The following is a 43,760-nucleotide window of genomic DNA, read 5'->3' as shown; positions in this document are numbered from 1 at the left end:
GGGGCGGGCGGCAGGCGTGCGGCGGCTCGACAGCGCGAGCAAACGGTCGGTCAGCTTGCCGCCGCCGAAGAGCGCGTCGATGGACGCGGCGAGACGGCGCCGCCAATTCGGGTGTTCGTCGATCGACCCCGGCAGATTCGGTTGTTCGGAGAGTCCCAGCAGGTCCTCGAGCGGATACAGGGCGAGCGGCGCCGGCGTCGATGCGACGAAGGCCAGCGCTTCATCCACGGGCGCCTGCTCTTTGGGCGGCGCGCCGACGCCGGGCGCCGCGACACCGGCTTGCTGGAACGCGCGCCAGAGCGCGTGGCGGTCGGCCGCTCGTTCGGCATTGGCCAGGGCGACTGGATCGCGACCGTCCGCCCGCGCGGCGGTCTGGCCGATCCGATCGCGCCAAACGATGTCCTGGCCGCTCCACCAGCCGGCGACGGTCGGCAGGTCGTGGGTCGTCGTCGTGGCGAGCGAGGTGCGGCTCCATTTGGCCGGAGGCGTGAAGCTGCCGCCGTCTTCGCTGCGCTCGAACCACAGCACGCTGATACCGAGCAGCCCATGGCGCGCGAGGCGCTCGCGGAACCCCTCCGGCACGGTGCCGAGATCTTCGCCGATGACGATCGCGCGATGGCGCGTCGATTCGAGCGCGATGAGCCGTAGCAGATCGGTCATCGGGTAGCGCAGGTAGGCGCCGTCGGCCGCGCTTGCGCCTTCCGGTACGAGCCATAAGCGTTGCAGGCCCAGTACGTGATCGATACGCAGGCCGCCGCCGTGGGCGAACGATGCGCGCAGCATGTCGATGAAGGCGCTGAACCCTTGCATGCGCATGGCGCGCGGCGAGAACGTCGTGAGCCCCCAGGCTTGACCGGCTTGATTGAACAAATCGGGCGGCGCGCCGACGGAAACGGCGCGCAACATATCGTCCGGATACGACCACGCATGGCTGCCGGCGCCATCGCAACCGACGGCCAGATCGGCCACCAAGCCGATCGCCATGCCGGCCTCGCGCGCGGCCCGCTGCGCGTCGCCCACTCCCTTCGCGGCGAGCCACTGCAGGAACAAATGAAAATCCACGTCGTGACGATGCGCGCGCGCGAACACATCGAGCTCGGGGCCGCGCGGGTGGGCGAACTCGCTGGGCCACTCGCGCCAGCGGCCGATGCCATGCACGCCGCGCTGAATGGCGTCGATGGCTTCGAAACGCGCATGGTCCTCGAGTGCGCGCGCGCCTCGCTCGCAGAACGCGTCGAATTCGCGCGCGAGCGAGGTAGCCCCCGCGCGCTCGTGGCGGCAAAACCCCTCGTACAGCTCGCGAAGGACCGCGAGCCGCAACCGCAGCGCGCTGGGCCAGTCGATCAGCGGCAACGCTTCGAGCGCGTTCCATTGTTCGCGAGCCGGCGTGCCGGCGTGTGCGGTGAGCGCGTCGAGGGCCGCTTCGAAGGCGGCCTTGCCGAGCACCGACGAAGGGTCGATATGGCCGGCGTTCAGGAACAGCCGGGACGACGGCGCGTACGGGCTGAACCTGCCCGGATCGGCGCTGAACATGGCATGCGTGGGACTGATCGCCAGAGCGTCCGCGCCTTCGGCCGCGCTGCCCTTTGCAAACGCGGCGAGCGCGGAGAAGTCGCCGATGCCGCCGTCGCCTGCGCGGCGCAAACCGTAGAGTTGCGCGCCGATGCCCCAGATCGACGCGGCGCGCGGTGCATCGGCGTCGCTGCGGCGAGGACGCTTGCCGTTCGCCATGGCGGCCGCGTCGCGGCAAGCGTCCTGCACGGTGTAACAGCGCGGTGGCGCAACGGCCAGCCGAACGCGCTGATCGCCAAGCTCGAGCGTGTGATAGCCGGGCTCGGCAATCGGAGCGAGCACGGCCGATTCGCCTTTGGGGGCGCCCAAGCGGCCTTCCACCGTGCCGCCGTTCTCGAGTTCGATTCGATAGGCCGCACCCGTTCGGTCCGGAAGCACGGGCAATGCCGTCGCGCGATGGCATTCGGCCGTCACGAGTGGCGGCAGCGCTTGCGCGGCGCGTTCCGCATCGAGCATCGCCAGCGTTTGCCGGGCGTCGTCAGCCGTCGCGCAGGGCAGCCCGAGCGCGTTCAAAAGCGTCGCGAGCGTCTCCGGCTTCACGCGGTGAGAGCGCTTGTTCGCATCTTCCCAATGCACTTCGAAGCCGACGCGCGCGGCGATCCGTTCGATCGCATCCCTGCCGGGCGCCGATGTGGACGTTGCGGGGCCGCTCATGCGTCGTTTCCTCCCAGCGTTCTCGCACGTGCATCGTGCGCGAGCGCGAACGCGTTGACGTCGCCCGACAACCAAGCAACGCACGAATAGCCGGGCAGTTGGTACCCCTCGACGCTGTCGCGCACGCGCGGCGGCGTTTCGAAGATGACTCTGCCTTCGGGGCGTTGATCGAACGCCAGCGTGTCCGATGACAGATTCAGCGCGATGCTCAGCGTTTCGCCGTCCCCCAGGCGCCAGCGCGCGAGAAGCCCGTTGGCGTCGTGGCCTGCCGCGGTGCGCAGCAGCGTGACGCCGAGCGAGCGAGTGCCGCGCAGGCGCGGGGCGATGAGCTTGGCGCGCACGGCCAGTGCCGAGCGATAAAAGTGCAGCCACGCCTCGCGCTCGCCGCGCCCCGCGTTCGGCTCTTCCTCCGTGGGCGGCGAGGACAGCGCGAACGTCTGCACCGCGTTGGGGTCGGGAATGCGCGCGCGCCGCTCGGGGTCCGTGAAGGCCGAGAACTTCGCGAATTCGCGCCGCCGGCCTTCGCGCACGGCCTCGGCTAGCTCGCCCGCGTAATCGGTGAAATAGAGAAACGGCTGCGTCGAGCCGAATTCCTCCTCCATGAACAGCATCGGAATCTGCGGGGAGAGCAGTAGCAGAGCCGTGGCCGCGAGCAGCGCCTGCGGCGCGCACAGCGTGCGTAGGCGCTCGCCGAATGCGCGATTGCCGATCTGGTCGTGGTTCTGCAGGAACATGACGAACGCGGTGGGCGGTAACTGAGCGCTCGGCTCGCCGCGCGGGGCGCCGTCGTGGATCGGCGAGGGCTCGCCTTGATACACGAATCCTTCCGAAAGGACCCGTGCGAGTTTGGCGATCGGGCGGTCGAAGTACGCGCGGTAATAGCCTTCGTGCTCGCCGGTGAGCAACACGTGCAGCGTGTTGTGCGCGTCGTCGTTCCACTGAGCGTCGAAGTGCCCCTGCAAGAGGCTGGCGGTGTTGCGCTCGTTTTCGAGCACCAGGTGGATATGCCGCCCCGGCTCCGTCGATTCGCGTACCCGTCCGGACAGTTCGCGCAGCCAACCGTCGTCGTCGATCGCATGGACGGCATCGATCCGCAAGCCGTCGAATCGATACTCGTGCAGCCAATAGAGCGCGTTCTCCAAGAAGAACTCGCGCACTTCGGTGCGACGAAAATCGATGGCCGGGCCCCAGGGCGTCGCCACGTCCTCGCGAAAGAACGCTTTCGCGTATTGCGCCAGGTAGTTGCCGTCCGCGCCGAAGTGGTTGTAGACGACGTCGATCAACACGGCGAGTCCCAACTCGTGCGCGCGATCGATCAGGGCCTTCAAATCCTCGGGACGTCCATAAGCCGAATCGGGCGCATAGGGCAATACGCCGTCGTAGCCCCAGTTGCGCCGGCCCGAGAAGTCGTTCAGCGGCATCAGTTCGATGGCCGTTGCCCCGAGCTGCGCGATCTGCGGCAGGCGGCGCGCAACGTTCGCATAGCCCCCCAACGCACCGACGTGCAACTCATAGATGACCATCTGTTCCCAAGGGCGCCCGCGCCACTCGGGATGCTGCCATCGATAGGCGAGCGGATCGATCACCTCGCTCGGCCCGTGCACGTCGTCGGGCTGAAAACGCGAAGCCGGGTCGGGCACGGCCAAGTCGCCGTCGAGCCGATAACGATAGCGGGTGCCGGCGCCGCATGCGCCTTGCCCTTCGAACCAGCCGTCTCCCGTAGGCGTCATTTCGACGACGCTTGCGCTGCCCTCGTATTCGAATTCGACGCGCACGGCCGCGCGAGACGGCGCCCAAAGCCGAAATCGCGTGCGCGGGGTGTCGCTCGCCCCGGCACGGATCAACTCGGCGCCGAACGTCAGCTCACGCGCGCGGCGATCGTGCGAATCGGCTTTGTCATCAGACTTCACAATGGCTCCTTGGTCGGGAAGGCGGGACGCTCGTCAATCGCGTTCGGGACGCTCGCCCGGAGGCGGCGCGGCCCCGTGCGTATCGGGCGGCTTGGCCGCAAGCAGCACGAACCCGTGGGCGCCGACGCGCAACTGCCCGCCGTCGAGCGGATGCTCCGCAACGCCGGGGTCAGTGCTGTCCGCGAGCACAATCCATTCCAGCAGCGGCGCGGGCGGCACGAACACGAGGTCTTCGCGCGCGCCGTTATGCATGAGCAGCACCACTTCGATCCGCCCGTCGAGATCGAGGCCGGCGCGGCGCAACGTGAGCGCGCGCGCCTCGGGCGTTTGCCAGGCTCCATCCGTCAGCGGCTCGCCGCGTTCGTCGAACCAGGCGACGTCTTTGACTCCCGGCAGCACATCCACGTCGCCGCGCAAAAAACGCGTCTCGCGCAGCAGCGGGTGTTGGCGGCGCAAAGCGATGAGGCGAGCGGTGAATGCGGTCAACGCGCGGCCTTCCTTCGAGTCGGCGTGTGCCCAATCGAGCCACGACAGTTCGTTGTCCTGACAATAGGCATTGTTGTTGCCGAGTTGGCTGCGCCCGAACTCGTCGCCGGCCGCGAGCATCGGCGTGCCCAGCGAGGTGAACACGCTCGCCAGCATCGAGCGCGCGACCCGGGCGCGCAGTGCGGTAATCGCGGCATCGTCGGTCGGCCCTTCGACGCCCCAGTTCGAGCTGCAATTTTCGTTGTGGCCGTCGGCGTTGTTTTCGCCGTTCGCTTCGTTGTGCTTGTGTTCGTACGAAACGACATCGGCCAGCGTGAAGCCGTCGTGCGAGGCGACGTAGTTGACCGACGCCCAAGGCCGCCGGAAGCGATGATTGAACAACTCCGCGGAGCCGGCGATACGCGCGGCCAGCTCGGCGCGCATGCCCGCGTCGCCGCGCCAAAACCGGCGAACGCAATCGCGGAATTTGTCGTTCCATTCCCCAAAGCCCGGCGGATGACGGCCCACTTGATATCCGCCCGGCCCGACGTCCCAAGGCTCGGAAATCAGCTTGCGTTGCGACAGCACCGGGTCTTGCCGAATCACGTCGAAAAAGCCCGAGCCCGGATCGAACCCGGTGCCCTCCCGTCCCAACGTGACGCCCAAATCGAAGCGGAATCCGTCGACATGAAACGCGTTGACCCAATATCGCAACGAATCGGTCACCATCTGCAGCACGCGCGGGTGCGAAAGATTGAGCGTGTTGCCGCAGCCGGTATCGTTGATGTAATGACGCTCGTCACCGGGAATGAGCCGGTAGTAGCTCGCGTTGTCGAGGCCGCGCCAAGAGACGGTCGGGCCGAGTTCGTTACCTTCGCAAGTGTGGTTGTAGACCACATCGAGGATGACTTCGATGCCGGCCGCGTGTAGTTGCCGCACGGCGATGCGCATCTCGTTCAAGCGCCTCGTCGAGAGATATGACGGGTGCGGCGCGAAGAACGCGGCCGTGTTGTAGCCCCAGTAATTCGTCAAATTGCGTTCGAGTAAAAAGCGCTCGTCGAGAAACGCGTGCACCGGCAGCAACTCGACCGCCGTGATACCCAACTGCTGCAAATGCTCGATGAACCGCGGCGACGCAAGCGCGGCGAACGTGCCGCGGTCGTGCTGTCGTATGTCCGGGTTCAACATCGAGACGCCGCGCAAATGAGCTTCGTAAATGACCGTTTCCGACCAAGGCACGTCGGGGCGCACGTCGCGCGACCAATCGAATGCTTCGTCGATTACGACGCATTTCGGCACGGCCGGCGCGGAGTCGCGTTTATCGAGCGAGAGATCGGCACGGCTCGAATGCACGCGGTAGCCGAACAGCGCATCGGCCCAACGGAAAGGTCCGGTCAATTTTCTGGCGTACGGATCGATCAAAAGCTTCGCCGGATTGAAGCGATGGCCGTATTGCGGCTGATACGGACCATGTGCGCGCAGGGCGTACACGGTACCGGGATGGGCGCCGGGCAGGTAGCCATGCCAGACTTCGTCGGTGCATTCAGGCAGGGGCAGACGCGCGAGTTCCTTGTGGCCCGCCGGATCGAACAGGCACAGATCGATTTGCTGCGCATTGGCCGAGAACACGGCGAAATTCACGCCCAGACCGTCCCACGTCGCACCGAGCGGATACGGTGCGCCGGGCTCGAGTCGATCGGGTAACGAATTCGCCATGCCGCGTCCTTATGATCCGTTTTTGTCGATGAACGTTGCCGAAATGCGTGCGGCCGAGCGATGTCGCCATGCCCCGGCTCACTCGGCGCGCAGCACGATCGTGGCGAGCGGCGGCAGCGCGAGCACTGCCGATTGCGGTTTGCCGTGGCTCGGCACCTCCTCCGTCACGATGCCGCCGTTATTGCCCACGTTCGATCCGCCGTAGACGGCCGCGTCGGTGTTCAGCACTTCGCTCCACCAGCCGGGGCGCTGCATACCGATGCGGTAGCCGTGCCGCGGCACCGGCGTGAAATTGCAGATCACGGTCACTTCGCGCCCGGAGCCGTCGCAGCGCCGATAGGCGAACACGCTATTGGCGCTGTCGTCGCCGACGAGCCATTCAAAACCGCCGGGCTCGGAATCGAGCGCATGCAGGGCCGGCTCGGCCGCATACAAGCGATTCAAATCTCGCACGAGCGTTTGCACGCCGTGATGCATCGGGTCGTCCAGGAGATGCCAATGCGGCGAGGCGTCATGGTTGAATTCGCCGTATTGCGCGAGTTCTCCGCCCATGAACAGCAGCTTCTTGCCCGGGTGCGTCCACATGAACCCGAAGTACGCGCGCAAATTGGCGAATTGCTGCCAGCGGTCGCCGGGCATCTTGCCGAGCAACGAACCCTTGCCGTGCACGACCTCGTCATGCGAAAGCGGCAAAACGAAACGTTCCGAATAGGCGTACACCATCCCGAACGTCATGTTGTGATGGTGATAGCGACGGTAGACCGGGTCTTCGTGCATGTAGTGCAGCGTGTCATGCATCCAGCCCATGTTCCACTTGAAGTCGAAGCCGAGGCCCCCGTCTTCCGGGCGCGCGGTGACACCGGGCCACGCCGTCGATTCCTCCGCGATCGTGATCGCGCCGGGTACGCCGGGCGCGTATTCGACTTCGTGATTGACGCGCTTGAGGAACGCGATCGCTTCGAGGTTTTCGCGGCCGCCGTAGATGTTGGGCACCCACTGCCCTTCAGCGCGCGAGTAATCGCGGTAGAGCATCGAGGCGACGGCATCGACCCGCAGCCCATCCACGTGATATCGCAGCAGCCAGGCAAGGGCCGAGGCGACCAGGAACGCGCTGACCTCGTTGCGGCCGAGGTTGTAGATCATCGTGTTCCAGTCTTGGTGGTATCCCTCGCGCGGGTCCGCGTGCTCGTAGAGCGGCGTGCCGTCGAATTGGATGAGCCCGTGCGCGTCGTTCGGAAAGTGCGCGCTGACCCAATCCAAGATTACGCCGAGTCCCGCCTCGTGAGCGCGATTCACGAAATGCGCGAATCCCTGCGGCGGGCCGAAACGCGCCGACGGCGCGAACGGCGAGAGCGGTTGATACCCCCACGATCCGCCGAACGGATGCTCGGCGATCGGCAAGAACTCCACGTGCGTGAAGCCCATCCCGAGCGCGTAGGGGATCAGGCGGTCGGCCATCTCGTACCAGTCGAGCCCGCGGTGGCCGTCTTCGTCGATACGAAGCCACGATTCGGCGTGAACCTCGTAAATGGCGATCGGCGCGCGCGCGTGTTGCAGCGATGCGCGATTGGCGATCCATGCACCGTCGGTCCAAGTGAAGCCATCGATCTCGCTCCAATCGGCCACGATCGATGCCGTCGCCGGGGTTCGCTCCGTTTGCAATGCGCACGGATCGGCTTTCAGCGGCAACGTGTGCCCTTCGCGCGCGACGATCTCGTATTTGTAACGCGCACCGGCGGCGAGCCGCGGGACGAATAACTCCCAGACTCCCGCGACGTGGCGCAGGCGCATCGGATGGCGCCGGCCGTCCCACGAGTTGAAGTCGCCGACGACCGACACCCGCCGCGCATTCGGCGCCCACACCGCGAAGCGCACCCCCGGCACGCCTTCGAACGTGCAGGGCCGCGATCCGAGGCAATCGAGTACGGCATATGGATCGGCACGCGCCAGACGCGCCAGTGCATCTTCGGACAATACCGGGCCGAACGAGTAGGTGTCTTCGACTTCTTGCTCGACGCCGTGCCAATCGATGCGCAGGCGATAGGGCTCGTCGCGCGACACGAGCCCCGCGAAGAGCCCGCGTGAATCGATCGGCGACAGCGTGCCGAGGCATTCGCCACTGGCGCGCGAGACGGCGGCGACGCCCGATGCGCCGGGCAAGAGCGCGCGCACGGCATGGCCTGCCGTCGTGCGGTGCGGTCCGAGTTGCGAGAAAGGATCGGGATGGCGGGCGTCGACGAGCGCTTCGATATCGACGGGATGCATGCCCACCGCCGGATCGCGATCGGCGATCTCGCTGACGCGTGAAGGTTGATCGTTCATGGAACCCATTTGAGCAAGTCTCACGTTTGCGCGGGCGCCGTGTCGCCGCCGTCCGTTTCGCCCAGCAACCGCGATGCGAGCGCGGCGAGGCCGCGCAAGGGCAGCCCGAGCCAAGTTGGACGGTTCGCGGCCTCGTAGCGAACCTCGTAGGCCGCCTTCTCGATCAGGAACAGGTCGAGCAGCACCTGTTCGGCCTGAGGCGAGACGAGCGGATGAACGGCATGGCTGACCGCTTCGCGATAGCCGTCCAAGAAGCTTTGTTGGCCCTCTTCGCGGAAGCGATCGAACAGCGCGCGCTTGCGGTCGGCGGTCACGGCCGGCGCGTTCTCGGACACCGGCTGCGCCGCCGCGCTGGCATAGGAAAGCGAGCGCAGCATGCCCGCGACGTCCACGAGCGGACTGCGCTTCATGCGGCGTTCCTCCAGGGTGCGGGCCGGTTCGCCTTCGAAGTCGATCAGGTAGACATCGCTTTGCGCGATCAAGACTTGGCCCAGGTGGAAGTCGCCATGCACGCGGATGCGCAACGCGTCGAGTTGATGCGGCACGTGCTTCTCGAGTGCCTCGATGAGGGCGGCGCGCTGATCGACGAGCCGCTTGGCGAGCGCGCGCGTCGGCTCGTCGATCGACGTCTCCGCTTTCGCGGTTTCGGTTGCGAGCACGTCGAGCGCATGCCCGAGCATCGTGCGCGCGCCGTCCACCCAACTGCGTATGTCGGCACGCGTGGCTTGCTCCGGGGCGAACGCCGGGTCGTCGCACGGCGTCGCCAACGCCGCGTGCAACTCACCCAGGCGCCGGCCGATCGTACCGGTGAGCGCGCGGTAACCCTGGAACTGCTCCGCATCGGGCTCTTCGGTCTCGGGAGCGAGCGCCAACTCGTCGATCACGCGACGCAAATAATCGAGCGCCCAATTCCACGCATCGCCTTGGTTTTCGATGAATCCTTGCAGCAAGGCGAGTGTGTGCGGTACGTCCTGCGGATCGACGCGCACCACCTCGCCGTAAAGCGGCGCCGTATTCGCGTAGCCGATCTCGGTGAGGCGCCGGCTCATTTCCGCCTCGGGATGGATGCCGCCGATCAAACGGCGCACGAGCTTGAGCACGGCGCGCTCGCCGACGATCAGCGAGCTATTGCTCTGTTCCGCCGAGATCCAGCGGATTTCGGGCGTGTCGCCGAGATCGTCGAGTTCCGCGAATCGCGCCGTCGGCACGAAACGGATCTCGCTCTTTTGCACGGTGGGAATGGCGGCCTGCTCACGCAGCTTGTGCAGCACGGCATGCGCGAACAGCGGCAGCGAGAACGCATCGGTCAGGTGGCCGATGTTGCGGCCGCGCCGTACGCGCGCGAGCGCCAACTGCATGTACAGCGGCACCGTGGTATCGGTCCCCCACGTGATCGCGAGCGGCAGGACGTAGCGCTCGGTGTGGCGGCCCACCTCGGCTTCGATCTCGGTGAAGGCGAAGCCCGCATCCGGGATGGTCGTCAACGCGGCCAAACGAACCGAATGCAGCTTTTGATCCTTCGATGCGAACCAGCGGCGGCGGGTCAGGTACGAGGGCAGCACCTCCGATTCGAGCAACCGGACGTTTTCGGGCGTGGGGCCCGTTTGACCCGTCCGCAACACGAGCGTGACGAACTCCGGCAATTGTTCCGAGCCCGGCTGGGCCCACGAGGGGCGGTCCTCGCGATTGCAGAGCAAGAACCAGAGGAAGCCGTAAGGGGGGAAGGTCAGCAGATAAGTGAGTTGACCGATCGCCGGGAAGACCGAATCGGCCGTCATCTCCACGGGCACGCGGCCGGCGAATTCGGACAGATCGAGTTCGACCGCTTGCGGCGCGCGCGACAGATTGGCGACGCAAAGAATCGGCGCCTCGCCTTCCATCTCGCGCAAGTACGCCAGGATTTTCCGATTCGACGGGCGCAGGAAACGAATCGTCCCGCGGCCGAACGCGCGCTTGGAGCGGCGCGTCGCGAGCATGCGGCGGGTCCAGTTGAGCAGCGAGTGCGGATCGCGCGTTTGCGCTTCGACGTTGATGGCGTCGAACCCATACAGCGTGCCCATGACCGGGGGCAGGACGAGCTGCTCGGGGTCCGCGCGCGAGAAGCCGCCGTTGCGGTCGGACGACCATTGCATCGGCGTGCGCACGCCGTCGCGATCGCCGAGGTGGATGTTGTCCCCCATGCCGAGTTCGTCGCCGTAGTAGATGACGGGCGTACCCGGCATCGACAGCAGCAGCGAGTTGATCAGTTCGATGCGCCGTCGATCGCGCTCCATCAGCGGCGCGAGGCGGCGGCGAATGCCCAGGTTGAGCCGCGCGCGCCGGTCGCTCGCATAGGTGTTCCACAGATAATCGCGCTCGGAATCGGTCACCATCTCGAGCGTGAGTTCGTCGTGGTTGCGCAGAAAGATCGCCCATTGGCACGAAGGCGGCAACTCCGGCGTCTGACGCATGATGTCGGTGATCGGGAAGCGGTCCTCGCTCGCGATCGCCATATAGATGCGCGGCATGAGCGGGAAGTGGAACGCCATGTGGCATTCGTCTTCCTGGCCGAAATATTCCTGCACGTCCTCCGGCCATTGGTTCGCTTCCGCCAGTAGCATGCGGTTCGGATATTCGGCGTCGATCGTCGCCCGGATGCGCTTCAGAATCGCGTGTGTTTCCGGCAGGTTTTCGTTGCTCGTGCCTTCGCGTTCGACGAGATACGGCACCGCGTCGAGCCGCAGCCCGTCGATGCCCATGTCGAGCCAGAAGCGCATGACCTGCAACACTTCGCGCATCACGGACGGATTGTCGAAGTTCAGATCGGGCTGGTGCGAGTAGAAGCGATGCCAGTAGTAGGCGCCGGCCACCGGGTCGTGCGTCCAATTCGACGGCTCCGTGTCGATGAAGATGATGCGGGTGCCGTCGTACTTCTTGTCGGTGTCGGACCAGACGTAGTAATTGCGGTGATTCGAGCCCGGTTTCGCGCGGCGCGCGCGCTGAAACCACGGATGCTGATCCGACGTGTGATTGATGACGAGCTCGGTGACGACGCGCATCCCGCGCGCATGCGCGCCTTGGATGAAACGCTTGAGGTCGGCGAGCGTCCCGTAATCGGGGTGCACGTTGCGGTAATCGGCGATGTCGTAGCCGTCGTCGCGGCGCGGCGACGGATAAAACGGCAGCAACCAGATCGTGTTGACGCCGAGCTCCGCGATGTAATCGAGCTTGGCGATGAGGCCGGGGAAATCGCCGACGCCGTCGTTGTTTGCATCGAAGAACGACTTGACGTGCACCTGATAGATGATCGCGTCCTTGTACCAGAGCGGGTCGTCCGAGACCGGCGAGCTCGCCGCACGCCGGGACGTGCGAGCGCGATGGTCCGAATCCGACTGCGTCAAGGGCGTGTCCAATGACTGGTCCTCACGCTTCATGGCTGTTCTCCGATGCGCCGTGAGTGTGGTGGCCGAGGCGGCCTTGCTGGCCGGGCCGGTGTAGCGATGCATGGGCGCGTTCGTCGTGCGGCAAACCCGCGGCGGGCGCGACCCGCCAAATGGCGAAGGGTTGGGTATCGGGCTCGATCCTCACGTGCTGGCGGCGGCCGCGCCATTCGAGGCGTTGCCCCGTGACGAGATCGGTCACCGCGAGGGCATCCCACTCCTGCATACGCCAGTGCTCGAACAGATGGGCCGGCAATTCCAGATCGGCTTCTTGCGGCGCGAACGGATCGAGGCTGATCGCGACGAGCACCACGTTGTCGCGCGCGCGCGTGGCCTTCTCGAAGAACAAAATGCGATCGTTATGCGCCGTGAGGAACGTGAGGCCGAGATGCGAATGCAACGCGGGGTTCGCGCGGCGAATGCGGTTCAGCATGGTGACGACATCGACGATGTTGCCGGGCCGATTCCAATCCCACGCACGCAACTGATACTTCTCCGAATCGAGGTATTCCTCGCTGCCGGGCAACGCGGCCGACTCGCACAGCTCGAAGCCGCTGTATACGCCCCAAAGGCCCGCGAGGGTCGCCGCCAGCGCCGCGCGAATCATGAACCCCGCGCGGCCTTGCGATTGCAAATGGCGCGGGTTGATATCGGGCGTGTTGACGAAGAAGTTGGGCCGGAAAAAGTCCCGGACGTTCGTTTGCGTGAGTTCGGTCAGATACTCCGTGAAGTCGCGCTTCGACTCGCGCCACGTGAAGTACGTATACGACTGCGAAAAGCCGAGCTTCGCGAGCCGGTACATCAGCCGAGGACGGGTGAAGGCCTCCGAAAGGAAAATGACGTTCGGCTCGCGCGAGCGGATATCGCCGATCATCCATTCCCAAAACGGCAGCGGCTTCGTATGCGGGTTGTCGACGCGAAAGATCCTTACCCCCGCATCGATCCAGAAGCTGATGACGTCGCGCAGCGCGATCCACAGCGCTGGCTTGGCATCGTGCGCATAGAACTCGGGATTGACGATGTCCTGATACTTCTTCGGCGGATTTTCGGCGTAGCGCAGCGTGCCGTCCGGGCGCCATGCGAACCAGGTCGCGTGCTCGGTCAGCCACGGATGGTCGGGCGCGCATTGAATCGCGAAATCGAGGGCGATCTCGAGACCATGCTCATGCGCGGCGGCGAGCATCCGCTTGAAGTCGTCGAGCGTGCCGAGTTCGGGATGCACGGCCGTATGGCCACCTTCGTCGCTGCCGATCGCATAGGGGCTGCCCACGTCGCCCGGTTGCGCATTGAGCGTGTTGTTGCGTCCCTTGCGGTTGATCTTGCCGATCGGGTGAATCGGCGGGAAGTAGAGCACGTCGAAACCCATGTCCCGTATGCGCGGCAATTGCGCGATGACGTCGTCGAACGTGCCGTGACGCGTACCGTCGCCGCTCATCGAGCGCGGGAAGATTTCGTACCAACTCGCGAAGCGGGCCGCGGCGCGCTCGGCGTCGATGCGATAGGTCGTCGTGTCGCGGGACAGGAACGGACGATGCCGGGCTCTCGCGACGGCTTGTGCCGTCTGCGGCGCGAGCACGGCGTCCAGCCGCGCGACCGGGCTCGCGTGGGAAAAGCGCTTGGCGATTTCTTTCAGTTCGGCGATTGCCGAACGCTGCTCGGCATATTCTCGGTGGTCCTGGTGGATCTGCTGCTGCGCGCCGGTTTGGTCGGCGGTCTCGGCTTCGGCCAATACGCGGGCAAGCAGATGCCGCGCTTCTTCGAGTTCGAGTTCCACCGATTGATTCGCGTCGAGCTTCTTGCGGATGTGATCGACGAGCGAGGCGAAATCGTCGCGCCAGGCGATCACCGTGAACTCGTACCGGCCCACGCGCGTCAGCGCGATCCGCGCTTGCCACAGGTCCAGTCCCGCCGGCTCGGCCGGCCGCATCGGCGCTTCGCGCCATGCGGTTTCGTCGGTCGCGCGCCAAATGACGGCCGCCGCGATCTTGTCGTGGCCTTCGCCGAAAATGGCCGCGCCGATCTCGATCTCCTCGCCCACGATCCGCTTGGCGGGGAATCGTCCCCCGTCGACGCTCGGCGTCACGCTCTCGATCGCGATGCGCGGGGCGGCCAGCGCCTCCGCGGCCGACGCCGTCGCGGCGCGCTTGATTACACGCTGCGCGACGCTCGGACACGGCTGCGCGCGATAGACGAGCGCTTCGCCCGGCGCGAGCGTAAACGGCGCCAACGGCTCGGCTTCTTCCGTACAAGGGCTTGCCAGCGGTTTGAACGCCATGAAGTTGCCCGGCACGCCGTCGAGAAAATGCGCCGGCGCGACGAAAGCCGGCCGGCTCAAATCGGGATTGGCGATGAGCAGCACGGCCTCGCGCGCGCCGCGCAAATCGGGGCACTCACCTCGCAAGACGGCGGCGACGTTCGATCCGGCCGAGGACAATTGCCGCAGTTCGCCGACCGTGGAAAGCAACGGAGTCTGCTCGCACAGGGTGTTGGCTTGCCTGACGCCGTCGCTTACATCGAAGCGCGCGGCGGCGCATGCTTGGCGGTATCGGTCGGCGCTGCCTGCGTTGGCCGTATAGGCGAGCGGCTCGGCCACGCCGTATTCGAAGCCCATCGGCATGAGCCACCCGGTGCCGAGCGCGGCGCTCGTCGCAATCGCGCGGCGGTAGGCGCGCTCGAGGACGGTCGCGTCGGCGGCTTGGACGATTTCGCTGACAAGGCGTGGGCCGTACGGAGCCTCGGGGAAGGCGATGGGCGCGCCTACGCGCGAGAGCGCCACATGTTCGCTCGCGAGCCAGTCTTCGCGAAAGTCCCACCAGCGCACCGACGAAAACACGCTGTCGAAGCGAGCCTGGGCAAGCTGCGCGAGATCGCTGCGCGCAAGCCCCGGTGTCGAAGCGAGCAGCCGGACGCCATCGCGCCGCGAGCGCAGGGCCGCCCGCAATTCCTGCCAAATATCGATCGCCACGCGATGCGGGGAGTCGAAACGAAAACCGCCGACGCCGGCATCGGTCAGCGCGACGAGCCGCTTGCTCCACCAAGTGCCCAGTTGCGCGGCGGCGTGCGGATCGTCGAACTTGGCATAGGCTGCATTGTCCTCTTGCGCCGTATGCCGAGGATCGAGCCGCACGTGCGCCGGCTCGTACGGATGAAACCACTGCGGATGGGCCCGCACGAGATCGCCGTCGGCGGCAACGCGATCGAGCACGATATCGATCAATAGCGTGAGCCCCGCGGCGCGTGCTTGGCTTGCGAGGCGATGCAGCGCTTCGTCGGCCGTGCCGGATGCGCGAAGGATGGGGTGCAGCCGTGCGTGATCGGCGACGAGTTGGAGGTGTCCGGCTTGCCCCGTTGCGAAAGGCGAGCCGATCAGTATGTGGTCGAAACCTAGCGCCGCCGCGCGCTCGAAGTGCGCGGGCCAAGCCTCGAGCGGCCCGACGAGCAGGGGATGAAGAAAATAGATACGCGGCGCATACGCGAGACGGTGTTCCATCGGTCCGTTCCAGTTCGTCGGCGATGTGGATGCACGTGGCACGTGCGATCGCATCGCGTTGTCAGGCGGCGCTCGATGACCCGCGCGCCGGCGCGGGCGTACCGACCGGGGAGTCGGCAGGCATGAGCGCGCGAGAAAGCGGGAAGCACGATGCATGCCGCCGTACCCCGAGCGGGGTCCGCGTGCGACGAACGGAAGGCGTCGATGGCGTCAAGTATGCGCGCGTCGAGCGGGACCGTGCATAGGGTGTTGCGTCGGCGTCGCGCACGCGATCCGAACGGCGGCGGGGCCGGTCATCGACTAGTCTTGATAGGACAATCGTCTGGCCAGCGCGGTGTAAATGTGACAGATGCAGGCGCGTTTTTACAGCGGCGCCGCGGCTCCGATATCGGGCGTACGCCCGCGCCGGGGCGTCGCCCCGCGCGTGCGCGTTTCATGCACATCGTGGCAGCGACATGCCAACAAGGAGACGCCATGCGGAAAATTACGCCGTTTCTTTGGTTCCAAGACCAGGCGGAGCAAGCGGCGACGTTTTATACGTCGACATTCGAACGATCGCGTGTCGTCGATGTCATCTACTACCCCGGCCTTGGGCCCGGCGGTAAACGCCGTGTGATGAGCGTCACCTTCGAGCTCGACGGACAGACGGTCATCGCCTTGAACGGCGGACCGAGCCCGCAGTATCCTTTTTCTCCCGCCATGTCCTGCTCGATCCATTGCCGCACGCAAGAGGAAGTCGACGCCCTCTGGAACAAGCTCGGGGAGGACGGCGAGCAGCTTCAATGCGGCTGGCTCAGAGATCGATTCGGCGTGACCTGGCACGTCGTGCCGGCCATGGTCGACGAAATGTTGCGCGACGACGACCGCGAGCGCGCCGAGCGCGTCATGCATGCGATGACACGCATGTGCAAACTCGAGATCGATGAGCTGCGGCGCGCCTATGAAGGCGTGGCCGGCTGATCCGTGCCCCCGCCGAAACCCCTACCTTCCGGACAAGATCGTTTTCATCCCGGATGCAATGACTATCCATTTGCGTATGCCGATTGTCTAAATGCTGGGACGCGGCTATAGTCGCTGCCAATGGGTGGTGCCTGAGGGTTATTACGGATAAGAAAGGCCGCGGCGGCTAGTGCGGCACACGAAGACCGGAATCGGGGACGAAGCCGTCTGCCTGCGCAGGGGGTGTCATGAACACGATGCTGGAGCCCATATGACCGATGCTCGAACCAGCCGGCCGCACGAGGCGCTTGCGGCTGCCGCTCGCAGGGACTTTCTGCTGAATGCCGGCGCCTCGGCGGTAGCGCTCGCGCTCGCGGGAACCGTCGGGCTGCCGCTCACGATGTCGAGCGCATTCGCCTTCGCGCCTCCGGCCGGCGGCGGTCTCGATGCTTTTACCGCATTGACGAAGCAATTGACGGGGCGCGCGACGCTCGACGCCACGCTCGCCTCGCGTATCTATAACGCCATGTCGAAGTCCGACAGCGCATTCGCCGCCAATGTCGCCGCGCTGAACACGTGGCTCAAGGCGAACGCCGGCGTGCCGAGCGATCGAGTCGTGGCTGTGCTGCAAAGCCAAGATCCGGCCTTGGCCAAAGCCGTCGTCAACATCGTGCGCGCCTGGTATCTCGGACTCGTCGGCCAAATGCCGACCATTCAAGTGGTGGCTTACGAGCGTGCGCTGATGTTCGACCCGGTGACCGACGTACTGACGATCCCTTCGTATTGCCGGGACGTGCCGTTCTATTGGACGCAAAAACCGGCCGGCGTTTGACGAGGCTATGCGGCGCGTGGCGCGGGTTAGCGCTGGCTTCGTCGTGAAGAACCGATGAGACTCCGAGATCGAATTTTGGGCTTGCGTTCCGCGCGATCTGGCGTAGTACGCCTTGATTCCCGTTTGCTGTACCGAACAAAGACGCAATAGGCGAAGCGCTCATGGCAAACACAACTTCGGCCGACGTCGTCGTCGTCGGCTCGGGCGTGGCGGGTTCTCTCGTTGCGCATCAACTCGCGTTGGCGGGTGCATCGGTCATTCTCCTCGAGGCGGGCCCACGGCTCGCGCGCTGGGAGATCGTCGAAAACTTCCGCAATTCGCCGGCCAAGGCGGATTTCGCGACGCCGTATCCGTCGATGCCCTATGCGCCGCATCCGCAATACGCGCCGCCGAACGGCTACCTGATCCAAAAGGGCGACTATCCGTACGACTCGCAGTACCTGCGTCTCGTCGGCGGGACGACCTGGCATTGGGCCGCGGCCGCATGGCGCTTGTTGCCCTCCGATTTCAAGCTGAAGACGACTTACGGCGTGGGCCGCGATTGGCCGTTTCCGTACGAAACGCTCGAGCCTTGGTACTACGCGGCCGAGGTAGAGCTCGGCGTCTCCGGGCCCGAGACGTCGGTTGATCTAGGCTCCCCCCGCTCCAAGCCCTACCCGATGTCGCCGTTACCGCTGTCGTACATGGACAAGCGCTTTTCGGACGTGCTCAATGGGAACGGCTTCACGGTCGTCCCCGAGCCGGTGGCGCGAAACAGCCGCCCTTACGATGCGCGCCCGACGTGCTGCGGCAACAACAACTGCATGCCGATTTGCCCGATCGCCGCGATGTACAACGGCATCGTGCATGCGGAGAAAGCGGAAAAGGCCGGCGCCAAGCTCATCGATCGGGCGGTCGTCTATCGGATCGAAGCCGACGATAAAGGCCTCATCACGGCCGTGCATTACAAAGACCCCGCGGGCGGCACCACGCGCGTGACCGGAAAGCTCTTCGTGCTGGCGGCGAACGGCATCGAGACGCCGAAGCTGATGTTGATGTCGACGTCCGATAAATTTCCGCACGGCATCGGCAATCGCTCCGATCAGGTCGGCCGCAATTTGATGGATCATCCTGGCACGGGCGTGAGCTTCCTCGCGAACGAGGTGCTATGGCCGGGACGTGGCCCCATGGAAATGACTTCCGTCGTCAATTTCCGCGACGGATCGTTCCGCTCCGATTACGCCTCCAAAAAGCTGCACTTGTCCAATGGCGTGCCGACGATGGCGGTGACGGCGGCATTGATCGACAAAGGCCTGACCGGCGGCGAGCTGGATCGGCAGATCCGCGAGCGGGCCGCGCGCACGCTGACGATCAACAGCTTTCACGAGCATTTGCCCGAGCCCGGCAACCGGATCGTGCCGTCCGCCGATCACAAGGATGCGCTGGGCATCCCCCAGCCCGAGATCTATTACTCGATCAACGACTACGTCAAAAAAAGCGCGGCCCATACGCACGAGGTGTACGCGCAGATCGCGAGTTTGTTCGGCGGGTCGGAGGTGACGTTCGACGATCGCTTCGCACCGAACAACCACATCATGGGCACCACGATCATGGGCAGCGACGCGCAGGATTCGGTCGTCGATGCCGATTGCCGGACCCACGATCATCCGAACTTGTTCCTGGCCACGAGCGGCGTGATGCCCACGGCCGCCTCGGTCAATTGCACGTTGACGATTGCCGCACTGGCGCTGCGGCTTGCCGACAAGCTCAAGCACGAACTGTGATCGCACGACGCTTTCAAGAGACTTCCGATGACGAATTTGCGACTCCGTTCCGATGCGACCGACCTGCGCCCCGCCGTTATGCACCATGACGCGCGGCGCCGTCCGATCCGCATGAAGGGCTTTGCGGCCGCCTTTTCGGTCCTCGCGCTTTATCTTGCGTGGCATGCGCCGAACGATGGCGAGAAGGTGCCGGCCGACGAATTGCCCATGTCCGCCGCGCTGGCGCAAGGCGCAAGCGAGGTGGCAACGGCGGGCGCGTCCGCGCCGCTGGCGTCCTCCACGGCGAGTGCGGCCGTGACGCCGAGCGCGTCAGTGGCGGCAAGCGAGCAGGCGACGGCCGCCGCCGCGGGAGGATCGGCAGCGGGCACCGGCGGCCCCGCGGGAGGCGCCGGTTCGAATGCCGATGGGGCGGCCCCGATGGGCGCGGCGATGACCGATCTCGTGAAGCGAGGCGAATACCTCGCGCGGGCCGGCGATTGCATCGCGTGCCATACGGCCGACAAGAGCAGGCCGTTCGCGGGCGGATTGCCGATGGGGACGCCGTTCGGCACGCTCTACACCCCGAACATCACGCCCGACCCGGATACGGGTATCGGCCGCTGGACCGACGCCGAGTTTTTACGCGCGATGCAAAAAGGCATCGGCAAGGGCGGGCAGCACTTGTATCCCGCGTTTCCCTACACCGAATACACGCGCGTCACCGAGCGCGACTTGCTGGCGATCCGCGCCTACTTGAACACGTTGACGCCCGTCCGCTACACGCCGCCGCGCAACGAGCTCGCCTTCCCGTTCAACCAGCGCTGGCTGATGTTCTTCTGGAACGTGTTCAACTTCCGCGAAGGCCGCTTCGTGCCCGATCCCAAGCAAAGCCCTCAATGGAACCGCGGCGCTTATCTGGTGGAAGGCCTGGCCCATTGCGAGGAGTGTCATACGCCGCGCAATTTCACTCAGGGGCTGAGTTCGAGCGATCGTTTCTCGGGCGAGGTGCAAGCCGGCTGGCATGCGTTCAACATCACACCCGACAAGGCCGGCGGCATCGGCAACTGGAGCGAGCAAGACATCGTCGATTACCTCGCCAAGGGCGCGGTGCCGGGGCGCGCGAATGCGGCGGGACCGATGGCCGATGTGGTCGAGAACAGTACCCAGTATCTGACGTCGGACGATCTGCGCTCGATCGCCGTCTACCTGCGCTCGGTGCCGCCCGTTGCCGGCGGCCAAACGCGTCCGCGCGACGCGTTCGGCCATCCCGCCGACGACGTGAGTCGCCTGCGCGGCACACGCGTCGCGGGCGTGGACGGCGCGCAGCTCTTCGTGGCGAACTGCGCTAGCTGCCACAACTGGACGGGACAAGGCGTCGGCGCGTCGGCGCCGCTCGCGTATCCCTCGCTGATTCATAACAGCGCGGTCGGCGCGCCCGATGCCGGCAACTTGGCGATGGTGATCTTGCACGGCGTCAATCGGCGGACGAAAGACGCCGACGTGATGATGCCCGGATTCGGCGACGAATTGAACGACGATCAAGTCGCCGCGATTACGAACTACGTGACGCAGCATTTCGGCGATCCCAAGGCGACCGTGACGGCGCAAGAGGTCGCCAAGCTGCGTCGACAGCAGCAGTAAGTAGCACGCGAGGGGCGGCTGCGGGGCCGCGCATTTGGACGAACACCGGCGTGGCCCGCCGGACTATGATTGGCCGCATGACTATGACAAACGAGGCCTATCCCATCGTCTGCCGGCACGCGGCCAACACCGCGGGCCGGGACTTCGTCGTCGGCGATCTGCACGGTTGCGTCGACGCGCTGCGCTATTTGTTGCGCGAGATCGTGTTCGACGCAGCCTGCGACCGGCTCTTCTCTGTCGGCGATTTGATCGATCGCGGCAGCCAATCGGACGAGGCGCTGGCATTGCTCGACAAGCCGTGGTTCTTTCCGGTGCTCGGTAATCACGAGGAGGCGCTGTGCCTGGTGGCGGAAGGCGCCATGCGTCAGAGCACTTGGAACGGACTGGGCGGGGAATGGGCGCAAGCGTTGCCCGATCAGGTTTTGCGCGCGTATGCGAGGCGTTTGCGCACGCTGCCGCTCGTGCGTGTCGTCGGCAGCGGGGCACGGCGTTTCAATGTCATTCATGCGGAGTTTTTCGGCGACGATGCCGCGCTCGATAGCGGCCTATTCACCGAGCGGGTGCGTCAGCAGTTGCTGTGGGGCCGGGAGCTCGCCCTCGGCAGCGGGGTCGTGGAGCGTCAAGCCGGACTGTCGCCCACTTACTGCGGGCATACGCCGATGCGCGAGATCGGCCGGATCGGCGCGCAGATCTTCATCGATACCGGCGCGTTCGCGGCCACCGGCAAGCTCTCGGTCACGGAGGCGCTGACCGCGCGCGCTTGGTCCGTCTCGGTTGCGCACGCGCTGGACGAGGGCGCTCACCAGATGTCGCTACCCTGAGTCGTTGCCCGGATGCGCTTATGCGCGTGCCGCGCGGCATTACCCGATCTGATTCAACTCGAAAACGCTGTCGATGGCGCTGCCGTTCCAGTTGTATTCCAAATAAGCGGCATGACGGCAGTCGCGCAACAGCGTCGTCTTGAACGCGGCCAAGCATTCGCCCGACGGATCGCGCACGGACGGATAGACGATGCCCGCGGCGCCCGCTTGCCGATACCGCCGCCCGAGCGCTTGGCCCGCCGAATAATCGATCGGCGAAAGCACGGCGGGATCGAGGGCCGGGTCGTTGCGCAAATCGATCGCTTCCCCGCGTGCGTGTACCGTATAGAGGCGCATTTGCTGGCGCAGCGGCGCTTGTTTCGTCGCGGCGAGGAAGAGGCCAGAGTGGTATCGCGTCTCGGCGACAGCCGTTCGCGCCTCGCGCGCGCAGTAGAAAACCCCGTAACTGCCGTCCGAGAATCGGCTGCCGAGCGGGTTCAAATGCGTGAACGCCGCCATGATCGGCCCGCACCCGGGCCCAAAGCAGCGCTCTTCGGGTGGAACGAGATCGAGTTCGCCCACCTCGTTGCGCAGTCGATCGTTCGTCATCGCTTCCAGCGCGTATAACGCCTCGAAATCCTCCGACGAAGCGACACGATCGAACAGATTCACCGCCGGAAAGCGCGTGGGGATGACGCGGTACGCCGGCGTCCAATCGATACGGGCGAGATGCGTGGCTTGAGTGCGGCGTTCGTCCGTCGTCACGCCCAGCCGCCTCGCATCGCGTCGAGATATTGCCGTACGGCGACGAGGTCGCTCACATTGCCGGCGAGCATTCGATCGAGTGCGCTGCTGCCGCCGAACGGCGGCGCGCTATTGGCGCGCTTGACCCATGCATCGGCCGCGGCAGGTTCGGGCAGTAGGATTTGCAGGGCCTTGTAGATGCCGAGCAGCAGCGACAGACGCTCGAGCGTATCGCGCGACAGCCGGGCGGAAGCAGGAGCGGCTTTCCATTTGAAGAACGTCGAGCGGCCGGGCGATCCCAGCAACACGATTTGTTCGTCGATGCCAAGCCCCCAGTCTCGGGCGATGTTGAAGAACGCGCGCAGGCCGGCCGCGGACATGTCCGCGATCGACGGCGCGGCGAGGGGTTCCTGGCCACGCGCATGCGCATAGGCGGCGGACAAGCGATGTGTGGCGGCAGGCGACATGATCGATCTCTAATTGAACCTCGATTCGATCTTAGTCTATTTATGGATTAATGCAAGGCGATACTGAGCGCAAGTGGCGCTCGAGCGACAGTCGAGCAATCGGTTAGATGAAGCATGCGTCTTCTAGAGAGTACGGGTAGATTGACGGCACGCGCATCGAGCGCAGAGTTCACATTCCATTGACGGCATTGACGGGGGAAGCGATTCGATGACCACCACGATACGCAGGATCGAAGCGCGCGACGAAGCGCGCTGGCGCGAGCTCTGGGACGGCTATACGCGATTTTACGAACGTGAACCTTCCGAACCGGTCACCCGGCATGCTTGGTCGCGCATTCTCGACGAACGTTCACCCGTTCATGCGATCGTTGCCGAACGAGACGGCACGGTGGTCGGCATCGCCAACTACGTCATCCACGAGAGCACGTCGCTGCTTACGCCGGTTTGCTACCTGCAGGACTTGTTCGTCGATCCGGCGATCCGGGCGGGCGGTGTGGGGCGCCAATTGATCGACTGGCTGCTGGACGAGGCGCGGCGCCAAGGCTGGTCGCGCGTGTACTGGACGACGAAGGAGAACAACTACCGGGCGCGCGGTCTGTACGACAGCTATACGCCGCGCAGCGAATTCGTTCAATACCGGATCGACACGCGCTGAGCGGCGCGAATAGCAAGGAGCCGGTCAGGCGGACGGTCCCTACCGCCGCTCACCGCTCACCGCTCATCCCCGGGCCAGCGACTTGGCCAGCATCCTCAGGGCGTCGATCGAGCGCGGATCTCGTACGCGCGAGTACAGGACGACATGCGATTCGGGCAACGGCGGCAGCCCGAATTTTTCGCCGACATCCACGACTCCCGGCGGCGCAATGCGCCGGGCCAATGCCGACACCGCGAGGCCAGCGGAGAGCGCGGCCCCGATCGCGGCGATCCCGCCGCCCACGAACGTTTCTTCCCATTCGATCGACGCGCGTTCGAGCGCCCGTTGCGCGGTGACGCGCACGCCGCACGGTCCCGAGAGCACGGCGAGCGGCAGCGGTGCCCCGGCTGCGGGTGCCCAATGCGATGCGGCGAGCCAGGCTAGCGGTTCGACGAACAACGCCTCGCCGTCCGGCGTGCCGCCGTTTTGCGCCGCGCGCGCCGCGACTTCCTCGGGTTCGTGGCGCACGATCGCCGCATCGAGTCTTCGATCGTCGTACTGAGCGACGAGCATGGCGGACGAGTCCAGATGCATTTCGATCACGAGCCGCGGATCGTGCCGATAGAGGCTGGCGACGATCGGCGCGAGGTCGGGCCCGGCAACGTGTTCGCTGAGCCCGATCTTCAGCCGCCGGCGTTCCGTGCCGAGCGACCCGAGCGCCCGCTCGTGCGCCTCGAGCAGTTCGCGGGCCGCATCCAAGAACGCGCCGCCGGCTGGTGCCAGGCGCACCGAGCGTGGGGTGCGCTCGAACAGCGGCTTGCCGATATGGGCTTCCAACCGCTTGACCTTGAGGCTGACAGCCGATTGCGTCGTGCCGAGCAGATCGGCTGCACGGGTGAAACTGCGCAGGTCGGCAACGTGGACGAACGCCCGGACGGCGTCGAGATCGAGAAGATTCATTTCAATTGAAAATGAAAGAAATCACGTTTGATTTCTGTTCATTATGGCAAAGGCTTCGTATCCTCGCTACATCGAACACTGAACAAGGAGAAACGTCATGCCGCTCGCTCGTATTTCGCTGCCCGCCGGCCGCACCGCTCAATACAAGAAAGGATTGGCCGACGGCGTGTTGCGCGCGCTGGTCGAAACCTTCAACGTGCCGAAGGACGATCAATTCATGGTCCTGACCGAGCATGGGCCGCAGGACTTGATTTACAACCGCAGCTACCTCGGTATCGAGCGCAGCGACGGGTTCGTGCTGATCCAGTTGACGGTGAGCAACACGAGGCCGCTCGAGAAAAAGCGCGCGCTGTATCGCCGTATCGTCGAGTTGTTGGCCGAAGATCCCGGCATCAGGAAGGAAGACGTTTTCATCAATCTCGTGGAGGTGTTGCCCGAGAATTGGTCGTTCGGCAACGGCGAGGCGCAGTACGTCCCGCAGTGACCGGGCGGTTGCTGCCCGCCTCGCGGGCGTCGTTCCTCGTGGGGAACGAGCGCTCGCTTACGTTGCATCAAACCCCTCGGCCGCAGACGTGACTATCATGAAGGGTGCACATCAGCCGGGAGGGCGCAAGCATGTCGAGCACCGTCGAACTCGTGCTTGGGCTCGAAGCTATCTCGGCGAAGGAGTGGATGGCCGGTCCGGTTAAACCGGGCGCTCCGAGCCGCCGGACACGCGCTCCGCAGGCAGCCGCGCGCGGCAGTGCGCCCGCGCAGCGCAAGCGCGCATCCCGCACGAGCGCAAGCGCCACGCAGGGCGAGCCTGACGACGCCGGCACCGCGATCGCCGCCGCACTCGGCAGAATGCCGGGGATCGAGGCGACGAGTGCCTTCGAACGCTCGACGGCGCGAGCATTCGTCGAGCCGGAGGGGGCCTGGCGCGTCATGTTGACGGCGGCCGGCGACGGTACGCGCCACATCCGGGCGGAGCGGGCGCACGAGTTGACGCCCGGCGTCCGGCGATGCGAGACCGCGTGCGACGAACCGCTCGAAGCCGGCGTGGCGCTAGCGTTCACCGAGGCATTTCCACAAGTCCTCAAGGATGCCCTCGGCAAACCCGGCAAACTCGCGCCGTCACCGGCGCTGGCGATTCGCCGCGGCACGTGGCGCTGGAGCGGTGCCGACGGCGCTGTCGTCGATATCGAACTTAGCGATGCGCGCGCGCTTTACGACAGTATCGATGCGGAGTCGGCTGAGCAGCGGCAACGGCCGATCGCGTTTTGCGAGTTGCGGCTCATTTCTCGAATCGAGCAAGCCCCGGCTCCCCAAGAAAGGGAAGTGGCGGCGCCGAGCGCGGCGGCCGAGGTCCAAGCCGAGCGTGCCGAAATCGACAAAAACGCCGCCGCCGAACTGGACGAGCGGGCTAGGTCCGAATGGGGTGCCGTACGCGCGCTGTTCGCGGCGGCCGGTGCATTGGCCGATGCGTTGCCCGTCTTCCCGGTCTTGCAAGGCGGCTGCGAACGCGCATGCGCGGCTAGCGCGGGCAACGAGCCGGCTCGTGCCACGCGCACCGATTTGTCGAACGTGAAGACCCCGCACGAGGCGCTCGTCGCGATCGCAGGCGCCGTGGCGCGGCAGTGGTTCGGTAATGAGGCGGGGGTGCGAGACGGCAGCGGTACCGAGACCGAATTCGTGCACCAGATGCGGGTGGCATTGCGCCGGCTGAAGACCTTGCTCAAGACGTTTCCGAAGTGGGCCGACGAGCGATGGGAGCGCACGATCGTTCCCGAGCTCGATTGGCTGGGCGGCTTGCTCGGGCAAGCGCGCGATTTGGACGTATTCGTCGACGCTACTTTGCCCGCATTGGCCGGCGCGGATGTCGATGCGGCGACTTGGACGTCGCTGCAAGCGCGCGCGGCCGTCCGCCGCCACGAAGCGCGCGAGCAGGTGCGCGCCGCGCTGCGCTCGCGCCGGTACGCGGCGCTTTCCCTCGCCTGGCTGCAATGGCTGGCCTCTCTCCGGTTCTCGCACGGCCCTGTCGACATGGTGGACAAATCGCTTGTTCGCTACGCGGCTAAGCGCGTGCGCAAGCACTACGCGCGCTTGATCGAAAAGCCGGCGCTCACCGAATTGACGCCGGCCGAGCGGCATCGTCGACGAATCGAAGCCAAGCGCCTGCGCTACACGCTGGAGTTCTTCGAATCGCTTGCGTCGCACAAGACACGGCGCGCGCTGTCGAAACAGCTTGGCCGAATCCAGAGCGTGTTGGGCGACGGCAGCGACGCCACCGCGGCATTGCAGTTTCTCGAAGCGCTGGACGTATCGCCTTACGCGCACGGCTTCGCGCGGGGATGGTGCGAGGCAGTCAATCGATGGTCGGCGATCGAAGGCGAGCGACTCTTACAGGAACTCGGCAAACCTAAGATCGCGCGCGAGTCATAGCCGGTCCGCCAGGCGCATGCCGTGGCGTCGCCCGTCGCGCGCGACGAGAAGGGCTCGCACAGGCCGCCTATAATTGCCGCATCCTTTCCGCCTTCCTATGAACTCATGAGCGATCCACGCCCGTCTCCGGCTCAATCCGCCTCGAGCGGCAACAGTACGGCGCCGCTCGAGTTGGGCGGATCGGTGTGGTTGCGCGCGGGGCAGCAAACGTTGGGCGGCGCGGCGCGCATCGCCTTGCTGGCCGCGATCCGCGATACCGGTTCGATCACGTCCGCCGCGAAAGCCGTCGGCATGAGCTATAAGGCCGCGTGGGATGCTGTCGATGTCATGAACAACCTGGCGGGCGAACCGCTCGTCATGCGAGCCGTGGGCGGTAAGGGCGGTGGCGGCACGACCCTCACGCCGCGCGCGCACCGCCTGATCGAGACGTTCGATGCCGTAGAGCGCGAACATCGCAAGTTCATCGAACGCGCGAGTGCCGCAATCGAACATTTCGCCGGCGATTGGGCATTGATCGGGAGAATCGGCATGAAGACGAGCGCTCGCAACCAGCTTTACGGAATCGTCTCGCGCGTCAAGCGCGGCAGCGTCAACGACGAAATCACGCTTGCGCTCCCCGGCGGGCAGCCGATCGTTGCCGTGGTCACGCACGAAAGCACGGAAACGCTTGGGCTGGCGGTTGGCGCGCCGGCCTTCGCGCTCGTGAAGGCGTCATGGGTGATGCTGGTTGCGGACGACACCGACGCCGGACAGCCGCTGCGTTTGTCGGCCCGCAATCAACTGCGCGGCGTGGTCACGCAAGTGACGCGCGGCGCGGTCAACGCCGAAGTGTCGTTGGCGCTCGATAGCGCGGAGGGCGGATCGCCCGACCTCAATTCGACCGTGATCACCGCAATCGTGACCAACGAGAGTGTCGATACGCTCGGACTCGCGCAGGGCACGCGGGCGACGGCGGTGTTCAAAGCGTCGAGCGTGATTCTCGGTACGGCCGATTGATCGACGTCTTATGGCGCGCCGCGCGTTGGCCCGCGGACGATCAGCGCGGTGTGTTGCGCGCGGCGAACGCCTCGTAGTGCGCCACTTCCTGCACGCTGCCTTGCGCCAATTGGACGACTTGATCGCCGAATGCCGCGACGTCGGCTTCATCGTGCGTGATGAGAACCATCGGAATGTCCAAGCGCGTCTGCAACTCGGACAGTTCGCGGCGCATTCGGTCGCGCATGCCCGCATCGAGCGCGGCGAACGGTTCATCCAGCAGCAAGATTTTCGGCTCGGCCACGAGCGCGCGTGCGAGCGCGACGCGCTGCTTTTGTCCGCCTGACAGTTGCGCGGGGTAACTCCCGGCGACGGCGATCAAGTCGAATGCATCGAGCCAGTACTCGATCTCACGCGCGGTTTCGCGCGAACGCGGATTGAACCAACCGCGCTTCAGGGCAAAGCCGACGTTCTGCCTGACGTTCAGGTGCGGAAAGAGGGCGTAGTCTTGGAACAGATAAGCGGCTGCCCGCATGCGGGTGGGCACGTCGATACCGCGGGCGGCATCGAATAGCGGCACGCCGCCTAGCATGATCGTGCCCGCATCGGGCCTGAGCAGCCCGGCGACGGCTTGCAGCGTCAACGTCTTGCCCGCGCCGGACGGTCCGAACAGGACGATGCGCTGGCAACTACCGGTAAACGAAACGGCGAGTTCGAAGCGGCGCTCGCGCGTCACGAGCGTTTTGCGGATGTCGACGGTGAGCGTCATGGCGGCGTGCCGAGCTATCGAGACGTCAGCAGCTTGTGCTGCGGAACGAGCCGTCCCGCCACCAGCAACACGGCGACGCAGACCACCGACGTGATCAGGACGAGTACGTTCGCCGTGTGATCGTCGCCTGCCTGCACGGCCGAGTAGACCGCGACCGAAAGCGTCTGCGTGCGTCCCGGCAAGTTGCCGGCGATCATCAGCGTGGCGCCGAACTCGCCTAGCGCGCGCGCGAACGCGAGCAACGCTCCGCCGAGAATCCCGCGTGCGGCGAGCGGCAGCGTCACGCGGAAAAACAAGGCCGCCTCGCCGATCCCGAGCGTTCGCGCCGCGTGCTCGTATTGCGGCTCGACGGCCTCGAAGGCCGAGCGCGCCGCTTTGAGCACGAGCGGAAACGCCGCGATCATCGAAGCGATCACGGCCCCTTGCCATGTAAAGACGAGACGAATGCCGAACGTGTCGAGCCACGCGCCGATCGGGCCGCGCCGGCCCAGCAGGACGAGCAGGTAGTAGCCGAGCACCGTCGGCGGCATGACGAGCGGAAGGGTCAGCAGGGCATCGACGACATCACGCGCGTTCGAGCGCCACCGCGCGAGCGCGAGTCCCGCGGCGATGCCGAAGACCGCGTCCAGCGCCGTAGCCCATCCGGCTACTTTGAGCGATAACGCGAGTGGGATCCAAGCGTCTTGCATAACGTGCTCGAGAGCCGATCAACGCCCCGCCGGCGGCTCGAAGCCGTACTTGGCGAGGATGGCCTGACCTTGCGGCGAGAGGACCCAATCGGCGAACGCGCCGGCTTGCGCCGCATGAGCCGAACCCTTCACGACAGCGATCGGGTAGGTGACCGGCGTTCCGGTGGGCACCTTCATCGCGACTTTGACGTTTTGCGGCATCAACGCGGCATCGGTGCCGTAGACGAACCCGGCATCCACCTCGCCGCGCGCAACGTAGTCGAGCGCTTGGCGGACGTTATTGGCCAGCACGGCTTTGGCGCTCACCGCATCCCAGCTTCCGTCGTGTTCGAGCGCGGCCTTCGTATAGCGCCCGACCGGCACGGACGCCGGATCCCCCACGGCAACGCGTTTGACCCCGGCCATCGCAACCGTCTCGCGCACCGACTGCACCTTCAAACGACTGTCGGCCGGGACGATCATGACGAGCGAGTTCGTCGCGAAATCATGGCGGGTGCCCTGTACCACGGCGTTCTGGGCGACGGCTTTATCCATTGCCGTTTCGTCGGCCGAAGCGAACACGTCGGCCGGGGCGCCGTTGGCGATCTGCTGCAACAGCACATCGGACGCGCCGAAATTCAGTACCACCTTCGTGTCCGGATGCCTTTTCTCGAATGCCGTCGCCACTTCGCGGAAAGCGTTCGTCAGACTGGCGGCGGCCGAGACGATGAGCTCGTCGGCATGCGCGACACCTTGCACGGAGAACATGGCGAGCGCACCGGCAAACAATACGAGAGCGCGGATCGGGCGGCGGGCAGCGGACACGGAGGCGTTCATGAAAGCGGGAAGAAGAGTCGAAACCGACATCGTAATATAGCGCAGGTGATAACGCATCGCGCGATGCCGGACATACGGTCGCGCCTATGGCACGACAAAGGCACACGGGAAGTCGGCCGAGCGGGCTCGGCTAGGACTATCGCCGGTTCAGGTTCAAGCGAAAGGGAAGGTAAGCGCGGCGCTGCGACCCACGGGCGATGCGGGAACCGGGCGCGGCACCTGGTAGCCTGCTTTCCAGCGGGCGCGAATGAACGGACGGTCGCGGCCCGATAGGTGCAACGCGATGTGCGTAATCCAATACTGGGTGGGCACGCGCACGTCGTGCATGGCGGCGGCGAGCATGAGCAGGCTGACGGCCACCGGCACGGCCGACAACTTGCTGGGCTTGACGTCCCAGGCCAACCGGATGAACACGATCGCGGCGAGTGCGCCGACGATGCAGCCGGCGACGGCCTCGGACGGCGAATGCGCGCTCAATACGACGCGAGAAAGGCCTACCGCGAGGCCCGCCGCGAGGCCGAGCACGACGCCCGCTATCCGGAAGCGCGGGCGGGCGGGCAACAGCGTCAAGAACAAGGCCACCGGGTAGACGGCGGTAGAAAGCATCGCATGCCCGCTTACACCGGTGAAATCCCATTCGCGAATGCCGACGCCCCAGCCGAGGAACGCGAGCTTGGTGAGCGTGACGAGGCCCGCTGCCGCACCGACGATAACGAGCCATCCGAGCGCCAGACGCCCCGAATAACCGATCGCGAGCCACAAGGCGATCGCGATCGCGAGCGGCAGCGTGAGTCCCGCGCCACCGAGGCGCGTGATCGAAAACCAGAGATGGATAGGCAATTCGTACATATCGGGCATAGGCCGCGCGGGTGGGGCGCGCGGCTCCTATCTACTTAACGCACGGGCCGCTCGAAACGACGACAGGCGTAACGTGAAGGGACAGTATAACGAGCAGGGCGGCCCTCGGTGCTGCCCGATGTGCGACGACGCACGAGCGGCCGGCATCCCATTTGATGCGAGTGTTGCACGGGCGTCGAAACGCGAAGAGGGTATATTGTGCATTGCGTCATAAAACTGCGCCGCACGTATGAACCGTCCCTTTTTAGCGAGCCACGTCCGATGACCAAAAGTTTGACGAAACTCTGGCTGCAAGGTTTCAAGCGCATCATGTCGAGCGTGCCTGCGGCTCAAGCGGAATGGTTGCGCCAAACCGCGAAGCCTAAGCGCCGCCCCCGTGCCGAGCCTAAACGGCGCAAGGTGGAGCGCGATGTGCCCGGCGGCCGCGAGGCGCACCAATCGCGAGTGCGTCCGCGCGCCGGTGCCTGGACGAAAGGGCAATGGACCCGCTCGTACCATTCGGCGCCGCCCGTGCCGGGCCGCCTGGTCAACCATCTCTCATATGGCCTATATGTGCCGCCGACGGCCGTGAAAGGCGCCACCCCGGTCGTCGTCATGTTGCACGGCTGCAAACAGACCATCGACGAGTTCGCGATGGGTACGCGAATGAACCTGGTGGCGGATGCCAACGGCTTCGCCGTCGTTTATCCCGAACAATCGAAGCATGCGCACGCGCACCGGTGCTGGCATTGGTACGACGATCGCGATACGGCCGGACTCGGCGAGGCCCGCGCGGTCGTGTCGCTCGTCGATTCCCTGATCGCCCATCATGGGATCGATCCCGAACGCGTTTACGTCGCCGGCTTGTCCGCCGGCGCGGGCTTGGCGGCGTTGCTCGCGCTTTACAACCCGGAGCGGTTCGCGGCCATCGCGTTGCACTCGGCGCCGGCATTGGGCGAAGCGCATTCGGGGATGACAGCGATGGACGTCATGCGGCGCGGCGTGCGACGCGATCCCATCGCGCTGATCGACACGATCGTCGATGTCGCGAATTACCCGGGAATGCCCGCGATCGTCGTGCATGGCGACGCCGACCGCGTGGTCGCCCCGAAGAACGCGGAGCAACTGGGTCAAGCCTTTTTACGCCTGAACGGCTTCGTCGATCGCTCCGGTGCCTGGATGGCCGGCACCTTGCGCGAAACGCGCGATGGGGCCGCGCAGATACACGATTACCTAATGAGCAACCGTTGCTTGTTGAGGGTGTGCAGCGTCGCGGGCCTCGGTCACGCATGGGCCGGCGGCGACGAGGCCGTTCCGTTCCATTCCGAAACGGGGCCGGACGCAAGCGCGTTGATTTGGGCGTTTTTCCGCGACCACCGTAGGCGTCCGTCGGCGACCCTGCGCCGGGCGGCGGCGCGATAGCGCCACGGCGCCGGAAACGACGATTCGATGCAAAAAAGCCACAGCCTCGGATAGTGCTGGCGTATTCCTAGGGTTTTCCCTATAATTCGGGTTATCGCTTAGGTGTTAACACCTATCACTGCCGAGGTCATCATGTTCCTGCTTAGCCGCCTGTTCCTTCTTCTGACGCAAACGGCCGAAGAGCGCCAAAAGGCGCGCAACGACGCCTACTTGGCCGAAGCCACCGACTTGTACGACCTCGAGTTCCGCATGCGCAAGCTCGACCGCGAAGCCGTGGTGGTTCAGCCGTCCTGGCAAGCCGCACGCTGAATTGCGCATACCGGCGCTGTAGCGCCGGTCCGGTTCATACGCTGCTAGTTCCGGCCCCGTTATCCAACGGGGTTTCGTGCACGCCATAGCCGCCGCGGTAGGTCGCGTAGTGGAGCGATAACCGATGTTGAGAGCGAAAGAAGTCCTTTCGTCAAAATAGCCGCGCGCGTACGCGATCAAGCAAGCTTGGTGGCATAGCGATGCTGTGATCCTCTTGCTTGTCGTCGTCTTGGTAGATGATGCTGTGTGGCCCGGTGGTCAGCGGTTCATGCCCTGGCCGGCCGTCCCAAAAGACCTTGTAGTGCCGTTTGGCCAGAAGCGCACCCTGCTCGTCAGTGACCGTAAGTTCAACGGCCTCCATGCTATCGCCGAGGAAGTGGCTGTTATTTATTCCACTTCCACAAATACCGATCGTGTACTTTTTGCCGTCGAACGTCTTTATGCCCCCGTTCAATTTGCTGCTGTAGTTGTATTTCTGGCAATTGTAATATTGGTTGTCAACAAAGAAGCCGGTTATTAATAAAAGAAGCGTAAACCAAAAAACAATCGCCGGTGTCATCTTGAGAAGCTCACGCCAGAACGAATTTTCTGTCTTGTAAATCGAGTGCGCCTTGTACGCAAAAAACAGCGCAACCAAGAATAGCGCGCCAATTTCTATTTGCTTGTCCAAGTGCAAGGCGGCGACAACTAGCCCATTGTGAATGTTGATCGGGAGAAGCCAATCAACGACTGCGCACACCGAAGCCACAGCGCAGACCGATGCAGCAACTAGGGTAACGTTTCTCAGCGACCGGTAGCAGTACTGAAGTACGGACGACATATCGTTTCCAGTTTAATGACAATGGGCGTTTTGAGCTTGCGGAGCTCAGGTTTGCTATAGATCATGAAATCCTCGCCTCGCTTGTGTTTTGCTCTCCACTCATTATAAGTCCTGTTGTAAACGGGCCAGTAAACGTCCTTTTTAAATAGCTTTCTAAAGAATCTTCGTCTTGTGTCGACTGGTTTGTCGATTTCCTTTCCGATTGATAGGTAGTCCCAATTGATTTCTTTCTTCTCGAGCTTGTCGTTGTGGTCAAGCCTCATTTTCCATCCTGGTCGTATTTGACCGAGCAAATCATTGGCTGCCAAGATGTAGGATGTAACCATGCCACTTCTGTTCCAGTGGCCGAGATATTGGCTGTTGGAGTGATCAACGTCGTTGAAAGAATAATTATCCTTGAGGTAGACGTATATGTGGGTTAATTTTGCCACTGAATCGATGCAATATTCAGCCGGCTTTCTGTCATATTTGAAGAATTTTTCTTTGCTGATTTCGACTTTTCCGATGGCGGCATACAATATGAAATTTCCTAATGTTGCAGACAAGTCGGTTAATGTCAGTCGGTCGAGTGTGTCGAATATATCAACCATCTTTCGCTGAATCTGCCAGTCAATGTGGAATTGCCTTATGTCGGAGTTGATGACGGCTGTTTCGAAGCCGAGGTTGGGGTTGGTGCTTTTCGTGCCGGTGAACGTCTTGGTAACGTGCTCGGTGACTTTGTGCCTGATCAGGGCAAGTGCCTTTTCTGAGCGGATGTCCGCAGAAACTAATTCGTTAAGCCGTTCTTGAACTTTGCCGTATTTCAATGCCCAATCGATGGTAACGGTTGTATCGTCTAGAGGTTGCTCCCCGTCGGCCTTATCGTTGTACACGTGGCTCGGACCAGTGAACCATTTCCTGGCAATCGTTGCTGCTATGGGCCATCCCATCTTGTCCATTGCGTCGGGAACGTCTTGCAGGTCGAATTCGGGGATTGCCGCGTGATTCTCGGCGTCGTCGGACTGTGGCTTCGGCGGTTCCTTTGGGTGCTGCTTCGCGGACTGTTTGGCAAGCTGCTTGTACTTATCTGCTTCCGCTTGCCGGGATTTGGATTGGTTGGCGGTGGGCCTGGTTGGCGGCGGAGGCGGAGCTTCACCAGGAGCAAGTCTGTCATACGATATTTTTTGCGGCGTATTTATGGGAACCGCACCGCGAGACCCGTCGTGTTTCTTCCACACCTTCCCATGAAAGACAGAAGATCCGATGGTGTAATAAGGAACCTTTCTCACTTTTGCCATTGCTTACCTGCTATGTCGATGCGGGACATCGAGTAATATCAGGGGGAGGCAAAACGGAGCGATACGTGCGGAAATTTAGGACCTTATCCGCCTCTTGAGATGGCCCGGCTCGTCTGTTCGATAGACTGAATGATCAGTTCATTGATATGCGGCACGTTGTGGCCGTGCCTGCATAAGTCGGCGAGAGATTTCAGGGATTTTCGCCGTTTTGACCTTCCTGCACGCCGTAGCAGCCGCGGTAGGTCGCGTAAAACGAGCAGTACAGCATCGTCGTCAGCGTGATCGATACGGGGAAGATGACGGTGAACGCGTACTCGGTCGCGCCGATGGCGTTCATCAGCAGCGACACGGCGATCGAGACGACGACGGCCGTGACGAACCACAGCAGGCCGTACACGATGAAGGCACCGCGGTTGCGCCAGCAGGTGACGAGGCTGAAAAACATCGCCTTGACGGGCGGCAGATCGTGCCAGGCCGTCAGCACCGGCGCAAACCAGAACAGCATCGCCACAGGCACGTAGCATACGAGCGCGACGAGCACCGCGTTCATCAGCGCACCCCCCTCGAGTGTCTCGGGCGAGGGCGGCTGCGTGCTCATCATCAGCTTGAACAGTTCGCCGCCGTCGGCGAGCGCCGATCCTGCGAACACGAGCGCGATGGCAACCAGATACATGCCGCCGAGTTCGAACAAGCGCATCGCACCGCGCGCACCGTAGGACCGAAATCCATCCACCAGCACTGTCGGAAATACGATCTTGCCGGCGATCGTATCGCGGCAGGCCGTCATGAAGCCCACCGCCACGCCCGGGATCAATAGGAGCGGCAGCACCGCGCCGACGATCGGAATCCTCGAAATCGCCAACATCGCGAGTATGTAGGTGAAGAAAATCGTCAGGAATCCGAGCGGATTGCGACGGAACAACCAAATGCCTTGCCGGTACCAGACGTAGCCGGTCTTTGCGGAAACTTCAGTCAGTTGCATGTATTTGACGCATCCAAACGCGTGACGTCGGCGAGACGGTCGCGCAAGATGCGTTCGAAATGGGTTGGGTCGTGCGGCTTGAGCATCTGAGCCGCGCGAGGCAAGTAAAAATCATAGAGACGCGACACCCAGAAGCGGTAGGCGCCCGCCCTCAGCATATCCGACCAGTGCCGCCGTTCCTCCGGCGTGAAAGGCCGCACCGTCTGGTAGGCGCGTAGCAGCGCATCCGCACGGGTAGGGTCGAGCCGGCCGGTGGCAAGATCCACGCACCAATCGTTCACCGTGACCGCCACGTCGAACAGCCACTTGTCGCACCCGGCGAAATAGAAATCGAAGAATCCGCCGAGGCGCACCGTATGACTCGTCTGCGGCGCGGCCGGCGCGAACAGCACGTTATCGCGAAATAAATCGCAGTGGCAGGGGCCGCCCGGTAGCGACGCATAGTCGGCCGATGCAAAGAACGCGCTTTGGTGCGCGAGCTCTGTCGTCAACAACTCGCGTTGCGGCTCGGCCAGAAACGGCAGCACTCGGGGCACGGTTTCTTGCCACCATGGCAGGCTGCGCAGATTCGGCAGATAAGGCTTGAAATCGCGCCCGGCCAAGTGCATGCGAGCAAGCATTTGACCGACTTCGGCGCAATGCTCGGAGCCGGGCGCCAACTCGCACTGACCCGGCAGTTTGCTCACGATAGCCGCGGGTTTGCCGTGCAGCAGGCCGAAGAGCGCGCCGTCCGTGCGCGGCATCGGGTCTGGAACAGGCACGCCGTGGTGCGCGAGGTGGCGCATCAGTTCGAGGTAAAACGGCAACTGCTGGGCCGTCAGTTTCTCGAAAATCGTCAGCACGAAGGCGCCGCGCGTGGTCGTCAGAAAGAAATTGCTGTTTTCGATGCCGGAAGGGATGCCGCGGAAATCGACGACATCGCCGAGATCGTAATGGCGCATCCACTGCGCGAGATCGGTTTCGTTGACGACGGTAAAGACGGCCATGCGGAAGGCTTCAAATACGATTGAATGGGACGCGGCGCGCGACGTTGGCGTCGCGTGCCGCGCGGCCGACCGTGCGAGGTCGAGCCGCGGCGAATCGAGCGCGGCGATCAGTAGTGCAGATTGATCGACGGCAGTCGCGTGCTGGGTTGGCCGCTGCTATGGACCTGGGGCGACGTATCCGGCGACGCGCTCATTTGATAGCGCGTGCCGAAGTTCGAATGAACGTCGATTTCGACGGGCTTGCCGCGATCGCGATACTCGGTGATCTCCGTTCCGTTGCGGCTCTTCTCGTGGAAGCTGGGCGTGCGCGGGACGTCGTTGATATCGACCTTGGACGACACTTCGGCGGCGGGACGATTGATCTCGGTCAGGTCGGGCAGGCCGGCCGCCTTGTTGGCTGCGCGCTGCGCTTCGCGCGCTTGCGCGTTGTCGGCCTGGGCCGCGAACGCGAGGCGCGGTGCGGCAGCCAGACTCGCAACGGCGAGCGCGGCGCAAACGGCGGCGGAAATGTACGGCTTCATGATGGGTCTCCGGAAGATCCCCGGATTCTAACAAATGCGCCCCGCGCGCCGTGCGAGAACCGGCGAATTCGCGCCGCGTTCGGCCATTCGGCCTAGGGCCGGATGACGGCGCTTCGTGGTAATGTCGTTGCAACGAACGAGGCGAAACGCACGATGAAAAACGATCTGACACAACACGCGCATACGATGCATCCCACGGACTTCCCGACCGAGGCGTTCGCCGATGCCGCCGACGCCGTCACGCGTCTATCCGAGATCTACGAAACGAACGCCGCTTTTTTGCGCGACGCTTTTGCGCGCTACCGCCGCAACGAGCCGTTGGGCGAGCGCGTGCGGGCGTGCTATCCGTTCATCCGCGTACGCACCGACGTCAATACGCATGTGGATTCGCGCCGCTCCTACGGCTTCGTCGCGGGGCCGGGCGTGTTCGAGACCACGGTGACGCGTCCCGACTTGTTCGGTAACTACTATCGGGAGCAACTGCGTCTGCTCGCGAAAAATCATCATGTCGCGATCGAGGTCGGGCTCTCGCAGCAGCCCATTCCGATTCACTTCGCCTTCGCGGAGGGCATTCACCTCGAGGGCGATCTCGGGCGCGAACGCTTGATGGCCATGCGCGACGTCTTCGATACGCCGGATTTGGCCGCGCTCGACGATCGGATCGTCAACGGCACTTACGAGCCGCTGCCGGGCGAACCGTTGCCGCTTGCACTGTTCACGGCACCGCGCGTCGATTTCTCGTTGCATCGGCTCAAACACTACACGGCGACTTCGCCCACGCATTTCCAGAATTACGTCCTGTATACGAACTACCAGTTTTATATCGACGAGTTCACGAAGCTCGGCCGGCAATTGATGGCGCACACCGACGACGAAGAATTGCGCGCTTATCGAAGCGAGTACACGTCGTTCGTCGAGCCCGGCGACGTGATCACCTACAACGCGAACCTGGGCGAGCAACCCGACGAGGGCACGGTGCCGGCGCGATTGCCGCAAATGCCCGCTTACCACTTGAAGCGCGCGGACGGCAGCGGCATCACGATGATCAACATCGGTGTGGGGCCGTCCAATGCAAAGACGATCACCGACCACATCGCGGTGCTACGGCCGCACGCATGGGTCATGCTCGGGCACTGCGCGGGGCTGCGCAATACGCAGCGGCTCGGCGATTACGTGCTCGCACACGGTTATGTGCGCGAAGACCACGTACTCGATGCCGATCTGCCCCTGTGGGTGCCGATCCCGGCGCTGGCCGAAGTGCAGGTGGCGCTCGAGCGCGCCGTCGCGCACGTGACGCGCCTCGAGGGCGCGGAACTCAAACGCGTGATGCGGACGGGTACGGTCGCGAGCGTCGATAACCGAAATTGGGAGTTGCGCGACCATCGCGAACCGGTTCAACGCCTTTCGCAAAGCCGAGCGATCGCCCTCGATATGGAAAGCGCGACGATCGCCGCGAACGGCTTCCGCTTTCGGGTGCCCTACGGCACGTTACTGTGCGTGTCGGACAAGCCGCTGCACGGCGAACTCAAATTGCCCGGCATGGCCGATCAGTTCTATCGCGCTCAGGTCGATCAGCATTTGCAGATCGGGGTAAAAGCGATGGAGCTGCTGCGGATGAACGGGCTCGATCGGCTCCATAGCCGAAAACTGCGCAGTTTCGCGGAAGTCGCATTCCAGTAAGCCGAACCTATTGCCCACGCCGGGCGCGTGGGCAAACCATTTTTTTTGAATTTTTTTTGGAACCTCTTGTCTGTAAGCTTGTGGTAATGAATGTGGAAATTGTTTGAAAGAATGATTTCCCCATTCTGTCCGGAACTACAGTGGGAGGACATCGATGAATTACGCGAAGCGGCTGCTGCTCGCGAATCGCGCTTGGTCGCAAGAGGCCAAGGCGCGAGACCCTGGTTTTTTCGAACGACTCGCGCAAGGCCAACAACCGCGCGTGCTTTGGATCGGGTGCTCCGATAGCCGCGTGCCGGCCGAAGGGATCACCAACGCGCAACCGGGCGAGCTGTTCGTCCATCGCAACATCGCCAATCTTTATACGTCCGACGACGGCAACACATCGAGCGTCGTCGAATATGCCGTGCATGCGCTCGGCGTCGAGCACATCGTCATTTGCGGGCACCACCACTGCGGCGGCGTGCGCGCGGCGTTGTCCGCGCCGTCCGGCGCCTTGCCTGCCGTGAACCGGCGCATCGCCGGCTTGCGTCAACTCGCGCATCGCCATCGGAACGCGTTGAACGCGATCGACGAGTTCGAAGCCCGTGTCGACCGATTGGTTGAATTGAACGTCATCGAACAAGTCAGGCTTCTGCGCGAATCGCCGATCTTGTCGAGCGCTGCGCGCAAGCCTACGGTGCACGGCTGGGTGTTCGGGCTCCGCGAAGGGCTGTTGACCCCACTGACCGATTTCGAAGATGCGCCGCATCGCGCATCGGCTGCGATTGTCGAAGCTTGACGCGCGTCTTCATCGCACCTACTCGCACGATTTTTCACGATCATTTTCGATTCGTTCGCCGCCTAGGTCGCGCGGCGCGACGCCATTCGACTATTCGCTTTCCATAAAGCTATGTCACTTCCCCGCCTATCGCCTTCCTCTTTTTCGCTTTCGACGTTGCGTAGCGACGTCTTCGCCGGCATCGTCGTATTTCTCGTTGCGCTGCCGTTGTGCCTCGGCATCGCGACCGCATCGGGCGTGCCGCCGTTTGCCGGTCTGGTCTCCGGCATCGTCGGCGGTCTGATCGTCGCGTTGTTGAGCGGCTCGCATTTGAGTGTCAGCGGGCCGGCTGCGGGGCTCGTCGTCATCGTCGTGTCCGCGATCGCCTCGCTCGGCAGCTTCTCCGCATTTTTGGCCGCCGTGTTGATTGCCGGCGCATTGCAGGTCGCGTTCGGGCTGCTGCGCGCGGGGCGTATCGCGAGCTTCGTGCCCGCGGCCGTCATCAAAGGGATGCTGGCATCGATCGGCATCATATTGATCGTCAAGCAAATCCCGCTGGCCGTCGGCCTCATTGGCGAGGCCGAGTCGAATCTCATGCATCCGGGGGCGGTCTCGACGCCGCTCGGCGCCATGCTCCCCGTGGCACTCGCGCTTTGCACGGCGTCCGTCGCGATTTTGTTCGCGTGGGAAACGCCGCAAGCGAAGCGTTATGCGTTCGTGCGCGCCGTGCCGGGCCCTCTGGCCGTCGTTGCGCTCGGCATCGGCGTGACGGTGTTGCTGGATCGATTTGCGCCGCCGCTCTCGGTGCCGCTCGAGCATCGCGTCTCGCTCGCCGCGCTCGATTCGCCGGCGGCGCTCGTCAATGCAATCTCGATGCCCGATCTCTCGCAATTGGCGAGCCCCGACGTTTGGCGTGTCGCCGTGACGCTCGCCATCGTGGCGAGTCTCGAGACGCTGCTGAGTCTCGAAGCGCTCGAGCGAATCGATCCGAAGCGCCGGCGCGTATCGCCCGATCGCGAGTTGAAGGCGCAGGGCGCGGGCAATATCGTCGCCGCCTTGCTCGGCGGGTTGCCGCTGACGGCCGTCATCGTGCGCAGTTCGGCGAATGTGCACGCCGGGGCGCAGACCCGCATGTCCGCCGTCATTCACGGCGCGTTGCTGCTTGCGAGCGTGTTCATGCTGACCGCGGTGCTCAATTGGATTCCGCTGGCGAGTCTCGCGGCCATCTTGATCCAAACCGGGTATAAGCTCGCCAAGCCGCGGCTCTTCATCGAGATGGTTCGCGAAGGCGCCGGGCGATGCGTGCCGTTCGCCGCGACGATCATCGGCGTCCTCGCCACGGATTTGCTGATCGGCATCGGAATCGGCATGGCGGCGAGCGCGCTCATGGCTATGCAGGCGAGCCTGTCGCGCACGTTCGTGTTGACCCGGCACGACGATTACTTCTTGCTGTCGGTGCGCAAGGATGCGACGTTCTTCGCCAAGCCCATGCTGGACCGCTGCCTTGCGCAGATTCCCGAGCGTTCGACCGTGCTGATCGACGCCGAGCGCGCCGATTTCATCGATACGGACATTCGCGATGCCATCGATGCGTTCGTGCGCGATGCGCCGCATCGACAGGTGACGGTGGAGCGCTTGCGTTGGCCCGGCCTGTCGAACGCGGCGTTGGCGGTGCCCTCCGCCGCGAAATAAAGGCCGCGCCGCATCGATCGGCGACCGGCATTCGGCGGCCAACGACGGTTGGCCGCCCGCAACCAGCTATCATGTGCGCAATTTGAAAATTAACGAGCCAACGCGCCCGATCTGCTGGAGAACTCTATGGCTTCCCCTCAAGATAGCGTCAGCATGGCGCTGTTCTGCGACTTCGAGAACGTCGCGCTCGGCGTTCGCGATGCGAAGTTCGAGAAATTCGACATCAAGCCGGTGCTTGAACGGCTGCTGCTCAAAGGAAGCATCGTCGTCAAGAAAGCGTACTGCGATTGGGATCGCTACAAGGCCTTCAAGGCGTCCATGCACGAAGCCAGTTTCGAGCTCATCGAAATCCCGCACGTGCGGCAATCGGGCAAGAATTCCGCGGATATCCGGCTCGTCGTCGATGCCCTCGATCTTTGCTACACGAAGTCGCACGTCGATACGTTCGTGATCATCAGCGGCGATTCGGATTTTTCGCCGCTCGTCTCGAAGCTGCGCGAGAACGCGAAGAAAGTGATCGGCGTGGGCGTGAAGAACTCGACATCCGATCTTTTGGTCGCCAATTGCGACGAATTTATTTTTTACGACGACCTCGTTCGCGAGCAGCAGCGCGCGAACGCTAAGCGCGAGGCGCGCGAAGCGAGCGTTGCCGCTAAACGGGTGGCCGACGAGGACAAGCAGCCGAAGGCCGAAATGGAGTCGCGCAAGGCGAAGGCCATTGCGATCGCAGTCGAAACGTTCGACGCGCTCGTTTCGGAGCGCGGCGAGAGCGGCAAGATTTGGGCCTCCGTGCTCAAGAGCGCGATCAAGCGGCGCAAGCCCGATTTCAGCGAGTCGTATTACGGCTTCCGCGCATTCGGCAATTTGCTCGACGAAGCGCAAGCGCGTGGCTTGCTGGAGGTGGGCCGCGACGATAAGTCCGGGGCATTCGTTTTCCGGCCGAGTCAAACGCCGGGTCTCGAAGTGCCGAAGCAAGGGGCTGCGCAAGTCGTCGCGGAAGCCGGCGTACTCGAGAACGGCTCGGCGCCCGAGGTGGGTCATAAGGGCCGGAAGAAAGGCAAAGGCGTTCGCAAGCAAGGGCGCGATCGCGCCCCCGCGGCTGCCGCTCTAGCCGTCGAAACGCCTGAAATCGTGGAAGCCATGCCGGAAGTCATGGCGGAAGCGGCGCCGGAATTTGCACCGGAACCTAATATCGCGCCCGCCTCGGCGCTAGACGAAGCAGTGCCGATGCCGGCGGCGCCGAGCGAAGCCGCGGCGGAGCCGGCGCCCAAGGCGCGTCGCGCACGCAAGGCGCCGGCGAAAAAGTCGCCGGCCAACGGCGCTCGAGCGTTGCAGGCCGAGCCGCAAGCCGGCGAGCCCGCCGCACCGAGCGCGGACCAAGCGAAGCCGGCAAAGGCCCCGCGCAAATCCGCATCGCGAACGAGCCGCGCGCGCAGGGCGCCGACGGAAAGCAACAACGGACAATGAGTCGGCTGACGACTCGCCAGGAGAATGAATGTGTTGATTTGTAGGAATCAGAGCTGTCAGGCGCAGTGGGAACAGGCCGACGTCGTCATCAAAAACGAAGGGCAAGGGCTGTTGTTCCGCTGCCCGATGTGCGGCGCGCGCAATTACGTGGAGAAATTCGAAGACGAGAACGGCAACGTCGTCTACGAACAAATCGAGGGAAAACCCTTTATTTGACGATCGTTTGACGTTCAGGATCGAGCAAACCCGCCTCGGCGCGTCCGATGCGGGAGTCGCCGGTGCGCCGTGCCCGCTTCGATTGTCGGTTCGGGCGTCAACCGAAGCGGCTGCCGAGACGTTGTAATAGACCATAAGTTGCTACATCGATCGCCCGGCGCGGTCCCCACGATCCTGGTCTGTACAAAACGGCGCGTCGACGCCGCAGCCATGACCCTCTCCGTTGCCGCCGAGAACGACCGATTCACAGGAAATGCAAGACGCTAGTCACGGAGACCGCCCCTCGAGAGTCGTAGCCGCGTTTTACGCGAAAGCGCGTCGCATGAACCACAAGCGTCTCGTTTCGCCCGCGCTAGCGCTGGTCATCTGCATTTTGCTGCTCCTCGCGCTGCAGAAAATCTCTCAGAGCATCGATTACCATTCCGTCAGCCGGCAATTGTTCTGCATTGTCCCTGGCCGATGGGCCGCCGCGCTCGCCGCCACGGCGCTGAGCTTCGTCGCCCTGGTCGCGCGTGACGAAATCGGTTTGCGTCACGTCGACGCAAAAGTGCCGCGCTCCCTGCTCTGGATCGGGGCCACGGCGGCGTCCGCACTCGGCAACATCGCGGGCTTCGGCGCGCTGACGGGCGGAGCGGTGCGCTACCGCGTGTATGGCGCCGCTGGCGTCACGTCGTCGCAGATCGGCCGCCTGACGTTGCTGACGAGCGGCTCGCTCATTTTGGCAACGTTGCTGATCACCGCGGTCGGTGCGCTGGCGGATACGAGCGCGCTCTCGGCGATGACGCATCTCGCGCCGCTTACCTTGACGATCGGC

At 64.1% G+C, this 43,760-nt stretch carries 35 protein-coding genes (1 of these 35 only partly in view); 17 read left to right on the top strand and 18 right to left on the bottom strand.

Going from position 1 to position 43,760, the window contains the following annotated elements:
• From malQ to C0Z18_RS19860, 6 genes are all read right to left on the bottom strand, one after another.
• A partial coding sequence (malQ, locus tag C0Z18_RS19885; RefSeq protein ID WP_102647133.1) for a 4-alpha-glucanotransferase occupies positions 1–2,226 on the bottom strand: 2,226 nt, incomplete at its 3' end.
• Positions 2,223–4,136, bottom strand: coding sequence for a malto-oligosyltrehalose trehalohydrolase (treZ, locus tag C0Z18_RS19880; protein WP_102647132.1), 1,914 nt, complete (start codon positions 4,134–4,136; stop codon positions 2,223–2,225). The genes treZ and malQ, both read right to left, overlap by 4 nt.
• A gap of 33 nt (positions 4,137–4,169) precedes the next feature.
• Positions 4,170–6,317, bottom strand: a complete 2,148-nt coding sequence (gene glgX, locus C0Z18_RS19875) for a glycogen debranching protein GlgX (RefSeq protein ID WP_102647131.1) — start codon at positions 6,315–6,317, stop codon at positions 4,170–4,172.
• A gap of 78 nt (positions 6,318–6,395) precedes the next feature.
• Entirely contained in the window at positions 6,396–8,609 is a 2,214-nt protein-coding gene (glgB, locus tag C0Z18_RS19870; RefSeq protein ID WP_102647153.1) for a 1,4-alpha-glucan branching protein GlgB, read from the bottom strand.
• A 50-nt stretch (positions 8,610–8,659) separates the two neighbouring features.
• Complete coding sequence (gene treS, locus C0Z18_RS19865) at positions 8,660–12,052, bottom strand: maltose alpha-D-glucosyltransferase (protein ID WP_102647130.1); 3,393 nt, start codon at positions 12,050–12,052, stop codon at positions 8,660–8,662.
• Entirely contained in the window at positions 12,042–15,548 is a 3,507-nt protein-coding gene (locus C0Z18_RS19860; protein ID WP_102647129.1) for a maltotransferase domain-containing protein, read from the bottom strand. Before C0Z18_RS19860 ends, treS begins: the two co-directional genes overlap by 11 nt.
• 474 nt (positions 15,549–16,022) lie before the next feature.
• Here C0Z18_RS19860 and C0Z18_RS19850 point away from each other — a divergent pair, with 474 nt between their 5' ends.
• The 5 genes from C0Z18_RS19850 to C0Z18_RS19830 all read left to right on the top strand — a co-directional run bounded on the left by C0Z18_RS19850 (position 16,023) and on the right by C0Z18_RS19830 (position 21,523).
• Entirely contained in the window at positions 16,023–16,508 is a 486-nt protein-coding gene (locus C0Z18_RS19850; protein WP_102647152.1) for a VOC family protein, read from the top strand.
• A gap of 250 nt (positions 16,509–16,758) precedes the next feature.
• Positions 16,759–17,319 (top strand): sugar dehydrogenase complex small subunit, encoded by a 561-nt coding sequence (locus tag C0Z18_RS19845; protein WP_102647127.1) that lies wholly within the window; start codon positions 16,759–16,761, stop codon positions 17,317–17,319.
• A gap of 161 nt (positions 17,320–17,480) precedes the next feature.
• Positions 17,481–19,082 (top strand): GMC family oxidoreductase, encoded by a 1,602-nt coding sequence (locus C0Z18_RS19840; protein WP_102647126.1) that lies wholly within the window; start codon positions 17,481–17,483, stop codon positions 19,080–19,082.
• A gap of 27 nt (positions 19,083–19,109) precedes the next feature.
• On the top strand, positions 19,110–20,702 hold the full coding sequence (locus C0Z18_RS19835; RefSeq protein WP_408647071.1) for a c-type cytochrome: 1,593 nt from the start codon (positions 19,110–19,112) through the stop codon (positions 20,700–20,702).
• An 83-nt stretch (positions 20,703–20,785) separates the two neighbouring features.
• Positions 20,786–21,523, top strand: coding sequence for a metallophosphoesterase (locus C0Z18_RS19830; protein ID WP_199189502.1), 738 nt, complete (start codon positions 20,786–20,788; stop codon positions 21,521–21,523).
• Positions 21,524–21,562: 39 nt separating this feature from the next.
• Here the strand turns inward: C0Z18_RS19830 and C0Z18_RS19825 are convergent, their stop codons facing one another.
• Both C0Z18_RS19825 and C0Z18_RS19820 read right to left on the bottom strand, forming a co-directional pair.
• Positions 21,563–22,273 carry an RES family NAD+ phosphorylase gene (locus C0Z18_RS19825; protein ID WP_408647075.1) on the bottom strand — a complete coding sequence of 237 codons (711 nt, stop codon included), beginning with the start codon at positions 22,271–22,273 and terminating at the stop codon, positions 21,563–21,565.
• The gene (locus C0Z18_RS19820; protein WP_233217400.1) at positions 22,264–22,626 is read right to left on the bottom strand and encodes an MbcA/ParS/Xre antitoxin family protein; all 363 of its coding nucleotides are present in this window, start codon (positions 22,624–22,626) and stop codon (positions 22,264–22,266) included. Before C0Z18_RS19820 ends, C0Z18_RS19825 begins: the two co-directional genes overlap by 10 nt.
• A gap of 295 nt (positions 22,627–22,921) precedes the next feature.
• Here C0Z18_RS19820 and C0Z18_RS19815 point away from each other — a divergent pair, with 295 nt between their 5' ends.
• Positions 22,922–23,368, top strand: coding sequence for a GNAT family N-acetyltransferase (locus tag C0Z18_RS19815; RefSeq protein ID WP_102647122.1), 447 nt, complete (start codon positions 22,922–22,924; stop codon positions 23,366–23,368).
• Between the two features lie 63 nt (positions 23,369–23,431).
• Here the strand turns inward: C0Z18_RS19815 and C0Z18_RS19810 are convergent, their stop codons facing one another.
• A complete protein-coding gene (locus tag C0Z18_RS19810) occupies positions 23,432–24,307 on the bottom strand; it encodes a LysR family transcriptional regulator (protein ID WP_102647121.1) in 876 nt (291 codons plus the stop codon).
• 97 nt (positions 24,308–24,404) lie between these two features.
• Here C0Z18_RS19810 and C0Z18_RS19805 point away from each other — a divergent pair, with 97 nt between their 5' ends.
• The 3 genes from C0Z18_RS19805 (at position 24,405) to C0Z18_RS19795 (ending at position 27,724) form a co-directional block, all read left to right on the top strand.
• Positions 24,405–24,791, top strand: coding sequence for a tautomerase family protein (locus C0Z18_RS19805; protein ID WP_102647120.1), 387 nt, complete (start codon positions 24,405–24,407; stop codon positions 24,789–24,791).
• Between the two features lie 131 nt (positions 24,792–24,922).
• Positions 24,923–26,728, top strand: a complete 1,806-nt coding sequence (locus C0Z18_RS19800; protein ID WP_102647119.1) for a CHAD domain-containing protein — start codon at positions 24,923–24,925, stop codon at positions 26,726–26,728.
• Positions 26,729–26,833: 105 nt separating this feature from the next.
• Entirely contained in the window at positions 26,834–27,724 is an 891-nt protein-coding gene (locus tag C0Z18_RS19795; protein ID WP_102647118.1) for a TOBE domain-containing protein, read from the top strand.
• Positions 27,725–27,764: 40 nt separating this feature from the next.
• Here C0Z18_RS19795 and C0Z18_RS19790 read toward each other — a convergent pair whose 3' ends face one another.
• From C0Z18_RS19790 to C0Z18_RS19775, 4 genes are all read right to left on the bottom strand, one after another.
• Positions 27,765–28,472, bottom strand: a complete 708-nt coding sequence (locus C0Z18_RS19790; RefSeq protein WP_102647117.1) for a sulfate/molybdate ABC transporter ATP-binding protein — start codon at positions 28,470–28,472, stop codon at positions 27,765–27,767.
• Positions 28,473–28,486: 14 nt separating this feature from the next.
• A complete protein-coding gene (modB, locus tag C0Z18_RS19785) occupies positions 28,487–29,161 on the bottom strand; it encodes a molybdate ABC transporter permease subunit (protein WP_102647116.1) in 675 nt (224 codons plus the stop codon).
• 18 nt (positions 29,162–29,179) lie between these two features.
• Positions 29,180–29,977, bottom strand: coding sequence for a molybdate ABC transporter substrate-binding protein (gene modA, locus C0Z18_RS19780; RefSeq protein WP_102647150.1), 798 nt, complete (start codon positions 29,975–29,977; stop codon positions 29,180–29,182).
• Between the two features lie 153 nt (positions 29,978–30,130).
• Entirely contained in the window at positions 30,131–30,826 is a 696-nt protein-coding gene (locus C0Z18_RS19775; protein ID WP_199189501.1) for a phosphatase PAP2 family protein, read from the bottom strand.
• 270 nt (positions 30,827–31,096) lie between these two features.
• Between C0Z18_RS19775 and C0Z18_RS19770 the strand changes: the two genes are divergently transcribed.
• Together C0Z18_RS19770 and C0Z18_RS19765 are read left to right on the top strand one after the other, a co-directional pair.
• Positions 31,097–32,236, top strand: coding sequence for an extracellular catalytic domain type 1 short-chain-length polyhydroxyalkanoate depolymerase (locus C0Z18_RS19770; RefSeq protein WP_102647114.1), 1,140 nt, complete (start codon positions 31,097–31,099; stop codon positions 32,234–32,236).
• A 132-nt stretch (positions 32,237–32,368) separates the two neighbouring features.
• Positions 32,369–32,545 carry a DUF3563 family protein gene (locus tag C0Z18_RS19765; RefSeq protein WP_102647113.1) on the top strand — a complete coding sequence of 59 codons (177 nt, stop codon included), beginning with the start codon at positions 32,369–32,371 and terminating at the stop codon, positions 32,543–32,545.
• A 151-nt stretch (positions 32,546–32,696) separates the two neighbouring features.
• On the opposite strand, the gene C0Z18_RS33235 is transcribed toward C0Z18_RS19765, so the two are convergent.
• From C0Z18_RS33235 to C0Z18_RS19740, 5 genes are all read right to left on the bottom strand, one after another.
• The gene (locus C0Z18_RS33235; protein WP_199189498.1) at positions 32,697–33,365 is read right to left on the bottom strand and encodes a hypothetical protein; all 669 of its coding nucleotides are present in this window, start codon (positions 33,363–33,365) and stop codon (positions 32,697–32,699) included.
• Positions 33,329–34,642 carry a DUF6402 family protein gene (locus C0Z18_RS19755; RefSeq protein WP_102647112.1) on the bottom strand — a complete coding sequence of 438 codons (1,314 nt, stop codon included), beginning with the start codon at positions 34,640–34,642 and terminating at the stop codon, positions 33,329–33,331. The genes C0Z18_RS33235 and C0Z18_RS19755 overlap by 37 nt, the downstream gene beginning before the upstream one ends.
• Before the next feature lie 190 nt (positions 34,643–34,832).
• Positions 34,833–35,624 (bottom strand): BPSS1780 family membrane protein, encoded by a 792-nt coding sequence (locus tag C0Z18_RS19750; RefSeq protein WP_102647111.1) that lies wholly within the window; start codon positions 35,622–35,624, stop codon positions 34,833–34,835.
• A complete protein-coding gene (locus tag C0Z18_RS19745) occupies positions 35,615–36,610 on the bottom strand; it encodes a homoserine kinase (protein WP_102647110.1) in 996 nt (331 codons plus the stop codon). Before C0Z18_RS19745 ends, C0Z18_RS19750 begins: the two co-directional genes overlap by 10 nt.
• A 107-nt stretch (positions 36,611–36,717) precedes the next feature.
• Positions 36,718–37,131 (bottom strand): hypothetical protein, encoded by a 414-nt coding sequence (locus C0Z18_RS19740; RefSeq protein WP_102647109.1) that lies wholly within the window; start codon positions 37,129–37,131, stop codon positions 36,718–36,720.
• Between the two features lie 153 nt (positions 37,132–37,284).
• Between C0Z18_RS19740 and C0Z18_RS19735 the strand changes: the two genes are divergently transcribed.
• The 6 genes from C0Z18_RS19735 to mprF form a co-directional block, all read left to right on the top strand.
• On the top strand, positions 37,285–38,811 hold the full coding sequence (locus C0Z18_RS19735) for an AMP nucleosidase (RefSeq protein WP_102647148.1): 1,527 nt from the start codon (positions 37,285–37,287) through the stop codon (positions 38,809–38,811).
• Positions 38,812–38,965: 154 nt separating this feature from the next.
• Positions 38,966–39,592 carry a carbonic anhydrase gene (locus tag C0Z18_RS19730; protein WP_102647108.1) on the top strand — a complete coding sequence of 209 codons (627 nt, stop codon included), beginning with the start codon at positions 38,966–38,968 and terminating at the stop codon, positions 39,590–39,592.
• 111 nt (positions 39,593–39,703) lie between these two features.
• Positions 39,704–41,263: a SulP family inorganic anion transporter gene (locus C0Z18_RS19725; protein ID WP_102647107.1), complete on the top strand. Its 1,560-nt coding sequence runs from the start codon at positions 39,704–39,706 to the stop codon at positions 41,261–41,263.
• 126 nt (positions 41,264–41,389) lie between these two features.
• Positions 41,390–42,730, top strand: coding sequence for an NYN domain-containing protein (locus tag C0Z18_RS19720; RefSeq protein ID WP_102647106.1), 1,341 nt, complete (start codon positions 41,390–41,392; stop codon positions 42,728–42,730).
• A 30-nt stretch (positions 42,731–42,760) separates the two neighbouring features.
• Positions 42,761–42,946: a hypothetical protein gene (locus C0Z18_RS19715; RefSeq protein ID WP_102647147.1), complete on the top strand. Its 186-nt coding sequence runs from the start codon at positions 42,761–42,763 to the stop codon at positions 42,944–42,946.
• A gap of 253 nt (positions 42,947–43,199) precedes the next feature.
• Positions 43,200–43,760 carry the beginning of a bifunctional lysylphosphatidylglycerol flippase/synthetase MprF gene (mprF, locus tag C0Z18_RS19710; protein WP_102647105.1) on the top strand. Its footprint extends 2,037 nt past the window's final position, so only the first 561 of its 2,598 coding nucleotides appear in the window; it begins with the start codon at positions 43,200–43,202; the stop codon falls past the right edge of the window.

This window comes from Trinickia dabaoshanensis (assembly GCF_002879885.1).
In the GTDB taxonomy this organism is placed as follows: Bacteria; Pseudomonadota; Gammaproteobacteria; order Burkholderiales; family Burkholderiaceae; genus Trinickia; species Trinickia dabaoshanensis.
This window is presented reverse-complemented; position numbering and strand designations above follow the sequence as displayed.

Excerpts from the sequence above, each read along its gene's own strand:
- C0Z18_RS19795 (WP_102647118.1), top strand. The coding sequence starts at position 26,834 with ATGAGCGATCCACGCCCGTCTCCGGCTCAATCCGCCTCGAGCGGCAAC.
- C0Z18_RS19745 (WP_102647110.1), bottom strand. The coding sequence starts at position 36,610 with ATGGCCGTCTTTACCGTCGTCAACGAAACCGATCTCGCGCAGTGGATG.
- C0Z18_RS19750 (WP_102647111.1), bottom strand. The coding sequence starts at position 35,624 with ATGCAACTGACTGAAGTTTCCGCAAAGACCGGCTACGTCTGGTACCGG.
- C0Z18_RS19835 (WP_408647071.1), top strand. The coding sequence starts at position 19,110 with ATGACGAATTTGCGACTCCGTTCCGATGCGACCGACCTGCGCCCCGCC.
- C0Z18_RS19790 (WP_102647117.1), bottom strand. The coding sequence starts at position 28,472 with ATGACGCTCACCGTCGACATCCGCAAAACGCTCGTGACGCGCGAGCGC.
- C0Z18_RS19765 (WP_102647113.1), top strand. The coding sequence starts at position 32,369 with ATGTTCCTGCTTAGCCGCCTGTTCCTTCTTCTGACGCAAACGGCCGAA.
- C0Z18_RS19810 (WP_102647121.1), bottom strand. The coding sequence starts at position 24,307 with ATGAATCTTCTCGATCTCGACGCCGTCCGGGCGTTCGTCCACGTTGCC.
- C0Z18_RS19805 (WP_102647120.1), top strand. The coding sequence starts at position 24,405 with ATGCCGCTCGCTCGTATTTCGCTGCCCGCCGGCCGCACCGCTCAATAC.
- treS (WP_102647130.1), bottom strand. The coding sequence starts at position 12,052 with ATGAAGCGTGAGGACCAGTCATTGGACACGCCCTTGACGCAGTCGGAT.
- C0Z18_RS19755 (WP_102647112.1), bottom strand. The coding sequence starts at position 34,642 with ATGGCAAAAGTGAGAAAGGTTCCTTATTACACCATCGGATCTTCTGTC.
- glgX (WP_102647131.1), bottom strand. The coding sequence starts at position 6,317 with ATGGCGAATTCGTTACCCGATCGACTCGAGCCCGGCGCACCGTATCCG.
- C0Z18_RS19725 (WP_102647107.1), top strand. The coding sequence starts at position 39,704 with ATGTCACTTCCCCGCCTATCGCCTTCCTCTTTTTCGCTTTCGACGTTG.
- C0Z18_RS19775 (WP_199189501.1), bottom strand. The coding sequence starts at position 30,826 with ATGTACGAATTGCCTATCCATCTCTGGTTTTCGATCACGCGCCTCGGT.
- C0Z18_RS19845 (WP_102647127.1), top strand. The coding sequence starts at position 16,759 with ATGACCGATGCTCGAACCAGCCGGCCGCACGAGGCGCTTGCGGCTGCC.
- C0Z18_RS33235 (WP_199189498.1), bottom strand. The coding sequence starts at position 33,365 with ATGTCGTCCGTACTTCAGTACTGCTACCGGTCGCTGAGAAACGTTACC.
- C0Z18_RS19820 (WP_233217400.1), bottom strand. The coding sequence starts at position 22,626 with ATGTCCGCGGCCGGCCTGCGCGCGTTCTTCAACATCGCCCGAGACTGG.
- C0Z18_RS19730 (WP_102647108.1), top strand. The coding sequence starts at position 38,966 with ATGAATTACGCGAAGCGGCTGCTGCTCGCGAATCGCGCTTGGTCGCAA.
- C0Z18_RS19770 (WP_102647114.1), top strand. The coding sequence starts at position 31,097 with ATGACCAAAAGTTTGACGAAACTCTGGCTGCAAGGTTTCAAGCGCATC.
- C0Z18_RS19850 (WP_102647152.1), top strand. The coding sequence starts at position 16,023 with ATGCGGAAAATTACGCCGTTTCTTTGGTTCCAAGACCAGGCGGAGCAA.
- C0Z18_RS19740 (WP_102647109.1), bottom strand. The coding sequence starts at position 37,131 with ATGAAGCCGTACATTTCCGCCGCCGTTTGCGCCGCGCTCGCCGTTGCG.
- modA (WP_102647150.1), bottom strand. The coding sequence starts at position 29,977 with ATGAACGCCTCCGTGTCCGCTGCCCGCCGCCCGATCCGCGCTCTCGTA.
- C0Z18_RS19830 (WP_199189502.1), top strand. The coding sequence starts at position 20,786 with ATGACAAACGAGGCCTATCCCATCGTCTGCCGGCACGCGGCCAACACC.
- C0Z18_RS19815 (WP_102647122.1), top strand. The coding sequence starts at position 22,922 with ATGACCACCACGATACGCAGGATCGAAGCGCGCGACGAAGCGCGCTGG.
- C0Z18_RS19720 (WP_102647106.1), top strand. The coding sequence starts at position 41,390 with ATGGCTTCCCCTCAAGATAGCGTCAGCATGGCGCTGTTCTGCGACTTC.
- C0Z18_RS19840 (WP_102647126.1), top strand. The coding sequence starts at position 17,481 with ATGGCAAACACAACTTCGGCCGACGTCGTCGTCGTCGGCTCGGGCGTG.
- modB (WP_102647116.1), bottom strand. The coding sequence starts at position 29,161 with ATGCAAGACGCTTGGATCCCACTCGCGTTATCGCTCAAAGTAGCCGGA.
- C0Z18_RS19860 (WP_102647129.1), bottom strand. The coding sequence starts at position 15,548 with ATGGAACACCGTCTCGCGTATGCGCCGCGTATCTATTTTCTTCATCCC.
- C0Z18_RS19800 (WP_102647119.1), top strand. The coding sequence starts at position 24,923 with ATGTCGAGCACCGTCGAACTCGTGCTTGGGCTCGAAGCTATCTCGGCG.
- C0Z18_RS19735 (WP_102647148.1), top strand. The coding sequence starts at position 37,285 with ATGAAAAACGATCTGACACAACACGCGCATACGATGCATCCCACGGAC.